The organism is Methylobacter sp. BBA5.1 (assembly GCF_000746145.1).
GTDB lineage: Bacteria > Pseudomonadota > Gammaproteobacteria > Methylococcales > Methylomonadaceae > Methylobacter > Methylobacter marinus.
Genome location: NZ_JQKS01000016.1, coordinates 56,705 through 113,577, shown reverse-complemented (window position 1 = coordinate 113,577; position 56,873 = coordinate 56,705). Strand labels below are relative to the sequence as shown.

The window sequence follows — 56,873 nt, the reverse complement described above, 5'->3', positions numbered from 1 at the left end:
TTCTCATATCACTTTATGCGAACTCGCGTTAAAATTTGCGGCTTTACCCGTGCTGAAGATGCCGTTTATGCCGCTCAATTGGGTGTCGATGCGATTGGCCTGGTTTTCTATCCGCCCAGTCCCAGAAATGTTGATATCGAGCGCGCGGTTGAAATCGTCAATGCCTTGCCGGCATTCGTTTCCGTCGTGGCCTTGTTCGTCGATGAACAGGAGGCGCGGATACGTGAGGTATTGGATCGGGTGCCGGTCGATTGCCTGCAGTTTCATGGCGATGAGCCGGACAAGGCTTGCCGGATTTATGGCAAGCGCTATATGAAAGCGGTCCGTATGCGGGAGGACATTGATATTGCCGCGCTGGCGCGGCGCTATCATGATGCGGCAGGGTTGCTGCTGGATGCCTGGCATCCGGATGCCAAAGGCGGAACAGGAAGCCGGTTCGACTGGGATTTGATTCCGCGCCAGTGCGCTTTGCCAATTGTATTGGCGGGCGGATTGGCCGCGGACAATGCAACGCAGGCTGTACAGGCGGTAAGGCCGTATGCGCTCGATGTCAGCAGTGGCGTGGAGGCGGGAAAAGGGATTAAGGATGCGCTGAAAATGGCGGCATTTTTAAGAGCAGTTAATGAGGGTGACAAAAGTTAATAACATGACAGAAAAATATAATATGCCCGATGAGCGGGGACATTTCGGCCCTTACGGAGGAATGTTTGTAGCAGAAACATTAATACCACCGATTCAGGAATTAAATGCGGCCTATCAACGGTATTTAACAGATCCGGAGTTTATTGCCGAACTGGATGCCGATCTGCAGCATTACGTCGGCCGCCCTTCGCCTTTGTACCATGCCGAGCGCTGGAGCCGCGAACTGGGCGGCGCGCAGATTTATTTAAAGCGCGAAGACCTTAACCATACCGGCGCGCATAAGGTCAACAATACGATTGGCCAGGCCCTGCTGGCCAAACGCATGGGCAAGACGCGCATCATCGCCGAGACCGGCGCCGGCCAGCATGGTGTCGCGACGGCAACAGTCGCGGCAAGGCTGGGGCTCGAGTGTGTGGTCTACATGGGTGCTGTCGATGTGGCGCGTCAGGCGTTGAACGTTTACCGCATGAAGTTATTGGGTGCCAAAGTCGTTGCCGTCGAGTCCGGCTCGAAAACCCTCAAGGATGCGCTGAATGAAGCGCTCCGGGACTGGGTCACCAATGTCGATAACACGTTTTATATTATCGGCACCGTGGCCGGCCCCCACCCTTATCCCGCCATGGTCCGGGATTTCCAGGCCATTATCGGCCGCGAAGCCAAACAGCAATGCCGGGAAATGACCGGGCGTTTGCCCGATGCGCTGGTCGCCTGCGTCGGCGGCGGCTCCAATGCCATCGGTTTATTCTATCCGTTTATCGACGATGCCTCGGTGAAAATGTACGGCGTCGAGGCGGCCGGCGACGGCATCGAATCGGGCCGGCATTCCGCGCCGCTGTGCGCGGGTCGTCCGGGGGTGCTGCACGGCAATCGCACGTATCTGATGGAAGACGATGACGGCGAAATCATTGAAACGCATTCGATTTCGGCCGGCCTGGACTATCCGGGCGTGGGGCCGGAGCATGCCTGGCTGAAAGATATCGGCCGGGCGCAGTACGTCAATATTACCGACAATGAAGCATTGGAAGGGTTTCATGCCCTGACGCGCATGGAAGGCATTATTCCGGCTCTGGAATCCAGCCATGCCATGGCCTATACCATGAAGCTGGCGCCGACCATGAAAAAGGACGAAATCATCATCGTGAGCCTGTCCGGTCGTGGCGATAAAGATATGCATACGATGGCACAACGCGAGGGCATAGCACTGTGAGCCGATTAGCCGCTAAATTTGAACAACTTTCTAACGCCGGCCGCAAGGCTTTGATTCCGTTTATCACGGCCGGCGATCCGCACCCTGAGTTTACCGTGCCGATGATGCATGCGATGGTTAAGGCCGGCGCCGATATTATCGAGCTGGGCGTGCCGTTTTCCGATCCGATGGCTGATGGTCCCGTTATTCAGCGGGCCAGCGAGCGCGCGCTGGCCCATAAAATGAGCTTGCGCAAGACGCTGATGCTGGCTCTGGAATTCAGGAAAACCGATCAACAAACGCCTTTGGTATTGATGGGGTATTTAAATCCCATCGAAGCCATGGGCTATGAGAATTTCGCCAATGCCGCCCAGGAAGCTCAGATTGACGGCGTATTGACGGTCGATCTGCCGCCCGAAGAGGGCGAGGAATGCATGGGCTTGCTCAAGGCGCGCGGCATCGATCCGATTTTCCTGCTGGCGCCCAACAGCAGTGAGGAGCGCATCAGGAAAATGGACGCCCTGGGCAGCGGTTATCTTTATTATGTGTCCCTGAAAGGGGTCACCGGCGCAGGCCATTTGAATACGGCCGATGTTGAAAACAAGCTGAAACAGATCAGGGCTAATACCCGTTTGCCGGTTGGCATCGGTTTCGGCGTCAAGGATGCAGAAACGGCCAGGACTGTTTCAGGAATAGGCGACGGTGTGGTTATCGGCAGTGCTCTGATCAGTAAAATTGAAGCGAATCTGCATGATCCCGAACGGGCCAGGGTTGAAATTGTTGAGTTGCTGGCTGCCATGCGCCAGGCGATGGATAGTTGAGGCCGGGGTTGGAAAGTAATTGCAGACGGTTGCCGGTTGGTAATCGAATGTCATGGTTTACCTCGAGCCGATTTGCCATACATGCATATGATGAAGCGCTACGGAGCGTATAATAATGAGTTGGTTTAAGAAATTAGTCCCTTCGACAATCCGGATAGACGGGTCGAATAAAAGAAATACCGTGCCGGAAGGCTTGTGGAACAAATGTCCCAGTTGCAGTGCGATTCTTTACAACAGCGAACTGGAGAGAAACTTCAGTGTCTGCCCGAAATGCGAGCATCATCTGCGCATCTCGGCCAGAACGCGTCTGAATATGTTCCTGGATGAGGAAGATCGCGAGGAAATCGGCAAGACCGTCAAACCTACCGATCCCTTAAAATTCAAAGACAGCAAGAAATATAAGGACCGGATTGCGCAAGCGCAAAAGCAGACCAAGGAAACCGATGCGCTGGTGGTGATGAAAGGCAAGCTGAAAGGCAAGGACATCGTTGTTGCGGCTTTCGATTTCAGTTTCATGGGCGGATCGATGGGCTCGGTCGTCGGCGAGCGGTTTGTCCGCGGCGTCAACACGAGTCTGAAGCTTGGCGTACCGTTTGTCGTGTTCACGGCCAGCGGCGGCGCGCGTATGCAGGAATCGTTGTTCTCCTTGTTCCAGATGGCGAAAACCAGCGCGGCCTTAACGAAATTATCCGAAGCCGGCATCCCCTATATTTCCTTCATGACTGATCCCACCATGGGCGGGGTGTCGGCAAGTCTGGCCATGCTGGGCGATATCAACGTGGCCGAGCCCAAGGCGCTGATCGGCTTTGCGGGGCCTCGGGTCATAGAACAGACCGTCCGCGAGAAATTGCCTGAAGGTTTTCAACGCAGCGAATTTTTGCAGGAGCATGGCGCTATCGATATGATCATCGACAGGCGAGAGATGCGCGATAAAATTGCCAGCATCCTGTCCATGCTGATGGCCGGCAGGGCGGAGACCGTCGTAGAGGTACCGGCCGAGCCGCAGGCGGAACCAGTTGCTCCGGTTGAGCCGGAAACAGAGATTGCCGAAATTGAAACGTTTGCCGATAGTCCTCAATCCGAGCAGGAAGCGTAATTTCCCTATGCCTATCGGTATCCAGGCATTATCGGCTAATGATGCATTTTGATTCGTTGGAAGGCTGGCTGACCTGGCAAGAAAGCTTGCATCCGCTGACAATAGATTTGGGATTGGATCGGTCGTCCCGGGTTTTTCACGCGCTTAATCCCGATGGGATCAAACCGCCAACCATTACGGTTGCCGGCACTAACGGCAAGGGCTCGTGCATCGCTTATCTTGAAGCCATCTACAGAGCGCAAGGCTATCGCGTCGGTGCTTATACTTCGCCGCACATTCTGAAATACAACGAAAGAATCAAGATAGACGGTAAGCCGGTATCGGATGAACTGATTTGCGAGGCCTTTTCCAGAATTGAAGCGGTCCGCGGCGATATTTCGTTAAGTTATTTTGAATTCGGCACGCTGGCGGCACTGGATATTTTCCGGCGCTCGAATCTGGATGTCCAGTTGCTTGAAGTCGGCCTGGGCGGGCGTCTGGACGCGGTCAATATCATTGATCCCGATGTGGCGCTGATAACGAGCATCTGCATTGATCATGTCGATTGGCTGGGCGAAACCCGCGAAGCGATAGGCAGGGAAAAAGCCGGTATCTTCCGGGCCGATACTCCGGCCATCGTCGGCGATCCCGAGCCGCCGGCATCATTGGCGCAGGTGGCGGTCGACCAGCAGGCGCGGCTCTATTGCCTGGGCAAGGATTTCGGCTATAAAAAACGAGCGGCCGGATGGGACTGGTTTGCCGGCGATCGCCGGTTGCCCCAATTGCCTGAACCGGGGTTAAAAGGCGAGCACCAGTTCCGCAATGCCTCGTCGGCAATTTTAGCCGTGGCCGAGTTAGCCGGCGCATTGCCCGTCAGCGATGCCGCGATTCGGCAAGGGCTGGAGAAAGTCCGGCTGGCCGGCCGCTTTCAATTGATCAATGATGAAATTCCGGTATTGCTGGATGTGGGGCACAATCCCCAGGCGGTAAGAACGCTGGTTGATTATGTGGCCGCGACTTTTCCCGGCAGGCGCATTCATGCCGTGTTTTCCATGATGAAAGACAAGGATATCGCGGGCGTTATTGAAATCATGCGTCCTGTGATTTTTAACTGGTTTTTCGCGCCCTTATCCAATCCTCGGGCGGCTACGGAACCTCTAATGCGCGAGATTTTCGCGCAAAGCTCGGTGACTAATGTATTTTTCGGTTTTAAAGGTTTTGCCGAGGCTTTCGATGCTGCAAAAACCCAATCCCAGAAAGGCGATCTGCTGCTGGTTTTCGGCTCGTTCTTTCTGGTATCTGATTGCCTGGCTGAATTTGAAAAAAGGTGAGTTGAGAAAATGGAACAAGAGTTAAAACAACGATTAATTGGTGCGGTAGTTGTGACGGCGCTGGCGGCCATTTTTATTCCCATGCTGTTTGATGATCCTGTTGACAATAGCGGTCAGGTTGTCAGCGAATTGATTATTCCCGAGGCGCCGATTGTCGTGGAGGGCGAGGACAGGCTGCCCGCCAATGCCGATCAGGTTCTGAATACGACGGAGGCGGAACCGTTGGACGCTGAGGATACAGGCTATCCTGACCGACCGCTTGATGAACCGGAAATTGCTTTATCCGAACTGACTCAGGAAGAGCTCGGTTATCCCGAATCCCTGGGCGCCGAAGATGCGCAAGAGGTAGTTATCGTGGAAGAGGCCGAGCAAGTGCTGGAGGCGCCGAGAAAAGAGAGCAGCCCCCCGGTGCGGCAGGAAACAGCTCGACATGAGAAACCGGCGGCGATTAAAACGCCCGCTAAGGAATCCCAGGCGGCTACAAAACCGGAGCCGGCTGTTCAGCAGAAAGCCGCGCCAGCCAAATCAGGCAACGGCCTGACCCGGTGGTATATACGCGCAGGCAGTTTCAGCAAGGAGGAAAACGCCACGACCCGATGGACTGAACTGCGCAAGCAAGGCTTTCCGGCGTCGCTGGAAACCGCTCAGGTTAACGGAAAAACCTTATATCGGATCAAGGTCGGCCCCGAGCTTGATCAAAAACGCGCTAAAGCCATGCAGGAAAAAGTGGATAGGCTAAATAAGATTAAATCCCTTCTTGTCTCGGAGTGAGGCCAAGTGAAACGCTATTTTTTATAGACCGGACGGACATATGATCTGGATAGACTTTACCATTATCGGCCTCGTCCTCATTTCGCTGGTCATAGGGTTATTGCGCGGTGTTATTAAAGAAGTGTTTTCATTGGTGTTCTGGATAGTGGCGATCTGGGTGGGGATGAATTTCAGTCGTGACTTCTCCCGCTTCCTGGAGCCGGTTATCAGCCACCCGTCAGCCAAAATTGCCGCCTCGTTCGTCAGTCTGTTTGTGATTACGCTGGTTCTCGGTGGTCTAATTGGTTTTATACTGGGAGAAAAGCTGATTAAACAGGCCGGACTCACTTTCGGCGATCGCTTTCTCGGTATGATTTTGGGCTGTTTCCGAGGCGTGGTCGTTGTTGCGGTCATGATCGTGCTGGCCGGCTTGACATCGTTGCCGGAAGATTCCTGGTGGAAAAAATCCCGATTGATTCCACCTTTTCAATCATTCGCTGTCTGGTTGCGGGATCACAACCCGTCAGGCATGGCGGGTTATATAAATTATCGCTAAATATTTTAAGGATCAGGTTAAAAAAGAATGTGTGGTATTGCTGCTATCGTTTCACATCAGGCTGTTAATCAGGAGTTGTATGATGCATTAACAGTTTTGCAACATCGAGGCCAGGATGCCGCGGGGATTGTCACTTGCGAGAACGGACGACTGCATTTGCGCAAAGAGAACGGCTTGACACGGGACGTTTTTAACAATGATCAGATGATGAGGCTGAGGGGCAATATGGGCATTGCCCATGTGCGTTATCCCACGGCCGGCTGCACCAGCTCGGCTGAAGCGCAGCCTTTTTATGTGAACTCTCCTTTCGGTTTGACGCTGGCGCATAACGGCAATCTGACCAATACCGAAGAGCTGAAAAAGGCCTTGTTTGTCGAGGATCTGCGTCATATTAACACCGATTCCGATTCCGAAGTGCTGCTGAACGTTTTTGCCCATGAATTACAATCGCTGGGCAAACTGCATTTAAGCGTGGAGGATGTGTTTGAGGCGGTATCGGGCGTGCACCGGCGCTGCCGCGGCGCTTACGCGGTAGTGGTTATGATCGCCGGGTTCGGAGTGCTGGGCTTCAGGGACCCACATGGTATCCGGCCCGTAGTATTCGGCGAGCGAAAATCCGACCATGGCCCCGAATTCATGATCGCCTCGGAAAGCGTGGCGCTGGACGTGCTGGGCTTTAATCTGATCAGAGACCTGGAACCCGGGGAAGCGGTGTTTATCGAGGAATCGGGCGTACTGCACACCAGGCAGTGCGCGAAGGCGATCGATCATTGCCCTTGTATTTTTGAGTACGTTTATTTCGCCCGTCCCGATTCCATTATTGACGATATTTCCGTTTATAAAGCCCGTTTGCGCATGGGCGAAAAACTGGCGGAAAAAGTGCTCAGAGTCTGGCCGGACCATGATATCGATGTCGTCATCCCTATTCCCGATACCAGCCGCACGGCCGCTTTACAGATGGCCAACAGGCTGGGCGTCAAGTTTCGCGAAGGTTTTATGAAAAACCGCTATATCGGACGGACTTTTATCATGCCAGGCCAGAAAATGCGGAAAAAATCGGTCAGGCAAAAGTTAAATGCCATCGGTCTGGAATTCGAAGGCAAAAACGTTTTATTGGTTGATGATTCCGTGGTCAGGGGGACGACGTCCGAACAGATTATCCAGATGGCCCGGGATGCCGGCGCCAAAAAAGTCTATTTCGCTTCCGCGGCGCCGCCTGTCCGCTACCCGAACGTGTACGGCATCGATATGCCGGCCGCTCATGAGCTAATCGCGCATAACCGCTCGGAGGAGGAGGTTTGCGCCGCGATCGGTGCCGACCGCATGATTTATCAGGATCTGGATGACCTGATCGATGCCGTTCGCAAAGGTAATCCGAACATCAAACATTTCGATACCTCCTGTTTCAGTAACGAATACGTGACCGGCGATATTGATACGGCCTACCTGGAGCGCATTGAAGCCATGCGCAACGATAGTGCGCAATCGGAACGGAATTCGCAGAATTTCATTATAGAAATGCAAAATTGCGGTTGAAACAGCAGGTCTGAAATGCGCCTTGCTGGAACTCTTTTTTCTTCCTGACAAAATTAACGAACAATGAAAGACATTAACTGGAACGAATATTCTCTGGAAACTCAGGCCATAAGGGCCGGACACAGGCGGACGCATGAAGATGAGCACAGCATGCCGATTTTCGCTACTTCCAGTTATGTTTTTGACAGCGCCGAGGAAGCCGCTTTGCGCTTTACCGGCCAGAAAGCCGGCAATATCTATTCGCGATTCACCAATCCAACCGTCAATGCCTTTCAGGAAAGGCTGGCGCTGATGGAGAAAGGCGAACGTTGCCTGGCTTTTTCGTCGGGCATGGCGGCCATCATGGCGGTCGGCATGGGTCTGCTGAAAGCCGGCGATCATGTCGTCTGTTCGCGCAGCGTCTTCGGCAATACCGTGTTGATGTTCCAGAATTATTTCGGCAAGTTCGGTGTTGAGACGGACTTCGTTGACCTGACCGATCTTGCGGCTTGGGAATCAGCCATCAAGCCGAATACGCGCTTTCTGTTTCTGGAAACGCCTTCCAACCCGCTGATTGAAATCGCCGATATTGAACGCATTGCCGCAATCGCGCATAACCACGGCAGTTTGCTGGTGGTCGACAATGTTTTTTGCACGCCGGTGCTGCAAAAGCCACTGGCGCTGGGCGCCGATATCGTCGTGCACTCGGCCACCAAATACATAGACGGGCAGGGGCGTTGTGTCGGCGGTGCCGTCGTGGCCAGCGAGGAACTGATCGAGAAGCATATCTATCCGTATCTGCGCACGGGCGGCTCGACCATGAGCCCGTTCAATGCCTGGGTATTTTTATCGGGCCTGGAAACGCTGGCGGTCAGGATGAAAGCGCATTGCGACAACGCGTTCGAGCTGGCCAAATGGCTGGAGCGGCAGCCGGGCGTCGCCAAAGTCCATTATCCCGGCCTGGCATCCCATGCCCAGCATGAATTGGCCAGGCGCCAGCAGGCGCACTTCGGGGCCGTGGTCAGTTTTGAACTGAGCGGCGGCAAGGAGCAGGCCTGGAAATTGATCGACGCCACCGAAATGCTGTCCATTACCGCCAACCTGGGCGACGTCAAGACCACTATAACGCATCCGGCCACGACGACGCATGGCCGGCTGGCGCCGGAAGTCCGCGCCGCCGCCGGTATCAAGGATGGGCTGGTGCGGATTTCAGTAGGTCTTGAGAATCTCGAGGACATCAAAAACGACCTGTCAAAAGGTCTGGAAGGCTGACAGCTAGCCCGGGTATTTCATAAAACCACAGAGGACACAGACAACCCCGGGAGCAAGTATCTGTCCATGCGGTCGTCTGTGTCCTCTCTAGCCCCTTATGCCGGGCTTCCGCAAAGCTCCAACCCAGCCTACCCGCTAAGCCACAGGGATGTAGCGAATGTCGAAAACGCAGCCAAGTGGCTTTACCAAAAACAGCGGTAAAGGCTTTCTATTGTTCTGAATTATCGTCAAGATCAGCAAGGATAGCGGCTTGGTGACTGATAAAGCTCAAGACGCGTTGATGCAGTGTCAAAAAATGCCGATCGGTGGCCTCGAAGTCCTGGTTTAACAGGCAGCTCTCCAAGGCATGAGCCGCTTCCTGCATATCAGTCAAGCCGCAGAAACTTGCCGAGCCATGCAATTTATGGGTGATTTGCCGGGCAAGCGTGTACTCCCGGCTATTCAGCGCCTTATTGATGGCGCTGATTTGCTCCGGAAGTTCTTCAAACAGCTTTTTAAAAATTGTCAGGCTGAGCGGACGGTTATTGTAGGTTTTTTCCAGCATGGCCTGAATATAATCTGTCGCGTGTTTTGTGGGTAGGGTCATAATTGCTTGGTAATGAAATAACGATAATGACGGTTTTATGACGCTATCATCGCTTAAATTCTTGATGGTTTGAAGTCGCAATTATTCACTGCAGCGTCCAGGCCATTAATCCTGTCTTTTTATTAGTTAATTATCAGCTTTTACGATTCTCTGTATATTATTCTTTTAGTTGATTATTTTTTCTATTCAACCGGGTTTTTCAACGCCGATCCTCTATAATGACCAATGCCTGACGGTGATATTTCCGATGATTAATGAAAATTCATAAGCGTTTGTTTTATTATTGTTATTTTATTGTGGTCTATAAATTGCTTTTAATGGATTTAAAATGAAAGGTTTTAAACATGGCTCAAATTGAACAAAAAAACAGCGGAGCAAAGGGTTCCTCCACAAAACTGATCCTCATTATTGCCGCTGTATTGATTTCATTGGCGGGCGGTTCGGCGGCGACTTTCTTTTTTTTGCAAGGAAGCATGGCCGAGGCTGAAAAAACCGAGCAGGTGGTCGTCGAGGATAAACGGTACTTCGATATGGAAAAGCCCTTTATAGTCGATTTCCCTAAAAGCGCTTCAGCGCGGCTGATACAAATTTCAGTGTCATTTCTGGTGGAAGGCGAGGAAACCGTCGCGGCGCTGAAAAAGCACGAGCCGATGCTGCGGAATAACCTGCTGATGCTGATCAGCGCTCAAAATGTCGATGAGCTAAAGACCCGCGACGGAAAAGAACAGCTGCGCGCCGTGATGCTGAATGAGACCGATACCGTGTTAAAGAAAATGACGGGACAGAGCCGGCTCAAGGAAGTCTTTTTTACCTCTTTCGTCATGCAATAATATGTCTACGGCCGATTTACTGTCACAGGAAGAAATAGATGCCCTGCTGCATGGCATGGATGAGGGCGATATCGCTATCGCGACTGAACCGGATACGGATGAATCTTTTCCAGACGACATTCCGGAAGAGCATAAGCCGTATGACTTTACCAGCCAGGAACGGATTGTCCGCGGACGCATGCCGACCCTGGAAATGGTCAATGAACGGTTCGGCCGGTATTTCCGTGTGTCGATCTTCAATTTTCTGCGCCGTTCGGCGGAAATCTCCACACCCGCGCTGCAGATTCAAAAGTTTTCCGAATACATACAAAGCCTGTTCGTGCCGACCAACCTGAATATCGTGCGGTTTTCCCCGCTGCGCGGACGGGTCTTGATCGTCATGGAGCCGCGCCTGATTTTTACCGCCGTAGACAACTTTTTCGGCGGCGGGGGACTGTTTTACAACAAGATCGAGGGCCGCGAATTCACGCCGACCGAGACCCGGGTTATCCAGATCATCCTCGACATGATCTTCAAGGACCTCCAGGAAGCCTGGAAGCCGGTCATGGATCTCAATTTCGAATACATGAGTTCCGAAATCAATCCGCAATTCGCCAATATTGTCAGCCCTTCGGAAATTGTGGTGATCTCCACGATTCATGTCGAGCTGGAGGGCGGCGGCGGCAATATCAATATTGTCATCCCGTATTCGATGCTTGAGCCGATCCGGGAATTGCTCGATGCTGTCAGCAGCGACAGGACCGAAGTGGACGGCCGCTGGCAGGTAGCCCTGCGCAACGAGATCATGCGCGTGGAAGTGAGCGTCGACAGTCTGCTGGTGGAAAAACAGATGAGCCTTAGGGACGTCATGCGCTTTAAAAAAGGCGACGTCATACCGATCGACATGCCGGAAACGGTACAGCTTAAGGTAGAGGGCGTGCCTATTTTTGAGGGCAAGGTCGGCGTATCGGACGGCAATTACGCGGTGCAGATTATCAACAAATTAACCCCTGACTCGATTTGAGGGCTTCAGGGCCGGGTTATAACGCGACAAGCGGGAAAAAATATGAGCGAAGAATCAATGGGACTTTCCGACCAGGAAGTGGCTGATGCATTTGCAGCCGCTGAATTCGAGGCATTCGACAACCAGGAAGATAAAAAGCCGTCGGCAACCCCAGCCGATGAAATCAATCTCGATGTGATTTTGGAAGTGCCCGTGACCATTTCCATGGAAATCGGCCGCACGCATATCAATATCAGAAACCTGCTGCAGCTGAATCAGGGGTCGGTCGTTGAACTGGACCGTTTTGCCGGCGAACCGCTGGATGTGCTGGTGAACGGCATGTTGATAGCGCATGGCGAAGTGGTCGTGGTCAACGACAAATTCGGCATCCGTTTAACCGATGTGATCAGTCCGTCGGAACGCGTGAAAAGACTCGCCTGATGCGTCTGAAAATCACGCTCTGCGGGCTGTTGTTCTGGGGCAATCCGGTGTTGGCGGCAGATGCCCCGCAGGCGGCCAGAACGGTGGCTTCGGGGGATATCGCCAATTGGAGTCTCGGGCTGCTGATCGTGCTGGGCGTTTTTTTTCTCTGCGCCTGGGCGATGCGCAAGCTGGCGGGTCTCAGTGTTAGCGGGTCCTCGAAAATGCGGGTCCTGGGCGGGCTGTCGCTGGGCATGCGGGAAAAAGTCGTTTTGCTCCAGGTCGGTAACAAACAGCTGGTTCTGGGCGTGACGCCGGGCCGCATACAAACCCTGCATGTGCTGGAAGGCGATGATTGCCTCGGCAGCGAGAACGACTCGCTAATGGAAACGGGATTTGCGCGGAAACTGAAGCAAGCGATGAAAGGGCAGCCGGATGCGTAGGGGTATTTTACTGCTGGTTTTGCTGCTGTCCCAGATGCCGGCCTTTGCGGCGCCGGGCATCGATGCGCTGACGGTCACGACCAATCCGCAGGGCGGCCAGACCTACAGCGTCACGATTCAGATTCTGGCGGTCATGACGCTGTTGACGCTGCTGCCCGCCTTGCTGCTGACGATGACCTCCTTTACCCGCATCATGATCGTTTTAAGCTTGCTGAGGCAGGCGCTGGGAACAGGGCAGGCGCCGAGCAACCAGGTGTTGCTGGGCCTGTCGCTGTTTCTGACCATTTTCATCATGATGCCGGTCATCGATCAGGTCAACACGGAAGCCGTGCAGCCTTATATGGAAGAGAAAATCGACTTTAACTCGGCGATCGTCAAGGCATCGGAGCCGTTCAGGCGGTTTATGCTGAAGCAGACCCGCGAATCCGATCTGGAATTGTTCGTCAGGATTTCCGGCCGGGCGGAACTGGCATCGGCTGACGATGTGCCGTTTTCGCTGCTGTTGCCGGCTTATGTGACCAGCGAGCTGAAAACGGCGTTCCAGATCGGCTACCTGATTTTTCTGCCGTTTCTGATTATCGATCTGGTGGTGGCCAGCGTGCTGATGTCCATGGGCATGATGATGCTGTCGCCGATGATCGTGTCGCTGCCGTTTAAAATCATGCTGTTCGTGCTGGCCGACGGCTGGTCGCTGATCATGGAAATGCTGGCGGCGAGTTTTTATGTCAGCTGACAGGGACGCGCCATGACCCCGGAAACCGTTTACAACATAGGGCAGGCGGCGATGGTGGTTGCGGTCAAACTGGCGGCGCCGGTGCTGTTGCCATCCCTGGCCATCGGATTGGTCATCGCCATGTTTCAGGCGGCGACTCAAATCAATGAAACCACGCTGACCTTTGTGCCCAAGCTGATCGTTATCGGCGTGGTATTGATGCTGATGGGGCCGGCCATGCTGCAAATGTTTGTCGACTACTTTCAGGAATTGCTCAGGGATATTCCTTATTTGATCGGATAAGCCATTGAATTTTACCGAAGCAGAAATCCTGGGACTGGTCGGGTCATTCATCTGGCCGCTGATGCGCATCAGCGCAATGTTCGTGGTCCTGCCCGTGTTCAGCATCCGCGCCGTCCCGGCCCGGGTCAGGCTGATCCTCTCGGTCGCGCTGACGCTGGCGGTCATGCCATTGCTGCCGGCGCTGCCGGCTGTCGAGCCGTTCAGTTATGCCGGCGGTCTGGTGGCCGTTCAGCAACTGGCGATCGGCCTGGTCAGCGGTTTTATTGTGCAGCTGGTGTTTGCGGCTCTGGTTTTTGCCGGACAAGGTGTCGCTTACAGCATGGGGCTGGGTTTCGCGGCCATGGTCGATCCGCAGAACGGCGAGCAGGTGCCGGTGGTCGCGCAGTTTTATGTCATCACCGGCACGCTGATTTTTGTCGGTCTGGATGGCCATCTGCTGCTGATCAGGATGCTGCTGGACAGTTTCACGACCTTGCCGATCGGTATGGCCGGGCTGGCAACAGCCGATGTCTGGACCGTCATCGCCTGGAGCAGCCGGCTGTTTGCCGGCGGCTTGCTGCTGGCGATGCCCATGATCGCCAGCCTGCTGCTGGTCAATGTCTGTTTCGGCGTGGCCGCCCGCGCGGCGCCTCAGCTCAATATTTTTTCGGTAGGCTTTCCCATCACGTTGATGCTGGGCATTTTATTGATCTGGGTGACATTGCCCGATGTGCTGGATCAGTTTTCGGGCCTGTTGACCGATGCCTATGAACTGATCGGGCACTTGTTGCGGCTATAGCGTATGGCAGAAGATTCCGATCAGGAAAAAACCGAACAACCCACCGGCAAGCGCCTGGCCGACGCGCGCAAAAAAGGCCAGATCGCCCGCTCCAGGGAGCTCAATACCTTCGTCATGCTGATGACCAGTGCCGTGCTGCTGCTGACCTGGGGCGAGCATATGGGCAATGGCCTGATCGATATGATGAAGGCTCAGTTTCAATTGAAGCGCGCGGTGATTTTCGATCCCGCCAGTCCCGCCCTCTACTTCAAGCAAACCATGATCGACGGCGTCCTGCTGATCGCGCCTTTTGCCGCGGCCATGGTCGCGGCCGCCATTATCGCCCCGCTGGCGCTGGGCGGCTGGGTGTTCAGCTGGGAGGCGCTTGCGCCCAAGCTGGAGAAGCTGGACCCCATTAAAGGCCTGGCGCGCCTGTTTGCCGTGCGCGGCCTGGTCGAGATGCTGAAGGCGCTGCTGAAGTTTTTACTGGTCTTTATGGTGGCGGTCGTGCTGTTCCGGTTTTTCCTGAAGGAACTGGTCGGCCTCAGCGTCGAGCCCATGGCGCAGTCGGTGTCGCATGCCCTCCGTATTATCGGCCTGTGCTTTTTGCTGTTGAGCGCTTCATTGATACTGATCGTAATGATCGATGTGCCTTATCAGCTGTGGGATCACAATAAAAAACTGAAAATGACCCTGCAGGAAATCAAGGATGAGATGAAGGAATCGGAAGGCAGCCCCGAAGTAAAAGGGCGCATGCGCAGGATGCAGATGGAAATGGCGCAAAACCGGATGATGACGGAAGTGCCGAAAGCCGATGTGATCGTGACCAATCCCAGCCATTATGCGGTGGCCTTGAAATACGACCAGCATGCCAACGGGGCGCCGAGACTGGTCGCCAAGGGCGTCGATCTGATCGCGGCGCAAATCCGAAATCTGGCGATAGGCGCCGACGTGCCGCTGGTGGCGTCGCCGCCGTTGGCGCGGGCCTTGTATTATTCGACCGATCTGGACAAGGAAATACCGCAGGGCCTGTACCTGGCGGTGGCGCAGGTATTGGCCTATGTTTACCAATTGAAAACCGCCCGGCAGAACCATTGGGATGAGCCCTTGCCGCCGGGGGATATTAAAGTGCCTGATGAATTCAAACAAGGGTAGATAACGTATGGATCTGAGCAGACTAAAGGCGGCATTAGCGATGCTGGGCAAGGCGGAGTTGGGCGCGCCGCTGGTGATTGTCATGATTCTGGCGATGGTCATGCTGCCGTTGCCGGCTTTTTTACTGGATCTGCTGTTCACCTTCAACATCGCGTTTTCGCTGATCATCCTGCTGGTGGTCGTCTATACGCTCAAACCCCTGGATTTTGCTTCGTTTCCGACCGTTATCCTGATGGCGACGCTGTTGCGTCTGGCGCTGAATGTGGCCTCGACCCGTATTGTGCTGCTGCAGGGCCATAACGGCGGCGATGCCGCCGGCAAGGTGATCGAGGCCTTCGGTGCGTTCGTGATCGGCGGCAATTTCGCGGTCGGCCTCGTGGTTTTCGCCATTCTGGTCGTGATCAACTTCATGGTCGTCACCAAGGGCGCCGGCCGGGTCGCCGAAGTGGGCGCCCGCTTTACGCTGGACGCCATGCCCGGCAAGCAGATGGCGATCGATGCGGATTTGAATGCCGGTCTGATCAGCCAGGATGAGGCGCGTGCGCGCCGTGCGGAAGTCGCGACCGAGGCCGATTTCTACGGTTCCATGGACGGCGCCAGCAAGTTTGTCCGGGGCGATGCGATCGCCGGCATCATTATTTTGTTCGTCAACATCATCGGCGGACTGGTGATCGGCGTCAGCCAGCATGGCCTGAGCTTCGCCCAGGCCGGCGAAATCTATGTGCTGCTGACCATCGGCGACGGCCTGGTCGCGCAGATTCCGTCCTTGCTGCTGTCGACGGCATCGGCACTGGTCGTGACCAAGGTCGGCAGCAGCGGCGAGAATATTGGCCAGCAGGTCAGCACGCAGCTGTTTGAGAATCCGAAAGCGCTGATCATTACCGCGGCCGTGATCGGACTGCTGGGCATTATTCCGGGCATGCCGAATCTGGTCTTTATCCTGTTGGCCTCGGGGCTGGCCGGTTCCGCCTACTGGATCGACAAGCGCCATAAGCTTGCCGAACAGGTTGAGATTGAGCGCTCGATGGTCATGCCGCAAGCGGCGCCCGAGATGAAAGAGCTGGGCTGGGACGATGTCATGCCGGTCGACGTCATCGGCCTGGAAGTCGGCTATCGGCTGATCCCGCTGGTCGACAAGAATCAGGGCGGGCAATTGATGACGCGCATCAAGGGCGTGCGCAAAAAACTGTCCCAGGAACTGGGTTTTTTGATTCCGTCCGTGCATATCCGCGACAACCTCGATTTGAGCCCTACCGGTTACAAGATCTCATTGATGGGCGTGACGGTCGGCGAAGCCGATATCCTGCCGGAAATGGAAATGGCGATTAATCCCGGGCGCGTGTTCGGCGCTTTGCCGGGCAAGGTCTGCCAGGATCCCGCTTTCGGCCTGGATGCGGTCTGGATTGAACCGAAGCAGAAAGACCATGCCCAGACCCTGGGTTATACCGTGGTCGATCCGGGCACGGTGATGGCGACGCACCTGAGCCATCTTCTGCAGATGCACGCGCACGAATTATTCGGTTATGAAGAAGCGCAGAAAATCCTTGAAAACCTGGCCAAGTCGGCGCCCAGGCTGGTTGAAGACTTGGTGCCGAAGACCCTGCCGTTGGGCGTCGTGGTTAAGGTGCTGCAAAATCTGCTGCAGGAACGCATTCCCATCCGCGATATGCGCAGCATCGCCGAAACTTTGGCGGAATACGGGGGCAAGAGTCAAGATCCCGACATCTTGACGTCCGCGGTGCGCACATCGCTGGGACGCTTGATCGTGCATGAAATCGGCGGCGCGCGGAATGAACTGCCGGTTATCACGCTGGATCACGAGTTGGAACAGTTGTTGCATAAGTCTCTGCAAACGGCAAGCGAAAGCGGCGTCGGCATTGAACCCGGGTTAGCAGAACAAATGCATCAATCGTTGCAAGACAGTGTGCAAAAAATGGAAATGGAAGGCCAGACCGCCGTGTTGTTGGTGTCCTCCTATATCCGTCCCTGGCTGGCCCGCTTCGTCCGTCATTCGATTTCCGGCTTACATGTCCTGGCATACAGTGAAATACCGGCCGATCGTCAGATCAAGGTCGTATCCACTGTCGGGCGACGCGCATAACAGATGAGGGCACAATGAAAATTAAACGCTTTTTTGCAGCAGATATACGCCAGGCCATGCGCATGGTTAAGGAAGAGTTGGGCGCGGATGCGGTCATCATGTCAAACCGGTCGGTGGACGGCGGCGTCGAGATCATTGCCGCGCGCGATTTTGACGAACAGTTGATCCACAACAAGCTGCAAAAACAGGCGAATGAACCACCGGCGCCGGCAGTTGCCGTCCGCGAGAGCAAAAACGCTGACCTCCCTGATTTCGAAGCCGAAAAAAAACGCCTGCACATTTTAACCAGCCCGAGAAAACCGGGTGGAGACGGATTCACATCCGATCGGCCTGTGCACCGCCCGGTTGACCAGTATGTCGGCTATGCGGAAAAAGCGCAGCTGCGCGGCAATCCAGCCAGTCCCGCGCCGAAAGCCGCCAAGCCGGCAGTCAGGGAAGCGCCAGCCTCGCCGGCCCCGGCGGTTAAGGCCGCCGAAAAGCCGGGCAGTCTGTCCGATCAGCTGCTCATGGAGATGAACAAGGAGTTGAAATACCTGAGAACCGCGCTGGACAGCCGGTTGACCGAAATCAGCCGGCCGCAAAACGCGCCAATCAATACCGTCAAAGCCGATTTGCTGCAACGGCTGAACGGTATGGGCATTTCCAAAAAGCTGGGCGCCAGGCTGGCTAACCAGCTGTCCGGTCATAACGATGCCGAACAGGCTTTTGAGCAAGCGCAGGCCATGCTGGCCGATATACTGCCGATAGCCGAGGACGACCTGCTCGAATCCGGCGGCATCGTCGCCTTAGTCGGTCCTACCGGCGTCGGCAAAACCACGACCATCGCCAAACTGGCCGCCAAGTTTATTTTAAGGCATGGCGCCAGACAGGTCGCCTTGATCACGACCGATAACTACCGTATCGGCGCCCACGAACAGATCAATACCTATGGCCGCATTCTTGGGGTGCCGGTGCGCGTGGCTTCCAGCGCCGAGGACCTGCGCCATTTGATCAACGGCTTTGCCGACAAACGCCTGATTCTGATCGATACGGCCGGCATGAGCCAGCGCGGCATGAAGCTGGTCGAGCAAATCAGTACGCTGCAGCAAAGCGGCCTGCCGATTAAATCGTATCTGGTCATGTCGGCGGCGACCGAATACCGGGCCATGAATGAAATCATCAACGCTTTTCAGGTTTTCGAACCGCAAGCCAGTATTTTGACTAAACTTGATGAAGCCGTTTCGGTCGGTTCCGCCATTTCCGCGCTCATAGAGCAGAACCTGCCGATAGCTTTTATCGCCGACGGCCAGCAAGTGCCTGAAGACATGCACCGTCCGCATGCCCGGTCGCTGATCGAGCACTGTGCGGCCGCGCTTAACGCGGAAAATGACTATACTGATGGAAGCAACCACGAAGCATGGATGGCGCAAGGCTATGCATAAGCCAACTGATCAAGCTGCCGGAATAAGGAAAATGAAATACATGAAACCCGTGCGCGTCATCGCCGTCACCAGCGGCAAGGGCGGCGTAGGCAAAACCAATCTGTCGGTCAATCTCGGCATCGCGCTGTCCCGAATGGGACGGCGGGTCGCCTTGCTGGATGCCGATATGGGCCTGGCCAATGTCGATATCCTGCTCGGCGTGTACCCGCAGTACAACCTGTCTCATGTGCTGGCAGGCGAGAAAACCCTGGACGACATCATGCTCGAGGGGCCGGCCGGACTGCGGGTTATCCCGGGCGCGTCCGGCATCCAGAAAATGTCCGAGCTGTCCACGATTGAGCAGGCGTCCGTGATCCGCGCGTTCAGCGAAATCGACCGGGATCTGGACGTGCTGATTGTCGATACGGCGGCCGGCATCTCGGCCAGCGTGGTCAATTTTGCCCGCGCCTGCCAGGAAATTATCGTCATGGTTTGCGACGAGCCGACATCGCTGACCGATGCCTATGCGTTTATCAAGCTGCTGAACAGGGATTACGGCCTGTCCCATTTTCATGTCATCGCGAACATGGTTCAAACGATTCAGCAAGGCCAGTCGCTGTTCCAGAAACTGAGCAAGGTAACCGACCGTTATCTGGATGTGACGCTGCAGTTTGCGGGCGCCATTCCATACGATGAATACTTGCGTAAATCCGTTCAGAAGCAAAGCCCGGTCGTCGAGGCATTCCCGCGCAGTAAGGCGGCGCTTGCCGTGAAGGCGATAGCGGCGAATGTTGACGCCTGGCCGTTGAAATCCCAGGCCGGCGGTTATCTTGAGTTCTTTATTGAACGCATGATCCAGTATGGTCTGCAAGAGGATGTCGCGTGAACAGAGCGGCAATGTACGCTTCGGTACAGTCGGGCGGCACCGATGAGCGTGTCATGCAGCATGTGCCCCTGGTCAAGCGCATTGCCTATCACTTATTGAATAAACTGCCGGCTTCGATTCAAATCGATGACCTGATCCAGGCCGGCATGGTCGGCTTGCTGGAAGCCATCAAAGGATATGACGCGACGCAGGGCGCCAGCTTCGATACCTATGCCGGCATCCGTATTCGGGGTGCCATGCTCGATGAAGTCAGGCGCTCCGACTGGACGCCGCGCTCCGTGCACAAAAAATCCCGTCAGGTGGTCGAGGCCATACAGGCCGTTGAGAGCCGCACCGGCCGCGAGGCCCGGGACAGCGAGGTAGCCGATTATCTGGGCATCGCTATCGATGAGTACAACCACATTCTTCAGGATTCGGTCAGTTGCCGCGTGTTCAGCACCGAGGAGCTGGCCCTGGCCGGCGATCATTTCCTGGAAGAGTCGACGAATTCGGCGGAAGAGCCCTTGGCCGGTTTAAGCCGCGACGGCTTTCGGCGCGCCCTGGCCGGCGCCATCATGGGGCTGCCCGAGCGCGAGCGGCTGGTTATATCGTTGTATTACGATGAAGAGCTGAACCTGCGCGAGATCGGCGAGGTATTGAATCTCAGCGAATCCCGGGTCAGCCAGATCAGCGCGCAGGCTGTGCTGAGATTGCGCGCCCGGCTGGCCGACTGGTTGACGGATCACTGCCGATAGTGGGCCGGCAAGTATAGAGACTTATGGATATTTTAAGCATCATTGGCATTCTGGTAGGCATCGGCGCACTGTTGCTGGGTAATTTGCTCGATGGCGGCCATATCGGTTCACTGTTGAATGGGCCCGCTTTCATTATCGTGCTGGGCGGCACGACCGGGGCGACGTTGCTGCAGTTTCCGCCGGCGGTTTTTATCAGAAGCGTCAAAATGTCGTTATGGGTATTCAGGCCGGAAAAACAGAATCTGAAAGGGCAAATTGCCAAGATAGTGGGCTGGAGCACGCTGGCGCGCAAGGAAGGCTTGCTGGGGCTGGAAAATGTGATGTCGGCCGAAAAAGACCTTTTCACCCAAAAAGGCCTGCAGCTTCTGGTCGACGGCAATGAGCCGGAAGTGATACGGGATACCCTGGAAGTAGAGATGACGACCAGTGAGAACAGGGATTTGCAGGCAGCCAGGTTATTCGAGGCGATGGGAGGCTATGCCCCGACCATTGGCATTATCGGCGCGGTCATGGGTTTGATCCATGTGATGGAAAATCTGGCGGAACCGGCGCTGCTGGGTGCCGGCATTGCCACGGCTTTTGTCGCGACCATCTATGGCGTGGCGACCGCCAATTTGATTTTCCTGCCCGTTGCCCATAAGTTGAAGCTGCATGTTCTGGCGGCCACGCTGGCGCGTGAGATGATCATAGAAGGCATTATCGCTATAGCCGAGGGCGAGAATCCACGAAATATCGAGTTGAAACTGAGCGGTTATCTGCATGACACGAACCGAACCTAGCTATGGCACGGCGTAGGCGAAAACCGCCTGAGGAGGCCAATAATCATGAACGATGGATAGTGTCCTATGCCGACTTTGTCACCTTGTTGTTCGCCTTTTTTGTGGTGATGTATTCCATCTCTTCGGTCAACGAGGGCAAGTACAAGACCCTGTCCGAATCACTGGACGACGCTTTTTCGAATAGAGCGCTGCAGGGCAATGTGCTCGAGCCGATCCAGACAGGCACGCCGCCTACCGTCATTCAGCCTATCCCATTGGACCATGTTGCGACTGCCGAAACGGATAAAAGACAGGCGTTGAGCGAGGAGATTCTCAAGGAAAGACGGCGTTTGCAGCAGGTTTCCGGGCAGCTTGAAGACGTTCTGCGCGCGTTTATCGACGACAACCTGGTGTCGGTCAAAAGGAGCGACTACTGGATAGAACTGGAAATGAACAGTGAGTTACTGTTTTCAAGCGGCGAGGCAAAATTATCCAAAAAGGCGATATCGGTGCTGAAAAAGACTGCCGAAGTCATTAAGCCCTTACCCAATGCAATCAATGTGGAAGGTCACACGGATACGATTCCCATTGCTACCATGGCCTTTCCGTCGAATTGGGAACTGTCATCGGCGCGAGCCACCCGTGTCGTGCAGGAACTGATCAAAGCGGGCATAGAGCCGGCTCGATTATCGGCAACCGGTTATGGCGAGTTTCATCCTATCGGCGATAATCGAATAGAAGAGGGTCGTTTTAAAAACCGGCGGGTTGTGCTGCTATTAGTGTCGCAGGCTTTTGCCCGCTATGGCGCGAGTGACGCGGAGCGGGCTAAATGGTTGAATCTGGCGCCGTCGGCCGCCGCCGCTGTTAGTAAACCCTGAGTGCAGATTAATAGGAGATCGGAATGACAGAAATTCGGCCTGTAGCGCCTTCTTGTCCCGTGTTAAAAACGGATCAGGATAAAAAAAAAGATCGGCCGGCGAAGCAACCGCCGTCCAAGGAAAAGCCCACTAGGGAAGATCAGGTGATTGAACCGGCCCGACATATTGATATTTCCATATGATGATTGACTATCTTCTCATAGCCATGGGCATCGCCATCGCCATCATTATCGGCGCGCTTGTCTGGCTGGCGCGGGTCTATTTGAGGCTGAAACGCGATTATCAGGTGCTGGCGAATACGGTGCAGGGCAATACCCAGGATATCGCCGGATTATGCTCTGCCGCCTTGACCGTGGATAGCCGGGTAACGAGCAATGACAAACAGCTGAGTGACTTATTAACACAGCTTGCCGAGCGGCAACAAAACGACCGGCATCAGCAAAACGATCAGTCCGCGCATCCCTATAGCGGGATTCTGCATGAAGTGCGCAGCGGCGCCAGTGTCAATGAGTTAATGAGAAATTACGGTTTGAGCCATGATGAGGCGGCTTTGCTGATTCGCCTGCATGGTTCTGAAAATTAGGGTTTGGTTAAAAATAACTTATTGAAATTAGCATCCTGCATAGGATGCGCTGACCAAAAGTAGGCGCTCCAGGCGGCATAGCGAAGCGCATCGCTCACGAACGATGCGTCTCCTGTCGTCGGCGCATCCTATGTTTAAACAGGGAAATGATTTATGGCCCAATCCCTAACATCTGATGTCACGCAGACAATTGACTCAGGTACACTAAGGATCAGGCTGACAATAACCACCGGTATCCCTTCCTTTTAAGGCCGTTTCCGGCCAATCGCCGCCATCGCTCCTACGTCCGTTATCCGCATAAAACAAGGCCACTACGCTGAGGACGGCATAGCCGTGCCTTCGCTTACGTCAGAAACCCGTTTATATCGTGCCGGGGTAAGGCGATTGTTTGTCGGGCTGAGCGGGTCTTTCCAGTTGGCGTCCGAACTCATCCAGTTGCCGCTCCAGTTCCTGGCCGAAAGACTCGAGCTGCTTTTCAATCAACGGGAGCTGCTGTTCCAACTGCTTGTTGAAGATATCGCCAAGCGCCTTCAGACTTCTGATAATGCCGCTGAACGGCTGGTTCGAAATATTGATCAGGGTTTGCTGGTAGTCAACTTGCCATTGATCATTTTCCTTTGCCAGGACGGTGTTAAAGGTCAGGGTTTTGTCGGTTTCATCGGTGGCCGAAGTGGTAATGACGGTTTCCACCGAGGCGTCAGTGCCGTTGATGACTATTTGGCCGGTTTGCACCGACGCTTCCTCAAGATACGGTTCTCTCTCGACCAGGTCACGGCTGGCCGGTGTGGCATAGCCTTTGGCCGCGCCAAGCTGGTCGTCTATCAGCGCTTCCCAGAATGCCGTCGTTACCTCATCGGGTGTTTTCGGGCTCTGGCAGCCGGCAAGTAGCGACAGGAAAATAAAAAGTCCGGCTAAATAAGCCGGACTTTTCGTTGCGCTTGGGGTAAATGCGGCAAGCAACGTTTTAATCGTCGCCACTGAATACGCCCAGCAGTTGCAATAAGCTCAGGAACAGGTTGTAGATAGAGACATACAACGATACGGTGGCTGAAATATAGTTGGTTTCGCCGCCGTGTATGATGGCGCTGGTCTGGAACAGAATCATGCCGGACATCAGCAGGATAAACATCGCCGATACGGCCAGGGACAAGCCGGGCATGGAGAAGACCATCGCGCCGATGCCGGCCAGAAACGCGACCAGGATGCCGACCATCAGGAAGCCGCCAAGAAAACTGAAATCCTTGCGTGTGGTTAAGGCATAGCCTGAGAGCCCCAGAAAGATGACGCCTGTGCCGCCTAGCGCGGTCATGATCAACTCATGGCCGTTGCTGAAGGCTTGAAGATACATGTTCAAAATAGGGCCGAGCGTTAAGCCCATGAAGCCGGTTAAGGCAAAAACAAAAACCAGGCCCAGGCCGCTGTTTCTGAATTTCTCCGTCAGAAACAACAGGCCGAAATAGCCCACTAAGGTAATGATCATGCCAGGGTGCGGCAAATTCAGCAACATCGATGCCCCGGCTGTCAATGCACTGAAAAGCAATGTCATCGACAATAACAAATAAGTGTTTTTCAGCATCTTATTGGTCGCCAGTATACTGGCTTCCGGTCGGGAAACAGCGGTATTTAATTTCATATTACTTGGATTCCTTAAAATAAAAGGTTAACAATACAGGAAGACCTTCAAATCTTACAAGAGTTTCGCGATGTCGGTAACAAAAATTGAGTAAGATATTGGTTTATAAGCATAGTAATTTTCAGAGTTGAATAATGACAGATACACTGCAAAAAACGCCCTATGAGCTTATCGGTGGTGAAAACGCACTATTAAGTTTAGTCGATCGTTTTTATTTTTTCATGGATACCCTGCCGGAAGCGGCAGGCATCAGAGCCATGCATGCAAAGAGCTTGTCGGGAGCCCGCGATAAATTGTTCAAGTTCCTATCGGGCTGGCTGGGCGGCCCCGATCTGTTTATGCAGCAGTATGGGCATCCGCGCCTGCGGCAGCGGCATTTTCCTTTTGCCATAGGCGCCGCCGAAAGGGATCAATGGATGTTATGCATGAATAAGGCCTTGAACGAAATGCCCATGGATGCCCATTTCAGGGACAGTTTAAGCCAGGCGCTACAACAACTGGCCACTCACATGATTAATCAGTATGATTGACGGTCAAGATAGGGGGCACCCAAGGCCAGGCACATGACTTTATCCAAACAACTATTCATACTGATATCGGCGCTGTTTTTGATGATTTTCAGCGTCAATTTCGTCATTAGTGTCGGTAACATGAGGAGTTATCTGCAGATTGAAGCCGAAGTGCATGCGCAGGATACGGCCACGTCTCTAGGACTGGCGCTGAGCCCATATATCAGCAATGAAACCGATCCGGTCATGGAAACCATGATGAACGCCATCTTCGACATGGGGTATTACAAGGAGCTCAAACTGGTGAATGCGGAAGGCCGGCCACTGGTTACCCTGACTAATGATCAGGTGTTTGAAGAGGTCCCGAGCTGGTTTATCGCCATGCTGCCCATCGAGACGGCCACGGCGAAAAGCGAAATAAGCTCGGGCTGGAGTATTGGCGGTACCCTGCGGGTCACGGTAAATCCGGGATATGCTTATCTTAAGCTTTACCATCAGGCGCAAAGCGCATTCTATTATTCTATGGCGGCATTTATAGCGTCCAGCATTTTACTGATGCTCGTCTTGCGGTTTATTTTATTGCCGTTAAAAAGAATCAGTCAGTTGGCGCTCGCGGTTTCCGATGGGCAGTATGAAACCATGGACCGGTTGCCTTGGACCACCGAGGTCAGGACCGTTGCCGGTTCCATAAACGCCATGTCCAAAAAGATCGGCGAAGTGGTGACAAACCTGAATGCCAAGCTTGAATTATTGGGCAAAAAACTGCAACTTGACGATGTCACCGGCCTGAGCAAAAAATGCGGCTTCGAGACGGACATGAAGCGCTTATTGGCCGAGCACGGCGAGGCGTTCATTTATCTGATAAAACTGGACGGTCTGGCTGCGATGGCCAAGGAAAAGGGCAGCGAGGCCATCGATCGCTTTTTACGGGACTGCGCCAACAGTCTGAAACAGTTGGCGGCGACATTGCCGGAAGGGAGCGCCGGAGTCTATCATTTTTTTGGCGGTGAATTTGTCCTGCTGGCCAGGGATATTAATTCGCAACAGGTCGAACAGATGGGAAAAGCATTGAGCCGCTCCTTGAGCGAATTGGGCTCACGATACCGACAACCGGATATTGCCCATATCGGCGTGGCGCCGTTTAATCCCCTGGACACGACCGCCGGCATGCTGGCGGCGGCCAATGAGGCGTTTGAGCAAGCCAAGTTGATCGGCGCCAACAGCTACTTTATCAGGACGCGGGACGATCAAGCCAAGGATATCGCGGAATGGAAGTCGCTGGTTTTCGATGTCGTCGATAATGACGCCTATACGGTTTCATTCATCGACCCGATAGAGAGTTTCCTGACCGGGCAAGTATTGATGACCGAGGCGTTTATTCGGGCATCGGCCGCTGATGGCCAGCCGATACCTGTCGGAACTTTCGTCTCTGTCGCCGAGAAATTCGAGAAAATTGTCGATCTGGATAAGGGCGTTGTTGAAAAAGTCCTCGCTTATATTGAAGGGCGGCGTATCCGGCATGCCATAGCGGTAAACGTGTCGACCAGGACGGTAAAAAACAGCGATTTCCGCGCCTGGCTGGCTGCGCAATTGGCCCGGCATCAGGCTGTCTCGGCCCAGCTCGTGTTCAGTATTTCCGCTTATGCGGTCGCGAAAGAGGTTAAGGTTTTCAAGGAATTTATCAAATTTGCCCACGAGCATGGCGCCAAAGTCATCCTGAAACGGTTCGATACGCAATCCGTCTCGCTGGAAACGGCGAAGGCGTTGAGACCCGATTATATCCGCATGGCCAGAGATCTCGGCAACGGCGTCAGCCGCGAACCGGGCAAACGAGACTTTATCGAAGCCATGAAGGAGATGGGGCAATTGCTGGACATCGGTATATTGGCTGAAAATATTGATGCCGATGAAGATTTTGCCGCCATTAAATCAATGGGGATCGCCGGTGCCAGCCGCGGCAGCGGTAAAGAGCCAAATAAGGCCGGCAAATTATATGTGCCCGTCGCCGACAGCATCGTTCATCTGTAACAGGCCGGTTTTGAAGACGACGCAGTGTTTCGCGTGCCGCAATATGGGCTTGTGATGACAGGGCGGCGTTTATTGTTTGACGAGGTACGCAATTGAAAATCTGACCAATATGCAGTTTGCCTGTCGGCCGTCGCGGCGCGGGCGGGCAAGCACGCCATAATTGAAACACAGGGAGTTATTTATGAGCATTGATCTGTTTACAGCTTTTCGGACCGTGAACCGGCCCGATTCGGAGTGTCGGCGGTTTCGCTGATGCCGGGGCTTAAGCGGTCGCCATTGAAAAAAATAGCGGCAGTGCTGCTTTGCTGGTCATATGCGTTCGCCGTTGCAGCGACGCTTGAAATTAGCGACGAATTACTAGGGCAGGTACAAAACAAATATGGCGAGGCGGCAAGGCAGCGCATCATTCAGTGGCAAACGCTGGTGCGGACGGCGAAAGACTTGCCGGATCAGGAGAAATTACAACGCGTCAACGAGTTTTTTAATCAGAATATAGCGTTTGTCGATGATATCCTGCATTGGGGCGTCGAGGATTACTGGGCGACACCGCTCGAAGCTTTGGCGACCGGCGCGGGCGATTGCGAGGATTATTCCATTGCCAAGTACTTCACGCTGAAAGAACTCGGCGTCGATGAAGATAAAATGCGTATTACCTATGTAAAAGCCTATAAACTCAATCAGGCACACATGGTGCTGACGTATTTTGCTACCCCAAGGGCCGTGCCGGTGGTGCTGGATAATTTGGTGCCGACCATCGAGCCGGCGACCAAAAGAACCGATTTATTGCCTGTCTACAGTTTTAACGGAGCCGGCTTATGGCTGGCCAAAGCCAGGGGCGCCGGCCAGCGCGTGGGCGGCTCGGACCGATTGGATTTGTGGACCAGGCTTAAACAAAGAATGATGAATAACCCGCTGTAATTTAGGGAGCTATTAGTGTCTAATCCGCCATTTTCTTATCATATCCGTCACAGCCAGCGCGCGACCCGTGTACGCATCGTTGTAACGCCCGGCAAGGTTGAAGTCGTCGCGCCGGTAAAAGCCTCGCCTCTGCGCATCGAGCAATTTGTTCAGGAAAAGCGGCAGTGGATTGTGCAGACTCTGGCAAACATGGAGGTTAAAAGCGCCCTGTACAGTCGCCGGGCTCCATCTGATTATAAGCATGGCGTCGATATCCCGTTTCAGGGGAAACAGTATCCATTGGCGGTCAGGCCGTCGGCCTTAAAAAAGGTCAAAATAGAGTTTTCAGATGCGTTTATCGCGCATGTTCCTGAGGCATTACTTGTCAAAGAGCATGGCGACGACATCAGGAAGGCCCTGATCCGCTGGATGATGGCGACATCAAAATTGCATGTGCAGCGGCTGGTCAGTGAACATGCCGGCAGACGGCAGCTGTTTCCGCGCTCAATCAGGATCAAGACTCAAAAAAGCCGCTGGGGCAGTTGCGGCATCCATAATGACATCAATATCAATTGGCTGTTGATCATGGCGCCGCCCGAAGTGCTGGAATATGTGGTCGTTCATGAGCTTTGCCATATTCAGGAAAAAAATCATTCCAGGCATTTTTGGGCCCTGGTGGCCGAGCATTTGCCCGGCTACCAGCAACATCGGCATTGGCTGAAAAAACACGGCAGTCATCTGATGATGGGGCTGTAATTTAACAGCTTGCCGGGGATAACTTAACCGGCGGCGGGGCTGTATCCCGGCGTCGGCAAAGTTAAAAGGCGCTCACAGCGCCTTTGAGGCTTATTTTTCCAGGGGAATGGTCTCTGGCGGCAGTGTCACGCCTAAGGATTGATTCAGACCACCCATGCTGGCCAAAATGCGATAGGCGGCAAATAATTCGTCATATAAGGCATTGGTATAAGCGCTTTTGGCGATAAACATCTCATTGGCGGAATCCAGTAAATCCAGCAATGTGCGTTGACCGATATTGAATTGCAGCTGATATGCTTCAAGCGCCTTGATGCTTGAGTCCCTATGGTTTTTAAAGAACGTCAGCTGGTCCTTGACCGTCTGATGGGCAACCCAGGATAACCGCATGCTTTCAACCACCTGCCGATAGGTGTTATCCCTGATATCCTTTGATTGAGCGATCAAGTGCGCGGTTTCCTTGCGCCTGGCCAAATCCTTGCCGCCATTGAACAGGTTGTATCTAAGGCGCAACATGGCGGTCAAGTCCTCGTTCTTACCGGGAATGCCGTCCAGATTGTTGTTGTAGGAGCCGCCGCCCTCGAAATCAACACGTGGCATATAAGCGGCCCTAGCCGTCTCATGTTGGGAGACGGCTGATTCGATATCGGCATTGGCCGACTTTAAGATGGGATGATTTTCCACGGCCTTCTCAATGGCCTCGTCAATGCTTGCCGGCAGCAGGGTGTTCGGGTCTGCCGGCGTCTCAAGTTGTCCGGGCAATGCGCCCACGACGCGCAAAAAGGCTGTTTTGGCATCCTTCAGGTTGCCTTCCTCGGCGCGTACATTGGTTTCCGCCAACGATAAACGGCCGGTGGACTGTTCGATATCCGCTCTTTTGCCGATGCCTTGCTCGCTGCGCAAGGTGATCTGGTCATTGGTTCTGGCATGGACGACCAGGTTCTCCTGGGCGAGTTTCAGCAACTCTTCCCGGCGCAACACATTCAGATAAGCTTCAACCGCCTTGAGGGCGGTGATTTCCGATCGGCCGAAGACATTGTAGGCCTTGGCGTTGGTTCTGGCTTCCTGTCTTGCCACTTCGTTGGGAGTGGCCAATCCGTCAAAAAGCATTTGCCGTATCTGCAGGGAGGCTTCTTCACGGCCGTACTGAACCGTGCCTTGTTGCTGGTTTGATCTGAATAAAGGCGTCCCGGATATGCGGGCGCGCGTGGACGGGTTGTTGGACTGTTCGAATCCATAACCGGCGGCCAGGTCCACGGTAGGGAAATAGCTGGCTCTGGCCTGATCGATTTCCTGTTCCACGGCCAGTCGCTCATCCTTGGCGGACTGAATTTCCGGATTTTCGTTGATGGTTTGTTGTACGGCTTCCTGGAGCGACTGTGCCGCAACCGGTGATGACAATGCGATGCCGGCAATCAATCCGGTTATGCCTGATTTAAACTTCATATTTACTCCTGATTAAAATATTTTGTCTCGTTATATAGTTATTATTTTTTATTATTTATATTATTGGATTATTTCTTTCAGTAATACGGCAAGGTGCAGTCGGTCTTGAACTTCAAGTTTTTGAAATATGGAAGTTAAATGGGCTTTCACGGTACGTTCTGAAATATTGAGTAAAGAAGCAATCGTTTTATTGCTTTCTCCGGCGCGTATCATTTTGGCAACATCCAGTTCCCGGTGTGTCAGCGTTTGCAAGTTATTATGGGCGGGTGTTGTTTTTTCGGATTGAATGGTTTGGGCGTTAGTCAGTTCGATCAAGTGTCCGATGACTTTGGGAACTAAATGCCGTTGGATCCAGATATCGCCTTTTAACAGGCTGTTCGTTGCTTTTAGCAGCTGATCGGCAGCTGCATCATACTCGCAATAGCCTGAAAAACCTGAGATCAAGGCATGTATTTGTTGGTCTTCAGGCCAGTCGCGACCGATAATCAGCGCTTTTAAGGCCGTATTCAGAATTTGCGCAAGCGCCGTAGTATCGGTATCAAAACCTGCTGCATCGGCGTCGATAATGAGAATATCGGTCGGATTCATCGGGATATGGCCGATAGCATGGTTAATAGTATCGACTATATTAATCTTATGTTCCTCTGAAAGTATTGTTTTCCATTGATCCGCTAAAATAGGATTAATTGATAGAATTAATATATTCGCCACTTAAATGTATCCTTGATCCCTATTATTAATATTATGTATATAGTCGATAACAGGGTATGACTAATAGTTATCAGCGTTCCCGAAGTGCGCGTTGCCTGGCTTTTAATATGGGTTTGAGTAAATAGTCCAAAACGGTTTTCTTGCCGGTTAAAATATCGACGTCGGCATTCATGCCGGCAATAATGTTGAGCGTTTCGCCATTTTTTTCGAGGTGGTTTTTAGTCGTTCTCAGACGGATCTGGTAATAACTTTTTTTATCTTGCTCATTAATAATAGTATCGGCACTGATATGTTCAAGTTTTGCGTCCAGGCCGCCGTAAATGGAAAAGTCATAAGCGCTTAATTTGACCATGGCATCCTGGCCCGGGCGCAGAAAGGCAATGTCGGCCGGCCTGATTTCCGCTTCCACCAGCAATTGATCGTCCACAGGGACAATTTCCACCAGGTCCATCCCGGGCTGGATAACGCCGCCGATGGTCGTGACTTTCAGTTGTTTGACCGTGCCTTTTAACGGGGAGAGGATGCGGGTCCGGGTCACCCGGTCCTTCAGCGCCAGCACCGACTCGGACGTTCTGTCCAGTTCCGATTTGGTTTCGTTAAGTTGCTTCATCGCGTCGGCTTGAAAGCGGATTTTTTGTTCGCTGAGCTTGTTTTTGGTTTCAGCCAGAGACGCTTGCAGTCGCGGTATGGCCAGTCGAGCGGAGCTTAGTTCGCCATTCAAGTCATTGGCGCTGCGTTTCAGTCGGAGCAGTTCGACTTCGGACATCGCGCCCTGGGCAACGAGCGGTTCTGACATGTCCATTTCCTTCTTCAGCATCTGATAACTGCGCGCGATCTGGTTCTGCTTTGATTTAAGTTCAACCAGTTCCTGTTCCTTTTGCACGACTTGTTGCTGCAATATCCGGATATTCGCCTCCAGTTCGGATTTTCTGGCGTCATAGAGTTGGCGGGTGTGTTCGGCGAAACTCGGGTAATTGTCGATGACTTCCTGCGGCATTTTCAACGGCTGCCCTGTCGTTTCAGCAGTCAAGCGGGCGGCATTGGCTAAAAGTTCATAATACTTCAGCTTGGTTTCATTGAATGAGGAGGCAAAGCGCACTTCGTCCAGTTGCAACAGCGCCTGGCCTTTTTCAACCAGATCGCCTTCCTTGACCAGGATCTCCGAAAGTATGCCGCCTTCCAGATTTTGCACGACCTGAATATGGCTGGACGGGATGATTTTTCCGGCGCCGCGGGTGACTTCGTCCAATGCGGCATAGTTGGCCCATATCAAGGCGGTCACGACGAACAGAAAGGTCAGCCATAAAATAAGATGACTGTGAATTGAGGCGCCGTACAGGTTCGCTTCATTCACGTCGGTAAGAAAATCCTTATCTTCCGATAATTGATGTTGCTTTGAGATCAGTTCGGATAATTTTTTTATCATTATTATGGATCGCTGCTTTGTTCGTGGCGCTTGTGATGTTGTGTAGCCGACGGTTTTGCCGGACTTGACCGGATAGCTACATCGATACCTTGATTTGCCCTTGTTTTAACGCGTCCAGGACATAGGCTTTAGGGCCGTCGGCGACAATATGCGCGCCGTCCATCACGATAAGCCGGTCCACCAGCGACAGCAGCGAGGCCCTGTGCGTGACCAGAATCAAGGTGCGCGTGCCGATGTGGCTGGCGAAGCGCTGCTTGAAGACTTCTTCGGTGCTGTTGTCCATCGAGTTGGTCGGTTCATCCATAATATAGGCCGGCGGCGCGAGCAGCAGGGCCCGGGCAATGGCGACGCTTTGGCGCTGCCCTCCCGACAGCGAGGCGCCGCGCTCGCCCACGGGCATATCAAAGCCGGCCGGGTGCTTGTTGACGAATTGCGTGACGCCGGCGATTTCGGCGGCGTTCAGAATGGCGGAGTCCTCGGCGAAGCGCGAACCCAAGGTGATGTTGTCTTTTACGCTGCCGAACATCAGCGATATGTCCTGAGGCACATAACCGAACTGGCGGCGCAGCTCCGACGGATCGATCTGGCGGATATCGGTGTCATCGATCAGAATGGAACCTTCCTGCGGCTCATACAAGCCCATGATAAGTTTTTCAATAGTGCTTTTGCCCGAGCCGATCCGGCCGATAAAGGCGACGCGCTCTCCGGCCTTGATTTTGAAGGAGACTTTTTCCAGGGCCCGGGTCGGCTGGTCGGGATAACTGAACATGACGTTTTTGAATTCAATGGCCCCTTTAAACTTCGGCCGATGCAGGAATTTTTTGCCGAATTCACGTTCCACCGGCAGTTCCATCAGGCGGTTGATGGACGCCAGGGATGCTTTCGCCTGGTGATAGCGGGTCAGCAATGAGGCCACCTGGGCAATGGGCGCCAATGCCCGGCCGGTTAAAATCGTGCAGGCGATCAGGCCGCCGGTGGTCAGTTCGCCTTCGGCTATTTTATAGACGCCCAGAATGACGACGGCAACGGAAGCCAGTTGCTGCAGGAACACTGTCAGGTTGACGGCGATCGAGGAATAAAAACGGGATTTCAGGCCCAGTCGCGCAATCTGGCCGATATTCTGCTCCCATTGCCGCTGCATCTGGCCCTCCGCGCTGACCGTCTTGAGGATTTCAAGATTGCTCAACGACTCGATCAGAATGGCGCCTTTTTGCGCCGAGTATTTGAACAGCTCCGCGATGGTGCGTTTTAAGGGTTTTTGCGCCGCAATACCGCCGATAATCGCCAATGGCAGCAAGGATAAAGGGATCAGCGCCAATTCGCCGCCTATCATGGCGATAATCGCCAGAAAAATAAACAGAAAAGGCAGGTCGATCAGCGTCGCTAAGGTCGCGGACGTCAGAAAATCCCGGAAGGATTCGAATTCCTGCAGGTTGTTGGCGAAAGCGCCTACGGACACCGGCTTTGCCTCCATGCGGATGCCCATGACTTTTTCGAAAACAGTCGCGGACAGAATGATATCCGAGCGTTTGCCCGCCGCATCAATAAAATAGCCGCGCAACGCCTTCATGACAAAATCAAAGGTAAACACAATCGCCACGCCGATAGCCAGGACCCACAGCGTTTCCACGGCATGATTAGGCACCACCCGGTCGTAAACGTTCATGATAAAAAGCGGAGAGGCCAGCGCGAACAGGTTGATCAGCAGCGATGCGATGATGACTTCGGTGTAAATGGGCCAGGATTTGTAAATGACATCCCAGAACCAATGCCTGACTTTGGGCGTGACGGAACCGGAGGTTCTGTCATCGAATTGATGATTAAGCTGGGTTAAAAATGCCGAGCCTGTATACTCTTCCTGTAAAGCCTGCAATGTAACCGTTTTTTCCCCGCTATCGGTTTCAGGCAGAATAACCGTAAAAAGCTTCTGTTCTTTTTTAATCAGGACGCAGGTTTTTTCATGCTTTAAAATCAAAACAGCCGGTAAAACCAGATTCGAGATTTCATCGAGAGGGCGCTTGACCAGGGCGGCGGCAAGCCCCGCGCGTTCGGCCGCCCTGATGAACAAGGCCGGGGTTAATTTGTTGTCGACCAAAGGCAATCCGGCCGTTAGCGCCTCCGCTGAATAGGGTGTATGCAATAGCTTACAAATTGATAATAAGGCCAGCAACAGCGCATCATCAGATTTGGGCGGAATTGAGTGGGAGGTGGTGGAGGGCAGAGCAGTTGATTGCGGGGCTTCTTCGACGGTGTCCATATGCTCAGGGGTAACTAAGGGTCCAAATTATTGCAGTGTATTTGCAGAGTACTTAGGTAGAATAGCACAACAACATTTACTGGAGAAATTGATGCCCTATGTAAGCCGAAATGCCGCAGGTATCATTATTGAATTACATGACTCCCCGCCTGCCGCCGACTCGCAATGGCTGGCGGCTACCGACCCGGAGGTGATGAGTTTTTTACGGCGCATGGCCGAGTCGGAGCAGGTCAAGCGTACGCTGTCCTCGACGGACTATGAGATGGCGCGGGTCATAGAGGATCTGGTCGACCTGCTAATCGAGAAGCAGGTTTTCATCTTTACGGAATTGCCACCGGCAGTGCAGGAAAAATTAGGAACCAGAAAGCGGCTTAGGAAGGATATGCAGTCACTGAATAACTTGATCAGCGAGGATGACGATATATTTTGATGTGTCGCCCCAATCAGTATGAGTAAGAAAACCAAAACAGCGTATGTTTGTGATCAATGCGGCGCGGATTTTCCGCGCTGGGCCGGGCAATGCACGAGCTGTGGGGCCTGGAACACCATTAAGGAAGTCAGGCTCGGCTCCGCGGCATCCGATCGCCATAGCCGCACTGCCGGTTATGCCGGCAGCCGGTCGGAAGTCCGGTTGTTGTCCGACATCAATCTTTCGCAAGCCGAACGTATTTCCACGCGGATTTCAGAATTTGACCGGGTGTTGGGCGGCGGCATTGTCAGCGGCAGCGTCGTGCTGATCGGCGGCGCGCCGGGCGCCGGCAAGAGCACGATCTTGTTGCAGGCCATCGCCAATATTGCCGGCGACGGGATCAGCGTGCTGTATGTCTCCGGCGAGGAATCGTTGCAACAGATCGCCGAGAGAGCCCACAGGCTGAAGCTGCCGGTCGATAAAATCATGATGCTGGCCGAAACCTCGGTCCAGAGAATCTGCGATGTGCTGGATGAGGTGCGGCCGCAGATTCTGGTGATTGATTCGATTCAAGTCATGCACACGCAGGAGACGGACTCGGCGCCCGGATCGGTCTCCCAGGTCCGGGAGTCGGCCAGCTATCTGACCCAGTACGCAAAAAAGCATAATGTCTCCATCTTCATGGTCGGGCATGTCACTAAGGATCAGTCATTGGCAGGTCCCATGACTCTGAGTCATATTGTCGATACCCAGGTCATTCTGGCATCGACGGATGACGCCCGGTTCCGGGTTTTGAGAGCCGATAAAAACCGCTTCGGCAGCGTCGGCGAGCTGGGTTTTTTCGCCATGGACAGTGCGGGGCTCAAGGAAGTCAAGAATCCGTCGGCGATGTTTTTGAATCGGGCCGAAAAGCCGTCTTCCGGCAGTGTCGTGACCGTGCTTTGGGAAGGTACACGGCCTTTGCTGGTGGAAATCCAGGCCCTGGTGATCGAATGCCAGTATGGCAATCCGCGGCGCCTGGCCGTCGGCTTCGATCAGAACCGCCTTGCCATGCTGCTGGCTGTGCTGGCGCGGCACGGCGGCATCCTGACCGGTACTGACGAGATTTATGCCAATGTGGTGGGCGGCATCAAAGTCACGGAAACCAGTTCTGATTTGGCCATTGTCGTGGGGATCGTATCCAGTCTAAGGGACAAGGTGATTCCGCATGATGCGTTCTTTTTTGGCGAGATTGGTCTTAATGGCGAGATCAGGCCGGTCGCCAACGGTCACGCCCGCCTTAACGATGCCGCGAAACACGGCTTCAAAAAGGCGGTTATCCCGAAAGCCAATGCGCCTAGAAAACCGATTGAAGGCCTGACGATTCATGCCGTTTCCCATCTTTCCGAGGCGCTGGATATTTTCTCGGATCTTTGATGAGGGAAATAAGTGATAAGGATATTGCGGCGGTTGGCGGCGGTTTTTTATCAAGCCAGAAAAAACTGCAGGGCGGTATTGTCAATAACGATTACGTCATTATTGTTCAGCTTGAGTGAATTATCGTCCAAAGGCTGGTTATTGACGGTGATGGGGCCATTGTTTTCCAATGCGGAAATAAAATAGCCGTCCTTTCTTTTGGCGATAACGATCATGCCGCTGCCGCTATTGCCCAGGCGCGTCATTGTTTTTTTCAGGGGCAGGATCTTGCCTATATTCTGGCCGTCCATGATCTGCAGGTTGGCGGCAGGGATCGGGGTGTAGGCGCTGTCTTCTTCGCGATTCACTTTGTTGGTCGAACTGCCGGAATGCCGGAGTTGTTCGGTCGATTCCGTCGTATTGTAGATGATGTCATGCTTGCCGATTGAGATCGTGTCATTATTGCTGAGATGACATTCCTTGACTTTTTCATGATTGACGATTAACGGAAAGTCATCATTCAACTGCTTGATAATGCAGTCAGTATCGCGAATAACAAGAGCGGCATGAGCCGGAGCAACCGCAAGGCTGTCGATGGTCAAGTCGTTGGTTTCATCGCGTCCGATATGCACGATGCCGTTTTCAAAAAGCGCTGAATGGATTGCTTTATCTTTAAAAAAAACAGTGAGTCTTGCCATTGCTGTCGTAAATTAATCTTTGAATGGATTTTAATTATAGACGGAATATTTTACTTAGCCAAAAAAACGCAAGTTTTTAACAGAGGTGATCGGCATTGGTATAAGTTGCTATTTTTGCGGCAGAAACTTAACCAATTTAACGGTATTCTGGTCGCGTTTTATGATTTCCAGAGGGTAGCCGTGCAATTTTATGCTGGTCCCGGGCTCCGGGATGGTCTCCATGAATTCAATGATAAGCCCGTTCAGTGTTTTCGGGCCTTCTGTCGGCAAAGACCATTGCGTGACGCGGTTCAATTCCCGTACGGTAATGTTGGCGTCCACCAGAAAACTGCCGTCGCTTTGCTCTCTGACGGTTACATCGTCGGTGATCAGTTCGCCCACTATTTCCTGCAGCAAATCGTCCAGGGTAACAAGGCCTTCCACGTCACCGTATTCGTCGACCACCAGGCCGATGCGTATTTTCTCGGTCTTAAACCGGTGAATCTGCTGGTGCACAGGCGTGCTTTCGGGAATGAAGGAGGGTTTCGTCAACAGATTGATAAGGGTTTGCTTGTCAAAATCCTCATTATTGACCAGCATGAGGACTTTTCTTAAATGCATGAAGCCGATGACCCGGTCGATGCTTTTTTTATAAACAGGCAGTCGGGTATGCGGACTGGTCTTGATTTGTGTAATGATGTCTTCAATCGGTGACTCAAGATCGATACCGACAATTTCATTGCGCGGCGTCATGATGTCTTCAACCGTCGCCGACTCAAGATCAAGAATGCCCAGCAGCATTTTCTGATAGCGCGAAGGCATTAAACTTTCCGCTTCGGTCACGATGCTTTTCAATTCTTCCTTGTTAAGCAGGTCGTGGTTGTTTTTTTTGATGTTAATGCCGACCAGACGCAGCAACAGCCCGGTAATCAGGTTAACGATCCATACAATCGGATAAAAGAGCTTCAGCAAGGGGACAAAGATCCAGGCTGCGGGGAAGGCCAGTATCTCAGGCTTGACCGCCGCCAGCGTCTTCGGCGTGACCTCGGAAAAAATAAGAATGACGATCGTCAAAATTCCGGCGGCAATGGCAATGCTGGACTCGCTTTCGCCAAAGAGCCGAATGGCAATGACTGTCGTTAATGAGGAGGCGATGACATTGACGAAATTATTGCCCAGTAAAATCAGGCTGATTAACTGATCGGGCCGCTGCAGTAAGTGATGGGCTTTTATTGCCCCGGAATGTTTGAGCTTAACCAGATGCTTTAAACGATAACGGTTCAAGGTCATAAGAGACGTTTCGGAACCGGAAAAAAAAGCCGAAAGAATAAGCATTAATGCAAGTATGCCAAATAGCATACCAAGGGGTATGTCGTTCAAAGGAATGAGGACTCTAGAGTAGTGGAAACAGCTCTAGTGTCTACAATGGGAAATTTTTGTCAAGCTTGAATGTGGAGCGTAAGCTGTTATTTGTCTTTGAATTACTTTAAAAAAGTTATAGAACATTTTGAAAAAAAGAGTATTTTGACAGCGGCTCGATTCGATGCTTAACTTTATCGAGTAGCTAAAAAACCAAGTTGGATTATATTTAATACCTTAGAGATTAAGGATAACTGATTCTTTGATCATGGCCGCTTTTTGAAGCCACGTTTTAATTGCAGATTAATATTTGAATGATGAGTATAGGAATATGGCTTTGCCGCGTATTTTGTTAATTGATGATAATAAAACAAGATCCCAGCAATTTGAGATTATTCTTCAGTTTATGGAATACCAGGTGGAAACAGCCGGTTCATCAAATTATGCGGCAGTGATCGGTCAGATTGAGCCGGTTTTCGGGATTTTTGTCGGTGACGGTATCGACAAACAGGCGCTGGTGATCAAGGAAATAGTAGAGCTCACCGATAATATCCCCGTGATTTTGTTGATCGACAAGGGGGCGGCCTTGCGAGTGCCGACAGCCATCAACAACCGGGTGTTTCAGGTGCAGGAATGGCCAGTGGCCTATCCCGGCCTGAAGCCGACAATCGATAAACTGTCAGCGGCTTACGGTCAGCGCCAGGGCAATCCCGTCAATTTCCAGGAGCGCAGGGTTTATGAGCGGCGTTCATCGGCGATCGAACGACTGCAAGGTAATAGCCAGGCCATTGTCAATATTCGTAAATCCATAGCACAGGTGGCCGAATCCGACGCGACAGTGTTGATTCTCGGCGAGTCAGGAACGGGCAAGGAAGTGATTGCCCGGGCTTTGCATGATGCCTCTTGCCGGAAATCAAAACCATTCGTGCCGATCAATTGCGGAGCGATTCCAGGCGAATTGTTGGAAAGCGAGTTATTCGGCCATGAAAAAGGCGCTTTTACCGGTGCCTTGAATGCCCGGCAAGGGCGGTTTGAAATGGCGGAAGGCGGCACGCTGTTTCTCGACGAGATCGGCGACATGCCGACGGCCATGCAGGTCAAGCTGCTACGCGTATTGCAGGAGCGTACGTTTGAGCGCGTCGGCAGCAATAAAACCATCTACTGTGATGTCAGGGTAATTGCAGCAACCCACCGATCCCTTGAAGAAGAGATTAAATCGAATCGGTTCCGGGAAGATTTATTTTACCGCTTGAATGTGTTTCCGATTGAAGTGCCCGCTTTACGGGAGCGCGCCGGCGATATTCCGCTGCTGGTGCAGGATCTTATCGCCCGACTGGAGGCGGCTAACCGTGGGTCGGTACAGCTGACCAATGCGGCACTGGCGGTTTTAATGCAACATACCTGGCCCGGCAATGTCAGGGAATTGGCCAATCTGATTGAACGGTTGGCGATTATTTATCCGAAAGGCTTGGTGGATGTGGCCGATTTGCCGGAAAAATTCCAGCACTATCCTGTCCCGGAGGAAATGATCGTCGATACGCCGGCGGCTAATGCGGAAGACCTGGACCGGTCCTCCGGGGTAATGGAAATGGATGAACAGTCTGATGCGTTGCCGGCGTCCCTGGCGCATCTGCCGGAGCAGGGTATTGATTTGAAAGAATATCTGAATGTGCTGGAAGGCGATCTGATACGGCAAGCACTGGTGGAATGCAACGGCGTCGTCGCCCATGCAGCCAAGCGCCTGAATATGCGCCGTACGACCTTGGTGGAAAAATTGCGCAAGTACGATGTGCAGCGCTAGCGAGTCAAATTTTCGACGCCATGTTTAACTAATTGAAAACAAATATAAATTATTAGTGGCCTGATTGTTGCTTTCTTTGATTCACATGAAAAACCAGGCGCTTCAATCATGAACACAAGCAAGGCTCAGAAAGCAAATAAAACAGAACAGCTCACCGATGCGTTCCGCATGTTCAATGAGCTCTCGCAGAATTTGTCCATTTCTTATCAGGGGCTGGAAGAGCAGGTCGCCAAATTGCACTGCGAATTGGCCGCCGCGCGTAGCGAGCGTCTTAAAACGCTTGAAGAAAAAGAGAAGCTGGCCAACCGGCTGGAGAAAATACTGGCCGCGCTGCCGGCGGGCGTTATCGTGCTCGATGTCACGGGCAAAATTGTCGACTGCAATGAGATGGCGGTCGATTTTTTGGGCGAGCCGCTAAGGGAACTGCCCTGGTCGGAAGTGGTCGCCCGTAGCATGATAACTGTTTCCGATAATCCGCATGAACGTCGGCTGTTAAACGGCAAACGCGTCAACATGACCTGCCGTCAGCTGGAAAATGACACAGGGCAGATTATTTTATTGTCCGATGTCAGTGAAATGCAGGCTTTGCAGGCCTTGTTGAATCAGCAAAAGCAATTGTCGTCAATGGGCGAGATGGTCGCCAGCATGGCGCATCAGGTCAGAACCCCGCTCGCGACGGCCATTTTATATGCCTCGCAGATGGCCAATCCGGCCTTGAATCATGACAAGCGGCAGCGGTTTTCCCGGAAAATCCTGGAGCGCCTGCAGTATCTGGAAAGACAGGTTAACGATATGCTGATTTTCGCCAAGGACGGGCGCCTGGCGATGGAAAGCTTTTTCCTGTCAGGCTTGCTTGATCATCTTAGCGAAGCTTTAAAAGACTATGCCGGCCAATGCGGTATCACCTGGCGGATCATCAATGATGCCGAGGATGATGTCATGCTCGGCAACCAGGATGCCCTGCGCGGCGCGCTGATGAATATACTGAATAATGCCGTCGATGCGATCGGCCGGGGCGGCGATATACAGATTCGCGTGAGTCAATTTGATGACAATGTCCGGTTTGTTATCGAGGATGATGGCCCCGGCATGGCGCCGGAGTTATGCCAACGGATTTTTGAGCCTTTTTTCTCGACCAAGACCAGCGGCACCGGTTTGGGTCTGGCTGTCGTTGATAGCGTGGTCAGGGCTCACGGCGGCCAATGTGAGTGCATCTCGACGCTCGGCAGGGGCACGGTCTTTGCCTTAACCTTGCCTTGCCTCGGGCAGCAGTTTAAGCCATTGCCGGGCGGTTTTTCCGGTAAGAATCACAATCAGAGAGATGTAGCATGAAACAGTACGATGTGCTTATCGTTGAGGATGATCTGGCGCTGTGCGAAGCGCTCTGCGACACGCTGGAAATAGAAGGGTATCGGGTCAGCGCCGCCGGCAATGGCACGGAAGCGCTGGGCAAGCTGGAACGCGACCAGTTTAAGTTGGTCGTCAGCGATGTGCAGATGCCGGTTATGGATGGTTTTTTGCTGCTGAAAAACATGCGCAATAAGCATCCGGAAACGCCGGTACTGTTGATGACGGCTTATGGTACGGTTCCTAAAGCCGTGGAGGCTTTGCAGGCGGGCGCCTGCGATTATTTGATCAAGCCTTTCGAGGCCGATGCGCTGGTCGGCAAGGTGGCCGATTTTATAGGTGCAAGTGCCGATGAAGTGAATGCGGTAAGCCATGGCAGGGTGGTTCAGGACCATAGCATGAAAAAGCTCTACGCCCTGACCGCCAAGGTTGCCAGAACCGATGTGACGGTGCTGTTGCAGGGCGAAAGCGGTACCGGCAAGGAAGTCATTGCCCGATATATTCATCAAAATTCCACTTATCATCGAGGTCCTTTTATAGCGGTCAATTGTGCCGCCATCCCCGAAAACATGCTGGAAGCGATGCTGTTCGGTTATGAGAAAGGCGCTTTCACGGGCGCCGTCCAGGCCATGCCCGGAAAATTCGAACAGGCGCAGGACGGCACCTTGTTGCTGGATGAAATTGCGGAAATGGATTTGAATCTGCAGGCGAAGCTGTTGCGGGTGCTGCAGGAGAAAGAGGTCGAGCGCCTGGGCAGCCATAAAAAGATCCGGCTGAACGTCAGAATTTTGGCGGCTACCAATCTGAAGCTCAAGGAACAGCTGGAACAGGGGCGTTTTCGAGAGGATTTGTATTACCGGCTCAATGTATTCCCCATCACGATTCCGCCTCTACGCGACAGACCGGGCGATATTTTGCCGCTGGCCAGGGAATTGGTGCGCCGGCATGGCCGGCAAGGCAAAAAATTGCCCGAATTTAACCATCAGGCCGTCGAAAAAATGCTCGGCTACGCTTGGCCGGGCAATGTCAGGGAACTCGACAATATTGTCCAGCGGGCGCTGATTTTACGCACAGACGATACGATTGCCGCAGAGGATCTGGTATTTGAGGATATCGGCTCAATGACGGAGAAAATGCCAGGTCATACCCCGGAACGTCTACTTAAAGTGATTGATCCTAAAGATCAAAATCAGGAATTTGCCGGTTTGGGGGAGGGCGTGCGCTCGGTCGAGGAAAACATTATTTTGCAGACCTTGCAGATGGAAAACGGCAGCCGTAAAACCACCGCCGAAAAGCTCGGAATCAGCCCCAGGACCCTCAGGTATAAAATGGCCAGAATGAAAGAATCAGGCATCATTATTCCATGCTAAACTAATGGCATTAATTATGCATGAAGCATCTGGTAGATGAAAATTAAGAGGGAAAATCCATGAGTGAGATGAATGTAAACCAGGTGCTGGCCCAGATGCGCGCCATGTCGCTTGAGGCCGGCTCTAAAGCGCGGGAAGCCGACGCCGGCACTAGCGATTTCGCCGCCTTGTTGAAACAGTCCATCGATTCTGTCAACGACACCCAGCAAATGGCCGGCAAAATGGCGGAAGCGTTTGAGACAGGCGATGCCAATGTCAGTCTGGCCGAGGTGATGGTGGCATCCCAAAAGGCGAGCGTTTCATTCCAGGCCATGCTGCAAGTCAGAAATAAACTGGTTGAAGCCTATCAAGATGTCATGAACATGCCGATGTAGATCAGGGATTGTTACTAGCACATGAGTGAACAAAACGGCAAGGACCTGGTTGAGGCCGGAAGCGGGCAAGCGTTGGCGGCCAAGAGCGAGGTTCATCCCGCGCTTAGAGGGCTGTCCGAACTGACCATGCCCCGTCAAATCGGCTTGATGCTCGGGTTGGCGCTCAGTGTCGCCATCGCGGTTGCCGTTGTGCTATGGTCGCAGGAGCCTTCCTATGGCCTGCTGTTTGCCGAAATCGGCGACAAGGATGCCGCCGACATTCTTGAAGTCCTCGATACGCAAGGCGTCAAATATAAAGTCGACACTCGTTCCGGCGCGATCATGGTGCCGGCCGACGAAGTGCGTGAGCTGAAGCTTAAACTGGCCGCTCAGGGATTACCCCGCAGTAAAAGCCTGGGTTATGACCTGCTGGACAAGGATCAGGGCTTCGGTACCAGTAAAAATGTTGAAATGATGCGCTTCCGGCGGGCTCTGGAAGGCGAGATCGCGCAGACCATCATGGCGATCCAGAACGTGAAATCGGCCCGGGTGCTGTTAGCCTTGCCCCAGCAGTCGGTGTTTGTGCGGGAGCGCAAGAAGCCCAGCGCCTCGGTCCTGGTGCACTTATATCAGGGCCGGTCACTGGATAAGGGGCAAGTCGAATCGATAATTCATTTGGTCGCCTCCAGTGTTCCTCAACTGGAAGCCGAGCAGGTCACCGTGGTCGATCAAAGAGGACAGTTGCTCAATAGCAGGGATTCGGCATCGGAGGTTTATCTGACCTCCAGGCAGTTTGAATACAAGAAAAATATTGAAGAGCACCTGATGGAGCGCATCAGCAATATTTTATCGCCCCTGGTCGGCCGGGACGGCATGCGCACGCAGATTTCAGCCGATATAGATTTTACCGAGACGGACAGAACGCAGGAAATGTTCAATCCCGACTTGCCGGCCTTAAGAAGCGAGCAGACATCCGAAGAGCAAAGTACTTTGTCCGCCGTGCAAGGCATTCCCGGCGCCTTGTCCAACCAGCCCACGCCCGCCGGTATCGCGCCGGAAACGGCAGCCGGGCAGAATTCTGCCGCGAACCCGGCAAAAGCATCCGGTTCAGCGACAAAAACCGCCACCCGAAATTTCGAACTCGATAAAACCATCACGCATACGCGTCTGGCCACCGGCATATTGCGCCGTTTGTCCGTCGCCGTCGTTGTCGATGACCGGCATATAACCCAGGCGGACGGGACGATAAAAACCCAGCCTTACGCCCAGGAAGATATCAATCGCTTCAGCGACCTGGTCAGGCAGGCTGTCGGTTTCGACAACAGCCGCGGCGATCAGGTGACTGTCACCAATGTCGCATTCAGGGGGGCGGAGGAAATGGAGGCCTTGCCCGAGGCCCCGGTTTGGGAACGGGCCTGGTTTCTCGACCTGATAAAACAGGTGGCGGCGGTATTGGCGCTGGTATTGCTGTTTTTGGGTGTATTAAGGCCCACTTTCCGCAGTCTGGTCGGGCGCGAGGCCGAAGAGAAAAAAGCCGATGCGGCGACAGAAGCGGAGAGCGGAGCGGCTAATGACAACAAAGACGGCGTGCCTGTGGCGGTGCCGGCCGAGCAATACGCGGCTCCGCAGCCGATGGAAATGGACGACCTGCTGCTCTTGTCGGCCCCTCAGAGCTACGAGAAACGTCTGGAATATGTGCAAAGGCTGGTCGATGAAGATCCGAAACTAGTCGCGCAAGTCATTAAATCATGGGTTAGAGATGGCTAACGATATAGATTTGACGCGGACCGAGCGTGGCGCATTGTTATTATTTGCGCTGGGTCAGGAAAGAGCCACGGCCGTGTTGAGGCATATGGGGCCGAGGGAGGTGCAGCTCATAGGTTCGACGATGGCGACTTTGGGCAGCATTTCGCCGGAAATGGTCGATGTGGTGCTGGAGGAGTTTATTGTCGCGGTGAGAAACCAGACGGCACTGGGCATTGATTCGGAGGAATATATTCGCAATGTATTGACCAATGCCTTGGGCGCCGACAAAGCCAGCAGCATTATCGACCGGATTTTGCTCGGCGGCAGGAGCAAGGGCATCGAGCAATTGAAATGGATGGATACGCGCGCCATCGCCGATTTGGTGCGTTCCGAGCATCCGCAGATCGTCGCGATCATTTTATCCTTGCTGGACAGTGACCAGGCGGCCGATATCATGATGTTCCTGCCTGAAAACATGCGCTCCGATCTGCTGATGAGAATTGCTTCCATAGAAGGGGTGCAGCCATCCGCGTTGCGGGAACTGGATGACATTATGGAAAAGCAGTTGACGGGCGGCGAGAATATCAAATCCTCATCCATCGGCGGCATTAACACGGCCGCCAATATTTTAAATCTTATGGAAGGGGCGGTCAGTGATGTGCTGCTGGAGGAAATAGCCGAAAGCAAGGCCGAACTGGCGCAAAAAATACAAGATAAGATGTTTGTCTTTGAAGATCTGCTTTCGTTGGATAACCGGGGGATGGAAAAACTGTTGCGGGAAGTTTCAACCGATCAGTTGCTGCTGGCGTTGCGCGGCGTCAGCGACGGGCTTAAGAATAAAATATTCGGCAGTATGTCCAGGCGGGCGGCTGAGATGCTGCGGGATGACCTGGAGGCCGCACCGCCTACCAAATTGAGTGAAGTGGAGATGGCGCAGAAGGATGTTCTGGCGATTGCCAGAAAGCTGGCTGATTCGGGCGAGATTAATTTTGGCGGCGGCGGCGATGTGCTCATCTAAATCGAACGGCTTTTCCTCCTCCGAACTGGCGCTGCTGAAATTATGGGACGTGCCCGATGTGTCTGGTGCCGAGACGGTGGCAATATCGGAGCCCGTCGATATCGATGAAGAGCCGACGCCGGTTTTGACGGTTGAGGAAATTGAATTGATGCAAAAGCAGGCCTATGACGAGGCGTTTGCTCAAGGCAATAAGGAAGGGTTCCGGCAGGGCTTCGAAGACGGCGCGAAAAAAGGCTACGAGGAAAATGCGCACTTGCTGCGTGAACAGGGGGCCATGTTTGCCAGTCTTCTTGAATCCCTGAGCGAGCCGTTCAAAGCGCTGGATGAAGAAGTTGAAAAAGAGCTGGTCAGGCTCGCTATAAGCATCGCCACGCAAATTATCCGACGCGAAATCAAAATGGACGCGGGGCAAGTGGTTGCCGCGGTCAAGGAGGCGGTCAGGGTGCTGCCATTGGCCTCGCAAAAAATCAGCTTGCATCTGCATCCGGACGATGCCGAGTTGGTGCGTTCCGCATTGTCGCTGGATGAGATGTCGCCGCCTTGGCGCATTATCGAGGATCCGCTGATTACGCGCGGCGGCTGTAAAGTCGATACCGAGGTTTCGCATATTGACGCCACGATAGAAAACCGTTTGGCTGCCGTGATAGCGAATTTGTTCGGCGGTGAACGAGCGCAAGACTGCAGGGAGGCGGAGAGTATCCCCTCTAGGGCGCAGGAAGCAGACGCCGGCGACGGCATGGATGAAGGCGGTGGAGCACCAAAAGCAGACGCTTTAGGCGAAGCGGAGGGTAAAAATCCGTGATTCCTGATGTCGATCGGTCTCGAATCTGGCTGGCCCGGTTGAAACCTTATGCCGAAAGGTTGCAGGAAGCGCCTGAGCTGATTGTTGAGGGCAAGCTGTCGCGCATGGTCGGGTTGACGCTGGAGGCGATTGGATGCCGGGCCGCCATCGGCTCCCGCTGCCAGATCGAAACCAAAAGCGGCAGGATTATTGAAGCCGAAGTGGTCGGTTTTGCCGGTGCGCGGGTGTTTTTGATGGCGACCGGAGAACTGCATGGGCTCGAGCCTGATTGCCGCGTGATTCCGATGGGCAAGGGCAGTCTGGCCAAGGTGGGGTTCGGTTTGCTCGGGCGGGTTCTGGATGGTTCCGGCAGGCCGCTCGACGGCAAGGGGTCGCTTAAAGCCGATGAGCAGATTTCGCTGACCGGAACGCCGATTAATCCGTTATCGAGAAAGCCGATTCGCGAGCCGCTCGATGTCGGCGTCAGGGCGATCAATTCAATGCTGTGCGTGGGGCGTGGGCAGCGCATGGGCTTGTTTGCCGGGACCGGCGTCGGCAAGAGTATTCTGTTGGGCATGATGACCAAGTTTACGACCGCCGATATCGTGGTCGTCGGCCTGATCGGCGAGCGAGGTCGAGAAGTTAATGAGTTTGTGCAGAAAATCCTGGGCGAGGACGGTCTGAACAGAGCCGTTGTCGTCGCGACGCCGGCGGATGACCCGCCGTTGATGCGTGTGCATGGTGCGCTTCTGGCTACCAGTATTGCCGAATATTTCCGCGATCAGGGGCTGGATGTGCTGCTGCTGATGGACTCATTGACGCGGTTTGCGCAGGCCCACCGGGAAATCGCCCTGGCGATAGGCGAGCCGCCCGCTACCAAGGGCTATCCTCCATCCATCTTCGCCAAACTGCCGCATCTGGCGGAACGGGCCGGTAATGCCGATGAAGGCGGCGGGTCCATAACGGCATTCTATACGGTATTGGCTGAGGGCGATGACACGAATGACCCTATCGCCGATTCGGCCCGCGGCGTCCTGGACGGGCATATTGTCCTGTCCAGAAACCTGGCGGAAGCCGGGCATTTTCCGGCGATCGATATCGAAGCCTCGGTCAGTCGCGTCATGCCCGATATTGTTGATGAGGCGCATCTGCAGATGGCGCGAGAAGTGCGCAGACTCTATTCTCTTTATCAACAAAACCGCGACTTGATCAGTGTCGGCGCTTATCAGCGCGGCGCTGATCCTAGAATCGATAAAGCCATCGAGAAAAATGCCGCGATTTTGGCGTTCCTGCAGCAAGACATGAATGAGCCTGTCGACATGAGCCGGAGTCTCAGCGATTTGCAAATTTTACTGGGCATCAAAAATGAGTGAGGCGCATAAGTGAAAAGGTCACAGCGTATTCAAACGATCGTCGAGATTAAGGCGTCCCAGGAAAAAAATTCCCTGGAAGTCTTAGGGGCGGTGCAGCGGAAAAAGGCCGAATTGCAGGCGCAGCTGGATAATTTGAAGCAGTACCGGCAGGAATACCAGGAGCGGTTTGACCGGCTCGGCGGAGGCGGCGTCAAGGTTGCGCAATTGTTGGAATTTAGGTCGTTTATTGAAAAGCTGGATAAGGCCATAGCGGGGCAGGAACAGGCGATGCGGGCCATGGATGCCGACCTGGCGGCCAAAAGAAAGGTTTGGGAAAGCGCGCATCAGCAAACCAATAGCCTGCGCAAGGTTTGTGATTCCGCTTTGCAGACTGAGACCAGGCAGGCCGGCAAACTTGAGCAGGTCGCGCAGGACGAGTGGGCATCGAGATTTTTCCAAAGCAGTTCGGGTGGCGCGAAAAATGCTTAATAGACCTTCAGGATTTTAGGAGAATTGATATGAATGTAGACAGCGCGAGATTTCCCTCTTTGCCGGTTCAGGGGGTCGCTAAAGAAGCGTCGCCGTCTTTAGCGGCGGATGGCGCGATGCCCGAAGGCTTTGCAGACACCTTGATGGCGCGGATTGAAATGCTGATCGAATCCAAAGGCTACAGTTTGCCTAAGTCCCCGCAGGAGGCTGGCGGGCTCGAAAATATCAATGCGCGCCTTACCGGCTTGCCGCTCGATAAGGCTGATGCGCAAGAGCTTGCCGCTTTATTCGGCAAGGACTTGCCGGCGGCCTCGGAAATAAATGCCAGTGAGGATCTTGAAGCCGTGCTGGTTACTTTAAAGGATATACTAAAGTATGTTGCCAAAGGCGAGGCTGCGCAGGGCATGGTGGCGCCCGAGTTGGAGGATGGCGAGTTGGAGAGGGCGCAGATCGACGATAAAATTGAAACGGTCATGGGACATGCGGGTCAAAATGCGGCTGTTATCGTGATGGTTCCCGAACAGACGGCTGCTCACAGGCATACGGAGCCGGCCAGCGACGATCAATTTAACGATCAGGTTGGTGATGTCCGGGGAAGTGACGCGTTATTGACGGCTGTCGACGCTTCGCCTGTTGCCATGCTGTCCGCACCGGAAACCACCGGCAATGAGCTGGCACGCGCGGCAGCCAGTCAAGAGAAGACGATTCCCGGTTTGACAAAGGCGATGCCTGAAGCAGGTCAGTCGCAGGCTTCGGGCGAGGATGCAGTGTCCGCTGATTTTGGCCAACAGGAAGAGGTTCTGGGGCAGACTCTCCTGCGGGAGCCGGGCAGCGAATTAAGTTCTCCTGGCAAAGAGGGTAAAGCGGAAAAGTCGATGCAAAGCGAGGGGCAGCTTCCTGTAGTAGATGGAGAGAAAACCCTGCCTCGGGTTACGGCGGATCTTAAGCAGGTAATGGATAATAAAATCGATATGCCGGCCATTACCAAGCCCATCGCGCATCCGGATTGGCATCAGGAGCTCGGGGAGCGGATCATCTGGATGAGCAATAAGGCAATAACGGCAGCGGAAATCAAGCTGAATCCTCAGCAATTAGGGCCGGTTTCTGTCCGGGTCGATGTTAATCAGGATCAGGCGTCGGTCGCTTTTACCGCTCAGAATGCGGTGGTAAGGGAGGCGCTTGAAGCCGCTATTCCCAAGTTAAGAGACATGATGAGCGCACAGCAGCTCAATCTGGCCGATGTCAATGTCGCACAGAATTTTTCCTCTGGCCAGGAGCAATCTCATCGTTTCGCTCAAACAGCCGATGCCAGGACACATGGCTCCGTACCCATTGCGGCTGATGCGGCGGAGGAGCTCGCCAGCGGTCGGGCGGCTGTCAGCAATGGTTTGCTCAGCCTCTATGCCTAGTACTCAGTCAATTTAATTATGATGGGTAAATTGTAGGTGCGAATTCATTTATGCCCTATGGGTACTGGTGGCTTGAGGGTATTCGCACTCTATGACTGCCCTACAAATTTTACTCGTTAAAACTAAGGCTGATTAAGTAATGGCGGATGGTCGAATATTGTTTTCGCAAAGCAGTTTTGGCATGCAGGCTTTCCAATATACGAAAAAGCCCCTATAATAGTCGGTTCTTTGGGGCATTCAGCCTCTCCTTGCTTTACCATCCTTGAGCTAAACGGGGGTGGAAGGCTTAAAACCGAAAGGAAAAATTATGCGGCATTATGAAATTGTCTTTTTAGTCCATCCCGACCAAAGTTCTCAGGTTCCGGCGATGATCGATCGTTACAGATCAACTATCGAAACGGCATCCGGTAAAATCCATCGTTTGGAAGACTGGGGGCGCAGACACCTGGCTTATCCTATTAACAAAATTCATAAAGCACATTATGTGTTAATGAATGTCGAGTGCGATCAAGCTACACTGGAAGAACTGGAAAGCGGCTTCCGGTTCAACGACGCTATCTTGCGTAGCATGACTTTATTGCAAAAAGAAGCGATTACCGAACCTTCTCCGATCGCCACAGCGACAGCCGAGGAAAATAAAGCGGCTGAATCCAGAGCCAAAGATGCGGCGGCCAAAGAAGCGGCAGCAGACACCGGTGCGGAAGATAGCCTGGACGATGCCGATGAGAGCTTCGATATTGACGAAGCCGCTTCTGAATAAAACTTTTAACACTTGGATACGAGATTACTATGGCACGCAACGTAAGACGCAAAAAATTCTGCAGATTCAGCGCGGAAGGCGGTACACAGATTGATTATAAGGATCTGGATCTATTAAGCGATTATATTACCGAAACCGGCAAGATTGTTCCTAGCCGTATTACAGGTACCAGCGCTAAATATCAAAGACAGTTAGGCGTGGCAATCAAACGTGCGCGTTTTATTGCCTTACTGCCTTTCTGCGACGCTCACAAATAATCACTACCAGGCCGGGGTAATCAGTGAGATTTCTAGCAGCTTATATTATGCGAGGCCGGCTGCAAGCCATGATAGTGGCTTCCAGTCTCGCATTGTTGTCACTGATCATACCACCGGTAAGTATAGTAAGTTCAGCCTCTGTTGCGCTCGTTACGTTAAGGCGGGGTGCTTTTGAAGGCTTATATGTTTTAGTCTGCTCAAGTGCGGCGGCCTCACTATTAGGCCTCTTCCTGCTAGGCAGCTACCAGTTTGCCTTGCTTTATAGCATGATGCTGTGGCTGCCTGTCTGGTTGATTTCGATTATATTGAGAGAAGGCCGCCATTTATCCCTGGCGGTTGAATTCGCGGTGCTGCTGGGCATGCTTGGGGTTGTTGGCTTTTACCTCTATGAGGCAGAGCCCGCCGTCATGTGGAAAGAGGTTCTTTCGCAGATGGTGCCGCCCAATGCGCCTGTTGACGAAATTCAGCGCACTTTGGATGTTCTGTCTCATTATATGACCGGCGTGGTGGCGGCAGGAACCGTATTCGGTTTGCTGTTTGGCCTGTTCCTGGGGCGATGGTGGCAGTCGGTGCTTTATAACCCCGGCGGTTTCAAGCAAGAGTTTTTGTCGTTGAACACGAAGCCCCGGCTGGCAATAGGCAGTGTCGCTGTCGTGGTCGTTGCGTGGGCCAGTTCCGGAGTGCTCTCCGAAGTTGCCTGGAATATGACCATCTTGCTGTTTGTGTTATACACCTGTATCGGAACGGCCGTAATGCATGCGGTTTTTGCTTCGATGAAACTCGGCCGCTATATGGTGCCGATGTTTTATCTGACATTGTTTTTGATACCCCATGCCATGTTGCCTGTAGCTTTGGTGGGTTTAATTGATGCATGGCTGAACTTGCGAAACAAAATTTCAAATCAAACTAACGCCTGACGGCGCAAAAATAATTAGCTAAAACCGAAAGGTGAGGTATTAAAAGATGGAAGTTATTCTTCTTGAAAAGATAGCAAACTTGGGTAACCTGGGCGATAAGGTCACGATTAAACCAGGCTATGGCAGAAACTATCTGGTTCCACAAGGCAAGGCTGTTGTTGCAACGGCTAAAAAAATTGCTGAATTCGAGGCGCGTCGCGCGGAGCTTGAAAAAATTGCCGCCGAGAAACTGAGCGCCGCTCAAGCACGTGCGAATGCATTGAGCAAACTCGAAGTTGTCATCACGCATAAAGCAGGAGATGAAGGCAAGCTGTTCGGTTCTATCGGTACGCACAATATCGCTGATGCGATCACAGCGGCAGGTGTTGCCATTGAAAAGCACGAAGTACGTATGCCGACAGGCGCGATTCGTCAGGTTGGCGAATACGATATCGACATCAACCTGCATACGGATGTTGTCGTAACGATACCTGTCAAGGTTGCGGCTGAAGCATAATAGTTAAAGGCAAAAGGGACAAGGCAACAGGTAAAGCGACGGCTTTTCAATCTTGTGCCTTGAACCTTGTGTCTTCTTAACATGCGTGCTTTTTATTCCGCCCTTTTTTATCTGCTTATCCCCTTCATACTGTGCCGCCTGCTCTGGCGGAGCATCAAAGCGCCGGCTTACCGCTGTCGATGGCGCGAAAGACTAGCCTACTATACTAAACCCTATGCGCCAGGCGTCATCTGGTTTCATGCCGTTTCAGTCGGTGAGGCCGAGGCATTGTTTCCACTGATCCGTCAGATACAGAACCTACATCCTGATGCGCGGCTGTTAATCACGACTACGACACCTACCGGGTCCGCACGCGTTAAGGCGGTACTGCAGGAATCCGTTGAGCATGTTTATTTGCCGTACGACACGCCCGGCGCCGTCAGCCGTTTTATGCGCTGTTTTAAACCGGTTATCGCCGTTATCGTGGAAACGGAAATCTGGCCCAATCTGTTCGCCTGCTGCGGCGGAAACGGTATTCCTCTTTATTTGATCAATGCCCGATTGTCGGAAAAATCGGCGCGCGGGTATCAAAAAATCCCCTCACTGGTGCGTCCGGCCTTGGCGCAGGTTAAATTGATCGCCGCGCAAACACAGGATGATGCGGACAGATTTATCGCGATTGGCGCCGAAAAACAGCGAGTGACTGTCGCAGGAAATATCAAGTTTGATGTTGAAATTGGCGATGAAACGATAGGGCGGGGGCGGCAGTTAAAACAGGATTTGTTCAAGCGCCGGTACATCTGGTTAATAGCCAGTACACATAAGGATGAGGAAGCGATATTTCTCGATAGTTACAAACAGATAAAGCCGCAAATTCCTGAGTTGCTGCTGGTCCTGGTGCCGAGGCATCCCGAGCGGTTCGGCGAGGTCAGGAAGCTGTGCGAACAGCAACGATTGGCCGTAGTGACGCGCACATCCGGTGATGACTGTCGCCAGGATACGGATGTTTATCTGGCCGATACGATGGGCGAATTGAAAATGCTGTACGCTGCCGCCGATGTCGTGTTTGTCGGCGGCAGCATGGTGCCGGTGGGTGGCCATAATATGCTGGAGCCTGCCGCGATCGGCGTGCCGGCTTTGTTCGGTCCTTTTATAGCCAATTTCAAGGAGATTGCCGGAGGGATGCTGGCGCATGATGCGGCCATACAATGTCAAGATAAGGATGAGATTGTCAAAACCGTTTATCAACTATACAAGGATGCCGCTTACGGCGCATCGCTCGTGGCAAAGGCCAAGGCCTTTGTTCGCCGGAATCAGGGGGCGAAAGCCAGACTGTCTAAAATGCTCGATCAGGCCATCGCTCAAATAGTGCGGTAGCTTGAGATAACGCATATCAAGCTCTGGCGCACGCCCAGACATCAACCCGGCCGACTCCGGCTTTTTTCAACAAGGTGGCGAGTTCATTGACGGTTGAGCCGGTCGTCATGACATCATCGATAATGGCGATATGACCCTCTTGAATCGGTTTCACCAGTGAAAAGGCGTTTTTCAGATTCTTACGCCGCTGTTTGGCCGGCAGGTCGGTTTGATGCGGTGTATTGCGATGCCTCCGGCATGACTCAAGATCGAGAGGCAACTGTAATTCACGGGCGACGGTTCTGGCGATTTCCAGCGACTGGTTGAATCCCCGCTGGCGGTAACGGGCTTTATGCAGCGGCACGGGCATAATGCGATCCGGCATTTCCGCCGTTGTCTTGACATGCTCGGCCAGTAATTGGCCGAGCAGGCGCGCATTCTTGTATTGGGCATGGAATTTCAGCGATGTTATCAAGTGCCGCATGGCGCCTTGATGCGTGAATGGCGCATAAGTCCGGTCATAGGCGGGAGTCTGGTTTTGGCAGCGGCCGCATGGCATCTCAGTCTCTATTTCGAAAGATTCGCCGCAGCGGTAACAGCACGGATTGTTTCTGAGTAAATGGATATAGCAAGCATAGCAGAGGTCGCGCGAGGCAAATCCTGTGTTTCCGCACAAGATGCAGGTAGGCGGAAGCAGGTAATCCTGTATAATATCGATCCAGTTGTAACCTATTTTCATTTGGACAGGTTGACAAGTAGCATGGTTGTCTTCCTTAATAATAAATACCGTAGCCGGAGATTAACAGAATGTCTGCAAACCCTGCAATAAACCCGATTCAGCAGTCGAGCTCTATCCGCCATGACTGGCGGCTGGATGAGGTTCAGGCGCTTTATGCGTTGCCGTTCAATGATTTGGTTTTTAAAGCGCAAGCCATTCATAGAGAGCATTTCGATCCAAACGAAATTCAGGTGAGCAGTTTGCTAAGCATCAAGACCGGCTCCTGTTCGGAAGATTGCGGTTATTGCCCGCAGAGCGCGCGCTACGATTCAGATTTGACGCCCGAGGCGCTGATGCCGGTCGACGCCGTTTTGAAAGCCGCCCGGCAAGCCAGAGACCAGGGTGCCTCGCGTTTTTGCATGGGCGCGGCCTGGCGTCAGCCGAAAGACCGGGACATCGAGCGCGTCGTCGAAATGGTGCAGGGCGTTAAGGCGCTGGGCATGGAAACCTGCGTCACACTGGGCATGCTGACCGATGAACAGACGGCGCGGCTGAAGGAGGGCGGACTCGATTACTACAACCACAATCTGGATACCTCGGAAGATTATTATTCGGAAGTCATCACGACACGCACTTATCAGGACCGGCTGGATACCCTGGCGCGCGTCAGGGATGCCGGCATCAACGTCTGTTGCGGCGGCATCGTCGGCATGGGTGAAAGCGATGTCGACCGCTCCAAACTGTTGATCGAGCTGGCCAATTTGCCCAAGCATCCCGAAAGCGTACCGATCAACATGCTGGTGCAGGTCGAGGGAACGCCGCTGATGGGCACCGAGGCGCTGGATCCGCTTGTGTTCATCAGAACCATCGCCGTGGCGCGCATCATGATGCCCGGGTCGCGCGTGCGGCTGTCAGCAGGCCGCAACAACATGAGCGATGAAATGCAAGCCTTGTGTTTCCTGGCCGGCGCCAATTCGATCTTTTACGGCGACAAATTACTGACGACCGACAATCCGATGACTAATCATGATCTCCGGCTGTTCGAGCGTCTGGGCCTGCGTTCTGGCGGTTCCAGCTACGCATAATGACAGGCGCATCGTTGACCTTGGCCGGCGGCCTCGAAGCCATCGCCGCGCAGGGATTGTACCGTTCGCGGCGTATCGCCGAATCGCCTCAAGGCATCCATCTACAGATCGACGGCAGGAAGGTGTTGAATTTCTGCAGCAACGACTACCTGGGATTGGCCAACCATCCGGCTGTCGTTCAGGCGTTTAAAGCGGGCGCCGACCGTTATGGCGTCGGCAGCGGCTCGGCGCATCTGATCTGTGGGCACAGCGCCGCGCATCATGCCCTGGAAGAAGAACTGGCGGCCTTTACCGGTCGCGACCGGGCATTGCTCTTTTCGACCGGTTATATGGCGAACATGGGCGTTATCTCGGTCCTGGCCGGCCGCGGTGATACGGTGATTGAAGACCGATTGAACCATGCCTCCTTGATTGATGGCGGCCTTTTGTCCGGCGCCCGGTTCAAACGCTATGCCCATGCCGATACCCGACATCTGATCAGCCATCTCGAAACCGCGACGGGGCGCAAACTGATCGTAACGGACGGCGTCTTCAGCATGGACGGCGATTTCGCGCCGTTGCAGGCGTTGTCGGCAGCAGCCAAACGCCATGAAGCCTGGCTGATGGTCGACGATGCGCATGGCTTGGGCGTGATCGGCGCGCAGGGGCGGGGCATTATCGATCACCATGGCCTGGGTCAGGACGATGTGCCGATACTGATGGGCACGCTGGGCAAGGCCTTCGGTACGTTCGGCGCCTTTGTGGCCGGTTCCGAGACCTTGATTGAAATGCTGATCCAGAAAGCCCGTACTTATATCTATACCACGGCGTTACCGGCCGCCGTGGCCGAAGCGACCCGGGCCAGCTTAAAAATCGTCTTAGCCGAAAACTGGCGCCGGGATAAGCTGAAAATGCTGTCCGAGCGCTTCAGGCAGGGCGCGCAACAGCTCGGTTTGCAGTTGCTGCCGTCGTCCTCGGCCATTCAGCCCATTATGATCGGCGACAGTCAACGCGCGATAGATATTAGTAATGCCTTGCTCAACGAAGGCTTGCTGGTCAGCGCGATACGCCCGCCTACCGTGCCGCAAGGCAGTGCCAGACTGCGCGTAACCATGTCAGCGCAACATGAAACGCAGCATGTCGACCGCCTGCTAACAGCGCTTGATCAACTGCATTTATGACAAGACTCCATTGCGAAACCTTCGGTCAGGGCCAGCCGGTTGTCCTGGTGCATGGCTGGGCCATGCATTCCGGCGTCTGGCGCGATTTTGCCAAGGCTTTGGCTCGGCATTGTCAGGTTACCTGCATCGATTTGCCGGGGCATGGGCGCAGTGAAAAAATCACGCCGTTTGCACTGGAACAAATCAGCGCGGCATTAGTGGAATCGTTGCCCGACCGGCCTTGCTGCTGGCTGGGCTGGTCCTTGGGCGCTACGGTTGTGCTTGATATTGCCGAGCACTTCCCTGAGCGCGTTGATTCGCTGG

59 protein-coding genes (1 of these 59 cut by a window edge) are annotated in these 56,873 nt (G+C 53.5%); 49 read left to right on the top strand and 10 right to left on the bottom strand.

All coding sequences use genetic code 11. The annotated features are described in order from the left end of the window. The first annotated feature begins 15 nt into the window (after window positions 1-15). From EK22_RS11350 to EK22_RS11310, 9 genes are all read left to right on the top strand, one after another. Window positions 16-642 (top strand): phosphoribosylanthranilate isomerase, encoded by a 627-nt coding sequence (locus EK22_RS11350; RefSeq protein ID WP_036250997.1) that lies wholly within the window; start codon window positions 16-18, stop codon window positions 640-642. A gap of 4 nt (window positions 643-646) precedes the next feature. Next, complete coding sequence (gene trpB, locus EK22_RS11345; protein ID WP_020159713.1) at window positions 647-1,849, top strand: tryptophan synthase subunit beta; 1,203 nt, start codon at window positions 647-649, stop codon at window positions 1,847-1,849. Further along, entirely contained in the window at window positions 1,846-2,649 is an 804-nt protein-coding gene (gene trpA, locus EK22_RS11340) for a tryptophan synthase subunit alpha (RefSeq protein WP_036250995.1), read from the top strand. Before trpB ends, trpA begins: the two co-directional genes overlap by 4 nt. Window positions 2,650-2,758: 109 nt before the next feature. Beyond that, window positions 2,759-3,745 (top strand): acetyl-CoA carboxylase, carboxyltransferase subunit beta, encoded by a 987-nt coding sequence (gene accD / locus EK22_RS11335; RefSeq protein ID WP_027147337.1) that lies wholly within the window; start codon window positions 2,759-2,761, stop codon window positions 3,743-3,745. A 38-nt stretch (window positions 3,746-3,783) separates the two neighbouring features. Beyond that, a complete protein-coding gene (folC, locus tag EK22_RS11330) occupies window positions 3,784-5,055 on the top strand; it encodes a bifunctional tetrahydrofolate synthase/dihydrofolate synthase (protein WP_081917852.1) in 1,272 nt (423 codons plus the stop codon). Between the two features lie 9 nt (window positions 5,056-5,064). After that, complete coding sequence (locus EK22_RS11325; RefSeq protein WP_036250991.1) at window positions 5,065-5,826, top strand: SPOR domain-containing protein; 762 nt, start codon at window positions 5,065-5,067, stop codon at window positions 5,824-5,826. A 40-nt stretch (window positions 5,827-5,866) separates the two neighbouring features. Beyond that, a complete protein-coding gene (locus EK22_RS11320) occupies window positions 5,867-6,361 on the top strand; it encodes a CvpA family protein (RefSeq protein WP_020159718.1) in 495 nt (164 codons plus the stop codon). Between the two features lie 27 nt (window positions 6,362-6,388). Next, window positions 6,389-7,897, top strand: coding sequence for an amidophosphoribosyltransferase (gene purF / locus EK22_RS11315; protein ID WP_027147338.1), 1,509 nt, complete (start codon window positions 6,389-6,391; stop codon window positions 7,895-7,897). 63 nt (window positions 7,898-7,960) lie between these two features. Then, a complete protein-coding gene (locus EK22_RS11310; RefSeq protein WP_036250987.1) occupies window positions 7,961-9,148 on the top strand; it encodes an O-succinylhomoserine sulfhydrylase in 1,188 nt (395 codons plus the stop codon). A gap of 208 nt (window positions 9,149-9,356) precedes the next feature. Here the strand turns inward: EK22_RS11310 and EK22_RS11305 are convergent, their stop codons facing one another. Further along, entirely contained in the window at window positions 9,357-9,734 is a 378-nt protein-coding gene (locus EK22_RS11305) for an Hpt domain-containing protein (protein ID WP_235209291.1), read from the bottom strand. 344 nt (window positions 9,735-10,078) lie between these two features. Here EK22_RS11305 and EK22_RS11300 point away from each other — a divergent pair, with 344 nt between their 5' ends. Genes EK22_RS11300 through EK22_RS11230 form a run of 16 tightly spaced genes read left to right on the top strand, consistent with a single transcriptional unit; the run spans window position 10,079 to window position 22,676 of the window. Then, window positions 10,079-10,564, top strand: a complete 486-nt coding sequence (locus EK22_RS11300) for a flagellar basal body-associated FliL family protein (protein ID WP_036250983.1) — start codon at window positions 10,079-10,081, stop codon at window positions 10,562-10,564. A gap of 1 nt (window position 10,565) precedes the next feature. Beyond that, the gene (gene fliM / locus EK22_RS11295) at window positions 10,566-11,567 is read left to right on the top strand and encodes a flagellar motor switch protein FliM (RefSeq protein WP_020159723.1); all 1,002 of its coding nucleotides are present in this window, start codon (window positions 10,566-10,568) and stop codon (window positions 11,565-11,567) included. Between the two features lie 42 nt (window positions 11,568-11,609). Further along, window positions 11,610-11,987, top strand: coding sequence for a flagellar motor switch protein FliN (fliN, locus tag EK22_RS11290; protein ID WP_020159724.1), 378 nt, complete (start codon window positions 11,610-11,612; stop codon window positions 11,985-11,987). Next, entirely contained in the window at window positions 11,987-12,409 is a 423-nt protein-coding gene (gene fliO / locus EK22_RS11285; protein WP_036250981.1) for a flagellar biosynthetic protein FliO, read from the top strand. The genes fliN and fliO overlap by 1 nt, the downstream gene beginning before the upstream one ends. Continuing rightward, window positions 12,402-13,142 carry a flagellar type III secretion system pore protein FliP gene (gene fliP, locus EK22_RS11280; RefSeq protein ID WP_020159726.1) on the top strand — a complete coding sequence of 247 codons (741 nt, stop codon included), beginning with the start codon at window positions 12,402-12,404 and terminating at the stop codon, window positions 13,140-13,142. The genes fliO and fliP overlap by 8 nt, the downstream gene beginning before the upstream one ends. A gap of 12 nt (window positions 13,143-13,154) precedes the next feature. After that, window positions 13,155-13,424 (top strand): flagellar biosynthesis protein FliQ, encoded by a 270-nt coding sequence (fliQ, locus tag EK22_RS11275; protein WP_020159727.1) that lies wholly within the window; start codon window positions 13,155-13,157, stop codon window positions 13,422-13,424. Between the two features lie 4 nt (window positions 13,425-13,428). Then, the gene (gene fliR / locus EK22_RS11270; RefSeq protein WP_036250979.1) at window positions 13,429-14,202 is read left to right on the top strand and encodes a flagellar biosynthetic protein FliR; all 774 of its coding nucleotides are present in this window, start codon (window positions 13,429-13,431) and stop codon (window positions 14,200-14,202) included. A gap of 3 nt (window positions 14,203-14,205) precedes the next feature. Continuing rightward, a complete protein-coding gene (gene flhB / locus EK22_RS11265; RefSeq protein WP_036250977.1) occupies window positions 14,206-15,336 on the top strand; it encodes a flagellar biosynthesis protein FlhB in 1,131 nt (376 codons plus the stop codon). 7 nt (window positions 15,337-15,343) lie between these two features. Beyond that, a complete protein-coding gene (gene flhA / locus EK22_RS11260; protein WP_036250974.1) occupies window positions 15,344-17,437 on the top strand; it encodes a flagellar biosynthesis protein FlhA in 2,094 nt (697 codons plus the stop codon). Window positions 17,438-17,451: 14 nt separating this feature from the next. Then, the gene (gene flhF, locus EK22_RS11255; protein ID WP_036250972.1) at window positions 17,452-18,858 is read left to right on the top strand and encodes a flagellar biosynthesis protein FlhF; all 1,407 of its coding nucleotides are present in this window, start codon (window positions 17,452-17,454) and stop codon (window positions 18,856-18,858) included. A gap of 31 nt (window positions 18,859-18,889) precedes the next feature. After that, complete coding sequence (locus EK22_RS11250) at window positions 18,890-19,723, top strand: MinD/ParA family protein (RefSeq protein WP_020159732.1); 834 nt, start codon at window positions 18,890-18,892, stop codon at window positions 19,721-19,723. Between the two features lie 11 nt (window positions 19,724-19,734). After that, window positions 19,735-20,457 (top strand): RNA polymerase sigma factor FliA, encoded by a 723-nt coding sequence (locus tag EK22_RS11245; RefSeq protein WP_200882596.1) that lies wholly within the window; start codon window positions 19,735-19,737, stop codon window positions 20,455-20,457. A gap of 23 nt (window positions 20,458-20,480) precedes the next feature. Continuing rightward, window positions 20,481-21,236: a flagellar motor protein gene (locus EK22_RS11240; RefSeq protein ID WP_036250967.1), complete on the top strand. Its 756-nt coding sequence runs from the start codon at window positions 20,481-20,483 to the stop codon at window positions 21,234-21,236. 2 nt (window positions 21,237-21,238) lie between these two features. After that, window positions 21,239-22,093, top strand: coding sequence for a flagellar motor protein MotD (gene motD, locus EK22_RS11235; protein WP_036250964.1), 855 nt, complete (start codon window positions 21,239-21,241; stop codon window positions 22,091-22,093). Between the two features lie 23 nt (window positions 22,094-22,116). Further along, window positions 22,117-22,275: a hypothetical protein gene (locus tag EK22_RS24710; RefSeq protein ID WP_020159736.1), complete on the top strand. Its 159-nt coding sequence runs from the start codon at window positions 22,117-22,119 to the stop codon at window positions 22,273-22,275. Further along, on the top strand, window positions 22,272-22,676 hold the full coding sequence (locus EK22_RS11230; protein WP_036250962.1) for a DUF2802 domain-containing protein: 405 nt from the start codon (window positions 22,272-22,274) through the stop codon (window positions 22,674-22,676). Before EK22_RS24710 ends, EK22_RS11230 begins: the two co-directional genes overlap by 4 nt. Window positions 22,677-23,036: 360 nt before the next feature. Here EK22_RS11230 and EK22_RS11225 read toward each other — a convergent pair whose 3' ends face one another. Beyond that, a complete protein-coding gene (locus EK22_RS11225) occupies window positions 23,037-23,654 on the bottom strand; it encodes a nuclear transport factor 2 family protein (protein WP_020159738.1) in 618 nt (205 codons plus the stop codon). Continuing rightward, window positions 23,641-24,309, bottom strand: coding sequence for a Bax inhibitor-1/YccA family protein (locus tag EK22_RS11220; RefSeq protein WP_020159739.1), 669 nt, complete (start codon window positions 24,307-24,309; stop codon window positions 23,641-23,643). The genes EK22_RS11225 and EK22_RS11220 overlap by 14 nt, the downstream gene beginning before the upstream one ends. Window positions 24,310-24,443: 134 nt before the next feature. Between EK22_RS11220 and EK22_RS11215 the strand changes: the two genes are divergently transcribed. The 4 genes from EK22_RS11215 (at window position 24,444) to EK22_RS11200 (ending at window position 28,499) form a co-directional block, all read left to right on the top strand. Beyond that, entirely contained in the window at window positions 24,444-24,839 is a 396-nt protein-coding gene (locus EK22_RS11215; RefSeq protein ID WP_020159740.1) for a group II truncated hemoglobin, read from the top strand. A gap of 33 nt (window positions 24,840-24,872) precedes the next feature. Further along, window positions 24,873-26,846: a bifunctional diguanylate cyclase/phosphodiesterase gene (locus EK22_RS11210; protein WP_036250960.1), complete on the top strand. Its 1,974-nt coding sequence runs from the start codon at window positions 24,873-24,875 to the stop codon at window positions 26,844-26,846. Between the two features lie 276 nt (window positions 26,847-27,122). Then, window positions 27,123-27,764 (top strand): transglutaminase-like cysteine peptidase, encoded by a 642-nt coding sequence (locus tag EK22_RS11205; protein WP_232216359.1) that lies wholly within the window; start codon window positions 27,123-27,125, stop codon window positions 27,762-27,764. Between the two features lie 15 nt (window positions 27,765-27,779). Then, entirely contained in the window at window positions 27,780-28,499 is a 720-nt protein-coding gene (locus tag EK22_RS11200; RefSeq protein ID WP_020159743.1) for a M48 family metallopeptidase, read from the top strand. Between the two features lie 90 nt (window positions 28,500-28,589). On the opposite strand, the gene EK22_RS11195 is transcribed toward EK22_RS11200, so the two are convergent. The 4 genes from EK22_RS11195 to EK22_RS11180 form a co-directional block, all read right to left on the bottom strand. Further along, window positions 28,590-29,942 carry a TolC family outer membrane protein gene (locus EK22_RS11195; protein ID WP_020159744.1) on the bottom strand — a complete coding sequence of 451 codons (1,353 nt, stop codon included), beginning with the start codon at window positions 29,940-29,942 and terminating at the stop codon, window positions 28,590-28,592. A 60-nt stretch (window positions 29,943-30,002) separates the two neighbouring features. Further along, window positions 30,003-30,653 carry a helix-turn-helix transcriptional regulator gene (locus EK22_RS11190; protein ID WP_036250957.1) on the bottom strand — a complete coding sequence of 217 codons (651 nt, stop codon included), beginning with the start codon at window positions 30,651-30,653 and terminating at the stop codon, window positions 30,003-30,005. A 70-nt stretch (window positions 30,654-30,723) separates the two neighbouring features. After that, complete coding sequence (locus tag EK22_RS11185) at window positions 30,724-32,079, bottom strand: HlyD family type I secretion periplasmic adaptor subunit (RefSeq protein WP_020159746.1); 1,356 nt, start codon at window positions 32,077-32,079, stop codon at window positions 30,724-30,726. A 76-nt stretch (window positions 32,080-32,155) separates the two neighbouring features. Then, entirely contained in the window at window positions 32,156-34,336 is a 2,181-nt protein-coding gene (locus EK22_RS11180) for a type I secretion system permease/ATPase (protein WP_036250955.1), read from the bottom strand. A gap of 91 nt (window positions 34,337-34,427) precedes the next feature. Here EK22_RS11180 and EK22_RS11175 point away from each other — a divergent pair, with 91 nt between their 5' ends. After that, complete coding sequence (locus EK22_RS11175) at window positions 34,428-34,766, top strand: hypothetical protein (RefSeq protein ID WP_020159748.1); 339 nt, start codon at window positions 34,428-34,430, stop codon at window positions 34,764-34,766. 18 nt (window positions 34,767-34,784) lie between these two features. Further along, a complete protein-coding gene (gene radA, locus EK22_RS11170; RefSeq protein WP_020159749.1) occupies window positions 34,785-36,161 on the top strand; it encodes a DNA repair protein RadA in 1,377 nt (458 codons plus the stop codon). 50 nt (window positions 36,162-36,211) lie between these two features. Here the strand turns inward: radA and EK22_RS11165 are convergent, their stop codons facing one another. Further along, window positions 36,212-36,838, bottom strand: a complete 627-nt coding sequence (locus EK22_RS11165) for an FHA domain-containing protein (RefSeq protein ID WP_020159750.1) — start codon at window positions 36,836-36,838, stop codon at window positions 36,212-36,214. Between the two features lie 108 nt (window positions 36,839-36,946). Then, on the bottom strand, window positions 36,947-38,197 hold the full coding sequence (locus tag EK22_RS11160) for an HlyC/CorC family transporter (protein WP_036250952.1): 1,251 nt from the start codon (window positions 38,195-38,197) through the stop codon (window positions 36,947-36,949). 310 nt (window positions 38,198-38,507) lie between these two features. Between EK22_RS11160 and EK22_RS11155 the strand changes: the two genes are divergently transcribed. The 15 genes from EK22_RS11155 (at window position 38,508) to waaA (ending at window position 53,628) form a co-directional block, all read left to right on the top strand. Beyond that, window positions 38,508-39,977 carry a sigma-54 dependent transcriptional regulator gene (locus EK22_RS11155; protein WP_036250950.1) on the top strand — a complete coding sequence of 490 codons (1,470 nt, stop codon included), beginning with the start codon at window positions 38,508-38,510 and terminating at the stop codon, window positions 39,975-39,977. Between the two features lie 108 nt (window positions 39,978-40,085). Beyond that, complete coding sequence (locus EK22_RS11150; protein ID WP_036250948.1) at window positions 40,086-41,309, top strand: sensor histidine kinase; 1,224 nt, start codon at window positions 40,086-40,088, stop codon at window positions 41,307-41,309. Then, window positions 41,306-42,694: a sigma-54-dependent transcriptional regulator gene (locus EK22_RS11145; protein ID WP_036250945.1), complete on the top strand. Its 1,389-nt coding sequence runs from the start codon at window positions 41,306-41,308 to the stop codon at window positions 42,692-42,694. The genes EK22_RS11150 and EK22_RS11145 overlap by 4 nt, the downstream gene beginning before the upstream one ends. A gap of 59 nt (window positions 42,695-42,753) precedes the next feature. Beyond that, window positions 42,754-43,068, top strand: a complete 315-nt coding sequence (gene fliE / locus EK22_RS11140) for a flagellar hook-basal body complex protein FliE (protein WP_020159755.1) — start codon at window positions 42,754-42,756, stop codon at window positions 43,066-43,068. A gap of 21 nt (window positions 43,069-43,089) precedes the next feature. Then, entirely contained in the window at window positions 43,090-44,814 is a 1,725-nt protein-coding gene (fliF, locus tag EK22_RS11135; protein ID WP_020159756.1) for a flagellar basal-body MS-ring/collar protein FliF, read from the top strand. Further along, window positions 44,807-45,811 carry a flagellar motor switch protein FliG gene (fliG, locus tag EK22_RS11130; protein ID WP_020159757.1) on the top strand — a complete coding sequence of 335 codons (1,005 nt, stop codon included), beginning with the start codon at window positions 44,807-44,809 and terminating at the stop codon, window positions 45,809-45,811. The genes fliF and fliG overlap by 8 nt, the downstream gene beginning before the upstream one ends. Beyond that, entirely contained in the window at window positions 45,798-46,613 is an 816-nt protein-coding gene (locus EK22_RS11125; RefSeq protein WP_036250942.1) for a flagellar assembly protein FliH, read from the top strand. The genes fliG and EK22_RS11125 overlap by 14 nt, the downstream gene beginning before the upstream one ends. Then, entirely contained in the window at window positions 46,610-47,965 is a 1,356-nt protein-coding gene (fliI, locus tag EK22_RS11120; RefSeq protein ID WP_036250940.1) for a flagellar protein export ATPase FliI, read from the top strand. The genes EK22_RS11125 and fliI overlap by 4 nt, the downstream gene beginning before the upstream one ends. Window positions 47,966-47,974: 9 nt before the next feature. Further along, complete coding sequence (gene fliJ / locus EK22_RS11115; protein ID WP_036250938.1) at window positions 47,975-48,433, top strand: flagellar export protein FliJ; 459 nt, start codon at window positions 47,975-47,977, stop codon at window positions 48,431-48,433. A gap of 29 nt (window positions 48,434-48,462) precedes the next feature. Next, a complete protein-coding gene (locus tag EK22_RS23180; RefSeq protein ID WP_051961856.1) occupies window positions 48,463-49,842 on the top strand; it encodes a flagellar hook-length control protein FliK in 1,380 nt (459 codons plus the stop codon). A 307-nt stretch (window positions 49,843-50,149) separates the two neighbouring features. Next, entirely contained in the window at window positions 50,150-50,602 is a 453-nt protein-coding gene (gene rpsF, locus EK22_RS11105; protein ID WP_020159762.1) for a 30S ribosomal protein S6, read from the top strand. A gap of 29 nt (window positions 50,603-50,631) precedes the next feature. Next, window positions 50,632-50,859 carry a 30S ribosomal protein S18 gene (gene rpsR / locus EK22_RS11100; protein ID WP_020159763.1) on the top strand — a complete coding sequence of 76 codons (228 nt, stop codon included), beginning with the start codon at window positions 50,632-50,634 and terminating at the stop codon, window positions 50,857-50,859. Window positions 50,860-50,927: 68 nt separating this feature from the next. Next, window positions 50,928-51,776, top strand: coding sequence for a YybS family protein (locus EK22_RS11095; RefSeq protein ID WP_081917856.1), 849 nt, complete (start codon window positions 50,928-50,930; stop codon window positions 51,774-51,776). 46 nt (window positions 51,777-51,822) lie between these two features. Continuing rightward, on the top strand, window positions 51,823-52,272 hold the full coding sequence (gene rplI / locus EK22_RS11090) for a 50S ribosomal protein L9 (RefSeq protein WP_020159765.1): 450 nt from the start codon (window positions 51,823-51,825) through the stop codon (window positions 52,270-52,272). 81 nt (window positions 52,273-52,353) lie between these two features. Continuing rightward, complete coding sequence (waaA, locus tag EK22_RS11085) at window positions 52,354-53,628, top strand: lipid IV(A) 3-deoxy-D-manno-octulosonic acid transferase (RefSeq protein WP_020159766.1); 1,275 nt, start codon at window positions 52,354-52,356, stop codon at window positions 53,626-53,628. A gap of 16 nt (window positions 53,629-53,644) precedes the next feature. Here waaA and EK22_RS11080 read toward each other — a convergent pair whose 3' ends face one another. Beyond that, window positions 53,645-54,346 (bottom strand): ComF family protein, encoded by a 702-nt coding sequence (locus EK22_RS11080; RefSeq protein WP_036250935.1) that lies wholly within the window; start codon window positions 54,344-54,346, stop codon window positions 53,645-53,647. 68 nt (window positions 54,347-54,414) lie between these two features. Here EK22_RS11080 and bioB point away from each other — a divergent pair, with 68 nt between their 5' ends. The 3 genes in view from bioB to bioH are tightly spaced (each overlapping or abutting the next) and all read left to right on the top strand, a layout consistent with a single transcriptional unit that may run on beyond the window. After that, on the top strand, window positions 54,415-55,410 hold the full coding sequence (gene bioB / locus EK22_RS11075) for a biotin synthase BioB (protein WP_020159768.1): 996 nt from the start codon (window positions 54,415-54,417) through the stop codon (window positions 55,408-55,410). After that, window positions 55,410-56,570, top strand: a complete 1,161-nt coding sequence (gene bioF / locus EK22_RS11070; RefSeq protein ID WP_036250932.1) for an 8-amino-7-oxononanoate synthase — start codon at window positions 55,410-55,412, stop codon at window positions 56,568-56,570. The genes bioB and bioF overlap by 1 nt, the downstream gene beginning before the upstream one ends. Next, window positions 56,567-56,873: the 5' end (the start) of a pimeloyl-ACP methyl ester esterase BioH gene (gene bioH, locus EK22_RS11065; protein WP_036250930.1), read on the top strand. It continues 464 nt past the right edge of the window; only the first 307 of its 771 coding nucleotides appear in the window; the start codon lies at window positions 56,567-56,569; its stop codon lies off the right edge, out of view. The genes bioF and bioH overlap by 4 nt, the downstream gene beginning before the upstream one ends.

Excerpts from the sequence above, each read along its gene's own strand:
- EK22_RS24710 (WP_020159736.1), top strand. The coding sequence starts at position 22,117 with ATGACAGAAATTCGGCCTGTAGCGCCTTCTTGTCCCGTGTTAAAAACG.
- EK22_RS11300 (WP_036250983.1), top strand. The coding sequence starts at position 10,079 with ATGGCTCAAATTGAACAAAAAAACAGCGGAGCAAAGGGTTCCTCCACA.
- EK22_RS11220 (WP_020159739.1), bottom strand. The coding sequence starts at position 24,309 with ATGAAATTAAATACCGCTGTTTCCCGACCGGAAGCCAGTATACTGGCG.
- radA (WP_020159749.1), top strand. The coding sequence starts at position 34,785 with ATGAGTAAGAAAACCAAAACAGCGTATGTTTGTGATCAATGCGGCGCG.
- folC (WP_081917852.1), top strand. The coding sequence starts at position 3,784 with ATGATGCATTTTGATTCGTTGGAAGGCTGGCTGACCTGGCAAGAAAGC.
- fliQ (WP_020159727.1), top strand. The coding sequence starts at position 13,155 with ATGACCCCGGAAACCGTTTACAACATAGGGCAGGCGGCGATGGTGGTT.
- fliN (WP_020159724.1), top strand. The coding sequence starts at position 11,610 with ATGAGCGAAGAATCAATGGGACTTTCCGACCAGGAAGTGGCTGATGCA.
- EK22_RS11155 (WP_036250950.1), top strand. The coding sequence starts at position 38,508 with ATGGCTTTGCCGCGTATTTTGTTAATTGATGATAATAAAACAAGATCC.
- EK22_RS11185 (WP_020159746.1), bottom strand. The coding sequence starts at position 32,079 with ATGATAAAAAAATTATCCGAACTGATCTCAAAGCAACATCAATTATCG.
- rplI (WP_020159765.1), top strand. The coding sequence starts at position 51,823 with ATGGAAGTTATTCTTCTTGAAAAGATAGCAAACTTGGGTAACCTGGGC.
- EK22_RS11325 (WP_036250991.1), top strand. The coding sequence starts at position 5,065 with ATGGAACAAGAGTTAAAACAACGATTAATTGGTGCGGTAGTTGTGACG.
- EK22_RS11095 (WP_081917856.1), top strand. The coding sequence starts at position 50,928 with ATGATAGTGGCTTCCAGTCTCGCATTGTTGTCACTGATCATACCACCG.
- EK22_RS11180 (WP_036250955.1), bottom strand. The coding sequence starts at position 34,336 with ATGGACACCGTCGAAGAAGCCCCGCAATCAACTGCTCTGCCCTCCACC.
- EK22_RS11250 (WP_020159732.1), top strand. The coding sequence starts at position 18,890 with ATGAAATACATGAAACCCGTGCGCGTCATCGCCGTCACCAGCGGCAAG.
- flhA (WP_036250974.1), top strand. The coding sequence starts at position 15,344 with ATGGATCTGAGCAGACTAAAGGCGGCATTAGCGATGCTGGGCAAGGCG.
- EK22_RS11245 (WP_200882596.1), top strand. The coding sequence starts at position 19,735 with ATGTACGCTTCGGTACAGTCGGGCGGCACCGATGAGCGTGTCATGCAG.
- bioF (WP_036250932.1), top strand. The coding sequence starts at position 55,410 with ATGACAGGCGCATCGTTGACCTTGGCCGGCGGCCTCGAAGCCATCGCC.
- fliM (WP_020159723.1), top strand. The coding sequence starts at position 10,566 with ATGTCTACGGCCGATTTACTGTCACAGGAAGAAATAGATGCCCTGCTG.
- EK22_RS23180 (WP_051961856.1), top strand. The coding sequence starts at position 48,463 with ATGAATGTAGACAGCGCGAGATTTCCCTCTTTGCCGGTTCAGGGGGTC.
- EK22_RS11195 (WP_020159744.1), bottom strand. The coding sequence starts at position 29,942 with ATGAAGTTTAAATCAGGCATAACCGGATTGATTGCCGGCATCGCATTG.
- EK22_RS11305 (WP_235209291.1), bottom strand. The coding sequence starts at position 9,734 with ATGACCCTACCCACAAAACACGCGACAGATTATATTCAGGCCATGCTG.
- EK22_RS11320 (WP_020159718.1), top strand. The coding sequence starts at position 5,867 with ATGATCTGGATAGACTTTACCATTATCGGCCTCGTCCTCATTTCGCTG.
- fliO (WP_036250981.1), top strand. The coding sequence starts at position 11,987 with ATGCGTCTGAAAATCACGCTCTGCGGGCTGTTGTTCTGGGGCAATCCG.
- flhB (WP_036250977.1), top strand. The coding sequence starts at position 14,206 with ATGGCAGAAGATTCCGATCAGGAAAAAACCGAACAACCCACCGGCAAG.
- EK22_RS11350 (WP_036250997.1), top strand. The coding sequence starts at position 16 with ATGCGAACTCGCGTTAAAATTTGCGGCTTTACCCGTGCTGAAGATGCC.
- fliG (WP_020159757.1), top strand. The coding sequence starts at position 44,807 with ATGGCTAACGATATAGATTTGACGCGGACCGAGCGTGGCGCATTGTTA.
- EK22_RS11215 (WP_020159740.1), top strand. The coding sequence starts at position 24,444 with ATGACAGATACACTGCAAAAAACGCCCTATGAGCTTATCGGTGGTGAA.
- rpsF (WP_020159762.1), top strand. The coding sequence starts at position 50,150 with ATGCGGCATTATGAAATTGTCTTTTTAGTCCATCCCGACCAAAGTTCT.
- motD (WP_036250964.1), top strand. The coding sequence starts at position 21,239 with ATGGCACGGCGTAGGCGAAAACCGCCTGAGGAGGCCAATAATCATGAA.
- purF (WP_027147338.1), top strand. The coding sequence starts at position 6,389 with ATGTGTGGTATTGCTGCTATCGTTTCACATCAGGCTGTTAATCAGGAG.
- trpB (WP_020159713.1), top strand. The coding sequence starts at position 647 with ATGACAGAAAAATATAATATGCCCGATGAGCGGGGACATTTCGGCCCT.
- EK22_RS11240 (WP_036250967.1), top strand. The coding sequence starts at position 20,481 with ATGGATATTTTAAGCATCATTGGCATTCTGGTAGGCATCGGCGCACTG.
- waaA (WP_020159766.1), top strand. The coding sequence starts at position 52,354 with ATGCGTGCTTTTTATTCCGCCCTTTTTTATCTGCTTATCCCCTTCATA.
- flhF (WP_036250972.1), top strand. The coding sequence starts at position 17,452 with ATGAAAATTAAACGCTTTTTTGCAGCAGATATACGCCAGGCCATGCGC.
- EK22_RS11175 (WP_020159748.1), top strand. The coding sequence starts at position 34,428 with ATGCCCTATGTAAGCCGAAATGCCGCAGGTATCATTATTGAATTACAT.
- EK22_RS11310 (WP_036250987.1), top strand. The coding sequence starts at position 7,961 with ATGAAAGACATTAACTGGAACGAATATTCTCTGGAAACTCAGGCCATA.
- fliE (WP_020159755.1), top strand. The coding sequence starts at position 42,754 with ATGAGTGAGATGAATGTAAACCAGGTGCTGGCCCAGATGCGCGCCATG.
- fliP (WP_020159726.1), top strand. The coding sequence starts at position 12,402 with ATGCGTAGGGGTATTTTACTGCTGGTTTTGCTGCTGTCCCAGATGCCG.
- EK22_RS11230 (WP_036250962.1), top strand. The coding sequence starts at position 22,272 with ATGATGATTGACTATCTTCTCATAGCCATGGGCATCGCCATCGCCATC.
- EK22_RS11145 (WP_036250945.1), top strand. The coding sequence starts at position 41,306 with ATGAAACAGTACGATGTGCTTATCGTTGAGGATGATCTGGCGCTGTGC.
- EK22_RS11125 (WP_036250942.1), top strand. The coding sequence starts at position 45,798 with ATGTGCTCATCTAAATCGAACGGCTTTTCCTCCTCCGAACTGGCGCTG.
- EK22_RS11150 (WP_036250948.1), top strand. The coding sequence starts at position 40,086 with ATGAACACAAGCAAGGCTCAGAAAGCAAATAAAACAGAACAGCTCACC.
- fliF (WP_020159756.1), top strand. The coding sequence starts at position 43,090 with ATGAGTGAACAAAACGGCAAGGACCTGGTTGAGGCCGGAAGCGGGCAA.
- EK22_RS11080 (WP_036250935.1), bottom strand. The coding sequence starts at position 54,346 with ATGAAAATAGGTTACAACTGGATCGATATTATACAGGATTACCTGCTT.
- rpsR (WP_020159763.1), top strand. The coding sequence starts at position 50,632 with ATGGCACGCAACGTAAGACGCAAAAAATTCTGCAGATTCAGCGCGGAA.
- EK22_RS11210 (WP_036250960.1), top strand. The coding sequence starts at position 24,873 with ATGACTTTATCCAAACAACTATTCATACTGATATCGGCGCTGTTTTTG.
- bioB (WP_020159768.1), top strand. The coding sequence starts at position 54,415 with ATGTCTGCAAACCCTGCAATAAACCCGATTCAGCAGTCGAGCTCTATC.
- EK22_RS11165 (WP_020159750.1), bottom strand. The coding sequence starts at position 36,838 with ATGGCAAGACTCACTGTTTTTTTTAAAGATAAAGCAATCCATTCAGCG.